General features: G+C 72.0%; 50 protein-coding genes and 10 pseudogenes (1 of these 60 cut by a window edge). 25 read left to right on the top strand and 35 right to left on the bottom strand.

The window, feature by feature from the left end:
• Positions 1-1,751 carry the 5' portion of a BTAD domain-containing putative transcriptional regulator gene (locus ACIRRH_RS36795; protein ID WP_403076331.1) on the bottom strand. The gene continues 1,084 nt to the left of window position 1, outside the view, so only the first 1,751 of its 2,835 coding nucleotides appear in the window; the start codon lies at positions 1,749-1,751; its stop codon lies off the left edge, out of view.
• Between the two features lie 188 nt (positions 1,752-1,939).
• Here ACIRRH_RS36795 and ACIRRH_RS36790 point away from each other — a divergent pair, with 188 nt between their 5' ends.
• The gene (locus ACIRRH_RS36790; RefSeq protein WP_403076328.1) at positions 1,940-2,401 is read left to right on the top strand and encodes a DUF2690 domain-containing protein; all 462 of its coding nucleotides are present in this window, start codon (positions 1,940-1,942) and stop codon (positions 2,399-2,401) included.
• A 78-nt stretch (positions 2,402-2,479) separates the two neighbouring features.
• Here ACIRRH_RS36790 and ACIRRH_RS36785 read toward each other — a convergent pair.
• Both ACIRRH_RS36785 and ACIRRH_RS36780 read right to left on the bottom strand, forming a co-directional pair.
• Positions 2,480-2,898 (bottom strand): annotated as a pseudogene (locus tag ACIRRH_RS36785) (IS5 family transposase); the annotation flags it as partial.
• A gap of 131 nt (positions 2,899-3,029) precedes the next feature.
• Complete coding sequence (locus ACIRRH_RS36780; protein WP_403076326.1) at positions 3,030-3,479, bottom strand: hypothetical protein; 450 nt, start codon at positions 3,477-3,479, stop codon at positions 3,030-3,032.
• 162 nt (positions 3,480-3,641) lie between these two features.
• Here ACIRRH_RS36780 and ACIRRH_RS36775 point away from each other — a divergent pair.
• Positions 3,642-3,761 (top strand): annotated as a pseudogene (locus tag ACIRRH_RS36775) (transposase); the annotation flags it as partial.
• Between the two features lie 92 nt (positions 3,762-3,853).
• Here ACIRRH_RS36775 and ACIRRH_RS36770 read toward each other — a convergent pair.
• The 3 genes and pseudogenes from ACIRRH_RS36770 to ACIRRH_RS36760 form a co-directional block, all read right to left on the bottom strand.
• Positions 3,854-4,129: pseudogene (locus ACIRRH_RS36770) on the bottom strand (HAD-IA family hydrolase); the annotation flags it as partial.
• A complete protein-coding gene (locus ACIRRH_RS36765; protein ID WP_403076323.1) occupies positions 4,129-4,374 on the bottom strand; it encodes a hypothetical protein in 246 nt (81 codons plus the stop codon). The gene ACIRRH_RS36765 and the pseudogene ACIRRH_RS36770, both read right to left, overlap by 1 nt.
• An 84-nt stretch (positions 4,375-4,458) precedes the next feature.
• Complete coding sequence (locus ACIRRH_RS36760; RefSeq protein ID WP_403076321.1) at positions 4,459-4,812, bottom strand: hypothetical protein; 354 nt, start codon at positions 4,810-4,812, stop codon at positions 4,459-4,461.
• Positions 4,813-4,868: 56 nt separating this feature from the next.
• Here ACIRRH_RS36760 and ACIRRH_RS36755 point away from each other — a divergent pair, with 56 nt between their 5' ends.
• Both ACIRRH_RS36755 and ACIRRH_RS36750 read left to right on the top strand, forming a co-directional pair.
• On the top strand, positions 4,869-5,084 hold the full coding sequence (locus ACIRRH_RS36755) for a hypothetical protein (RefSeq protein ID WP_403076319.1): 216 nt from the start codon (positions 4,869-4,871) through the stop codon (positions 5,082-5,084).
• 44 nt (positions 5,085-5,128) lie between these two features.
• Positions 5,129-5,527 carry a hypothetical protein gene (locus tag ACIRRH_RS36750; RefSeq protein WP_403076317.1) on the top strand — a complete coding sequence of 133 codons (399 nt, stop codon included), beginning with the start codon at positions 5,129-5,131 and terminating at the stop codon, positions 5,525-5,527.
• Between the two features lie 858 nt (positions 5,528-6,385).
• On the opposite strand, the gene ACIRRH_RS36745 is transcribed toward ACIRRH_RS36750, so the two are convergent.
• From ACIRRH_RS36745 to ACIRRH_RS36730, 4 genes are all read right to left on the bottom strand, one after another.
• Positions 6,386-8,176: a hypothetical protein gene (locus tag ACIRRH_RS36745; RefSeq protein WP_403076315.1), complete on the bottom strand. Its 1,791-nt coding sequence runs from the start codon at positions 8,174-8,176 to the stop codon at positions 6,386-6,388.
• The gene (locus ACIRRH_RS36740) at positions 8,173-9,237 is read right to left on the bottom strand and encodes an ATP-binding protein (RefSeq protein ID WP_403076313.1); all 1,065 of its coding nucleotides are present in this window, start codon (positions 9,235-9,237) and stop codon (positions 8,173-8,175) included. The genes ACIRRH_RS36745 and ACIRRH_RS36740 overlap by 4 nt, the downstream gene beginning before the upstream one ends.
• Positions 9,238-9,416: 179 nt before the next feature.
• Positions 9,417-9,896, bottom strand: a complete 480-nt coding sequence (locus ACIRRH_RS36735; RefSeq protein WP_403076310.1) for a hypothetical protein — start codon at positions 9,894-9,896, stop codon at positions 9,417-9,419.
• Positions 9,897-10,493: 597 nt separating this feature from the next.
• Complete coding sequence (locus ACIRRH_RS36730; protein WP_403076309.1) at positions 10,494-11,024, bottom strand: hypothetical protein; 531 nt, start codon at positions 11,022-11,024, stop codon at positions 10,494-10,496.
• Between the two features lie 464 nt (positions 11,025-11,488).
• Here ACIRRH_RS36730 and ACIRRH_RS36725 point away from each other — a divergent pair, with 464 nt between their 5' ends.
• Together ACIRRH_RS36725 and ACIRRH_RS36720 are read left to right on the top strand one after the other, a co-directional pair.
• The gene (locus tag ACIRRH_RS36725) at positions 11,489-13,015 is read left to right on the top strand and encodes a S8 family peptidase (RefSeq protein WP_403076306.1); all 1,527 of its coding nucleotides are present in this window, start codon (positions 11,489-11,491) and stop codon (positions 13,013-13,015) included.
• 265 nt (positions 13,016-13,280) lie between these two features.
• Complete coding sequence (locus ACIRRH_RS36720) at positions 13,281-13,895, top strand: TetR/AcrR family transcriptional regulator (protein ID WP_403076303.1); 615 nt, start codon at positions 13,281-13,283, stop codon at positions 13,893-13,895.
• A gap of 69 nt (positions 13,896-13,964) precedes the next feature.
• On the opposite strand, the gene ACIRRH_RS36715 is transcribed toward ACIRRH_RS36720, so the two are convergent.
• The 3 genes from ACIRRH_RS36715 to ACIRRH_RS36705 form a co-directional block, all read right to left on the bottom strand.
• Positions 13,965-14,195, bottom strand: coding sequence for a ferredoxin (locus ACIRRH_RS36715; protein WP_403076301.1), 231 nt, complete (start codon positions 14,193-14,195; stop codon positions 13,965-13,967).
• Positions 14,192-15,400: a cytochrome P450 gene (locus ACIRRH_RS36710; protein ID WP_403076298.1), complete on the bottom strand. Its 1,209-nt coding sequence runs from the start codon at positions 15,398-15,400 to the stop codon at positions 14,192-14,194. Before ACIRRH_RS36710 ends, ACIRRH_RS36715 begins: the two co-directional genes overlap by 4 nt.
• 208 nt (positions 15,401-15,608) lie before the next feature.
• Complete coding sequence (locus ACIRRH_RS36705) at positions 15,609-17,246, bottom strand: FAD-dependent monooxygenase (protein WP_403076295.1); 1,638 nt, start codon at positions 17,244-17,246, stop codon at positions 15,609-15,611.
• 58 nt (positions 17,247-17,304) lie between these two features.
• Between ACIRRH_RS36705 and ACIRRH_RS36700 the strand changes: the two genes are divergently transcribed.
• A complete protein-coding gene (locus ACIRRH_RS36700) occupies positions 17,305-17,946 on the top strand; it encodes a TetR/AcrR family transcriptional regulator C-terminal domain-containing protein (protein ID WP_403076292.1) in 642 nt (213 codons plus the stop codon).
• Between the two features lie 828 nt (positions 17,947-18,774).
• On the opposite strand, the gene ACIRRH_RS36695 is transcribed toward ACIRRH_RS36700, so the two are convergent.
• Both ACIRRH_RS36695 and ACIRRH_RS36690 read right to left on the bottom strand, forming a co-directional pair.
• A complete protein-coding gene (locus ACIRRH_RS36695) occupies positions 18,775-19,686 on the bottom strand; it encodes an AraC family transcriptional regulator (protein WP_403076290.1) in 912 nt (303 codons plus the stop codon).
• A 197-nt stretch (positions 19,687-19,883) separates the two neighbouring features.
• Positions 19,884-20,312 (bottom strand): DUF397 domain-containing protein, encoded by a 429-nt coding sequence (locus tag ACIRRH_RS36690; protein WP_403076287.1) that lies wholly within the window; start codon positions 20,310-20,312, stop codon positions 19,884-19,886.
• A gap of 47 nt (positions 20,313-20,359) precedes the next feature.
• On the opposite strand from ACIRRH_RS36690, the gene ACIRRH_RS36685 reads away from it, so the two are divergent.
• Positions 20,360-20,524, top strand: coding sequence for a hypothetical protein (locus ACIRRH_RS36685; protein WP_403076284.1), 165 nt, complete (start codon positions 20,360-20,362; stop codon positions 20,522-20,524).
• A gap of 6 nt (positions 20,525-20,530) precedes the next feature.
• A pseudogene (locus ACIRRH_RS36680) lies at positions 20,531-20,685 on the top strand (IS5/IS1182 family transposase); the annotation flags it as partial.
• A gap of 387 nt (positions 20,686-21,072) precedes the next feature.
• On the opposite strand, the gene ACIRRH_RS36675 reads toward ACIRRH_RS36680, so the two are convergent.
• From ACIRRH_RS36675 to ACIRRH_RS36665, 3 genes and pseudogenes are all read right to left on the bottom strand, one after another.
• A complete protein-coding gene (locus tag ACIRRH_RS36675; RefSeq protein ID WP_403076281.1) occupies positions 21,073-22,350 on the bottom strand; it encodes a serine hydrolase domain-containing protein in 1,278 nt (425 codons plus the stop codon).
• A gap of 344 nt (positions 22,351-22,694) precedes the next feature.
• Positions 22,695-22,889 (bottom strand): annotated as a pseudogene (locus tag ACIRRH_RS36670) (transposase); the annotation flags it as partial.
• A 100-nt stretch (positions 22,890-22,989) separates the two neighbouring features.
• Positions 22,990-23,202, bottom strand: a pseudogene (locus tag ACIRRH_RS36665) (zinc ribbon domain-containing protein); the annotation flags it as partial.
• Here ACIRRH_RS36665 and ACIRRH_RS36660 point away from each other — a divergent pair.
• The 4 genes and pseudogenes from ACIRRH_RS36660 to ACIRRH_RS36645 all read left to right on the top strand — a co-directional run bounded on the left by ACIRRH_RS36660 (position 23,126) and on the right by ACIRRH_RS36645 (position 27,300).
• Complete coding sequence (locus ACIRRH_RS36660) at positions 23,126-23,926, top strand: hypothetical protein (RefSeq protein ID WP_403076279.1); 801 nt, start codon at positions 23,126-23,128, stop codon at positions 23,924-23,926. The pseudogene ACIRRH_RS36665 and the gene ACIRRH_RS36660 overlap by 77 nt on opposite strands.
• Before the next feature lie 124 nt (positions 23,927-24,050).
• Entirely contained in the window at positions 24,051-24,878 is an 828-nt protein-coding gene (locus ACIRRH_RS36655; protein WP_403076277.1) for a DUF1963 domain-containing protein, read from the top strand.
• Positions 24,879-24,960: 82 nt separating this feature from the next.
• A pseudogene (locus ACIRRH_RS36650) lies at positions 24,961-25,601 on the top strand (response regulator); the annotation flags it as partial.
• Between the two features lie 457 nt (positions 25,602-26,058).
• Entirely contained in the window at positions 26,059-27,300 is a 1,242-nt protein-coding gene (locus ACIRRH_RS36645) for a hypothetical protein (RefSeq protein ID WP_403076274.1), read from the top strand.
• A 105-nt stretch (positions 27,301-27,405) separates the two neighbouring features.
• Here ACIRRH_RS36645 and ACIRRH_RS36640 read toward each other — a convergent pair whose 3' ends face one another.
• Together ACIRRH_RS36640 and ACIRRH_RS36635 are read right to left on the bottom strand one after the other, a co-directional pair.
• A complete protein-coding gene (locus ACIRRH_RS36640; protein WP_403076272.1) occupies positions 27,406-27,537 on the bottom strand; it encodes a hypothetical protein in 132 nt (43 codons plus the stop codon).
• A 326-nt stretch (positions 27,538-27,863) separates the two neighbouring features.
• Positions 27,864-29,048, bottom strand: coding sequence for a cytochrome P450 (locus ACIRRH_RS36635; RefSeq protein ID WP_403076269.1), 1,185 nt, complete (start codon positions 29,046-29,048; stop codon positions 27,864-27,866).
• 437 nt (positions 29,049-29,485) lie between these two features.
• Between ACIRRH_RS36635 and ACIRRH_RS36630 the strand changes: the two genes are divergently transcribed.
• From ACIRRH_RS36630 to ACIRRH_RS36610, 5 genes are all read left to right on the top strand, one after another.
• Positions 29,486-30,058: a PH domain-containing protein gene (locus ACIRRH_RS36630; protein WP_403076266.1), complete on the top strand. Its 573-nt coding sequence runs from the start codon at positions 29,486-29,488 to the stop codon at positions 30,056-30,058.
• A 146-nt stretch (positions 30,059-30,204) separates the two neighbouring features.
• A complete protein-coding gene (locus ACIRRH_RS36625; RefSeq protein ID WP_403076264.1) occupies positions 30,205-30,528 on the top strand; it encodes a hypothetical protein in 324 nt (107 codons plus the stop codon).
• A 421-nt stretch (positions 30,529-30,949) separates the two neighbouring features.
• Complete coding sequence (locus ACIRRH_RS36620) at positions 30,950-31,183, top strand: hypothetical protein (RefSeq protein ID WP_403076261.1); 234 nt, start codon at positions 30,950-30,952, stop codon at positions 31,181-31,183.
• Positions 31,184-31,211: 28 nt separating this feature from the next.
• Positions 31,212-32,024: a class I SAM-dependent methyltransferase gene (locus tag ACIRRH_RS36615; protein WP_403076437.1), complete on the top strand. Its 813-nt coding sequence runs from the start codon at positions 31,212-31,214 to the stop codon at positions 32,022-32,024.
• Between the two features lie 238 nt (positions 32,025-32,262).
• The gene (locus ACIRRH_RS36610) at positions 32,263-32,904 is read left to right on the top strand and encodes a dihydrofolate reductase family protein (protein WP_403076259.1); all 642 of its coding nucleotides are present in this window, start codon (positions 32,263-32,265) and stop codon (positions 32,902-32,904) included.
• A gap of 511 nt (positions 32,905-33,415) precedes the next feature.
• Here the strand turns inward: ACIRRH_RS36610 and ACIRRH_RS36605 are convergent.
• The 7 genes from ACIRRH_RS36605 to ACIRRH_RS36575 form a co-directional block, all read right to left on the bottom strand.
• Positions 33,416-34,429: a BtrH N-terminal domain-containing protein gene (locus tag ACIRRH_RS36605; RefSeq protein WP_403076256.1), complete on the bottom strand. Its 1,014-nt coding sequence runs from the start codon at positions 34,427-34,429 to the stop codon at positions 33,416-33,418.
• Positions 34,426-35,274, bottom strand: coding sequence for a MerR family transcriptional regulator (locus ACIRRH_RS36600; RefSeq protein WP_403076254.1), 849 nt, complete (start codon positions 35,272-35,274; stop codon positions 34,426-34,428). The genes ACIRRH_RS36605 and ACIRRH_RS36600 overlap by 4 nt, the downstream gene beginning before the upstream one ends.
• Positions 35,275-35,623: 349 nt before the next feature.
• Entirely contained in the window at positions 35,624-36,586 is a 963-nt protein-coding gene (locus tag ACIRRH_RS36595; RefSeq protein ID WP_403076251.1) for an NAD-dependent epimerase/dehydratase family protein, read from the bottom strand.
• Positions 36,583-38,139, bottom strand: coding sequence for a class I adenylate-forming enzyme family protein (locus ACIRRH_RS36590; RefSeq protein ID WP_403076249.1), 1,557 nt, complete (start codon positions 38,137-38,139; stop codon positions 36,583-36,585). Before ACIRRH_RS36590 ends, ACIRRH_RS36595 begins: the two co-directional genes overlap by 4 nt.
• Complete coding sequence (locus tag ACIRRH_RS36585) at positions 38,136-39,368, bottom strand: cytochrome P450 (protein ID WP_403076248.1); 1,233 nt, start codon at positions 39,366-39,368, stop codon at positions 38,136-38,138. Before ACIRRH_RS36585 ends, ACIRRH_RS36590 begins: the two co-directional genes overlap by 4 nt.
• Positions 39,365-40,117, bottom strand: coding sequence for a glycosyltransferase family 2 protein (locus ACIRRH_RS36580; RefSeq protein WP_403076246.1), 753 nt, complete (start codon positions 40,115-40,117; stop codon positions 39,365-39,367). The genes ACIRRH_RS36585 and ACIRRH_RS36580 overlap by 4 nt, the downstream gene beginning before the upstream one ends.
• 58 nt (positions 40,118-40,175) lie before the next feature.
• Entirely contained in the window at positions 40,176-41,207 is a 1,032-nt protein-coding gene (locus ACIRRH_RS36575; protein ID WP_403076244.1) for a 3-oxoacyl-ACP synthase III family protein, read from the bottom strand.
• Between the two features lie 119 nt (positions 41,208-41,326).
• Here ACIRRH_RS36575 and ACIRRH_RS36570 point away from each other — a divergent pair, with 119 nt between their 5' ends.
• Entirely contained in the window at positions 41,327-42,514 is a 1,188-nt protein-coding gene (locus ACIRRH_RS36570; RefSeq protein ID WP_403076242.1) for a cytochrome P450, read from the top strand.
• A gap of 461 nt (positions 42,515-42,975) precedes the next feature.
• Here ACIRRH_RS36570 and ACIRRH_RS36565 read toward each other — a convergent pair whose 3' ends face one another.
• Together ACIRRH_RS36565 and ACIRRH_RS36560 are read right to left on the bottom strand one after the other, a co-directional pair.
• Positions 42,976-43,641 carry a hypothetical protein gene (locus tag ACIRRH_RS36565; RefSeq protein WP_403076240.1) on the bottom strand — a complete coding sequence of 222 codons (666 nt, stop codon included), beginning with the start codon at positions 43,639-43,641 and terminating at the stop codon, positions 42,976-42,978.
• A 486-nt stretch (positions 43,642-44,127) separates the two neighbouring features.
• Positions 44,128-44,325, bottom strand: a pseudogene (locus ACIRRH_RS36560) (hypothetical protein); the annotation flags it as partial.
• Positions 44,326-44,408: 83 nt separating this feature from the next.
• On the opposite strand from ACIRRH_RS36560, the gene ACIRRH_RS36555 reads away from it, so the two are divergent.
• Entirely contained in the window at positions 44,409-44,726 is a 318-nt protein-coding gene (locus ACIRRH_RS36555) for a hypothetical protein (RefSeq protein ID WP_403076237.1), read from the top strand.
• 40 nt (positions 44,727-44,766) lie between these two features.
• On the opposite strand, the pseudogene ACIRRH_RS36550 reads toward ACIRRH_RS36555, so the two are convergent.
• The 4 genes and pseudogenes from ACIRRH_RS36550 to ACIRRH_RS36535 all read right to left on the bottom strand — a co-directional run.
• Positions 44,767-44,958 (bottom strand): annotated as a pseudogene (locus tag ACIRRH_RS36550) (IS256 family transposase); the annotation flags it as partial.
• A 91-nt stretch (positions 44,959-45,049) separates the two neighbouring features.
• Positions 45,050-45,253, bottom strand: coding sequence for an EF-hand domain-containing protein (locus tag ACIRRH_RS36545; protein ID WP_403076236.1), 204 nt, complete (start codon positions 45,251-45,253; stop codon positions 45,050-45,052).
• A 962-nt stretch (positions 45,254-46,215) separates the two neighbouring features.
• Complete coding sequence (locus ACIRRH_RS36540; RefSeq protein WP_403076233.1) at positions 46,216-46,539, bottom strand: DUF817 family protein; 324 nt, start codon at positions 46,537-46,539, stop codon at positions 46,216-46,218.
• A 301-nt stretch (positions 46,540-46,840) separates the two neighbouring features.
• Positions 46,841-47,755, bottom strand: coding sequence for a LysR family transcriptional regulator ArgP (locus tag ACIRRH_RS36535; RefSeq protein ID WP_403076230.1), 915 nt, complete (start codon positions 47,753-47,755; stop codon positions 46,841-46,843).
• A gap of 67 nt (positions 47,756-47,822) precedes the next feature.
• Here ACIRRH_RS36535 and ACIRRH_RS36530 point away from each other — a divergent pair, with 67 nt between their 5' ends.
• The gene (locus ACIRRH_RS36530; RefSeq protein ID WP_403076228.1) at positions 47,823-48,434 is read left to right on the top strand and encodes a LysE/ArgO family amino acid transporter; all 612 of its coding nucleotides are present in this window, start codon (positions 47,823-47,825) and stop codon (positions 48,432-48,434) included.
• 230 nt (positions 48,435-48,664) lie between these two features.
• Complete coding sequence (locus ACIRRH_RS36525; protein WP_403076225.1) at positions 48,665-48,844, top strand: hypothetical protein; 180 nt, start codon at positions 48,665-48,667, stop codon at positions 48,842-48,844.
• 136 nt (positions 48,845-48,980) lie between these two features.
• Here the strand turns inward: ACIRRH_RS36525 and ACIRRH_RS36520 are convergent, their stop codons facing one another.
• The gene (locus tag ACIRRH_RS36520) at positions 48,981-49,451 is read right to left on the bottom strand and encodes a hypothetical protein (RefSeq protein ID WP_403076222.1); all 471 of its coding nucleotides are present in this window, start codon (positions 49,449-49,451) and stop codon (positions 48,981-48,983) included.
• A gap of 560 nt (positions 49,452-50,011) precedes the next feature.
• On the opposite strand from ACIRRH_RS36520, the gene ACIRRH_RS36515 reads away from it, so the two are divergent.
• From ACIRRH_RS36515 to ACIRRH_RS36505, 3 genes are all read left to right on the top strand, one after another.
• Positions 50,012-51,622 carry a hypothetical protein gene (locus tag ACIRRH_RS36515; RefSeq protein WP_403076219.1) on the top strand — a complete coding sequence of 537 codons (1,611 nt, stop codon included), beginning with the start codon at positions 50,012-50,014 and terminating at the stop codon, positions 51,620-51,622.
• Positions 51,623-52,015: 393 nt separating this feature from the next.
• Positions 52,016-53,449, top strand: coding sequence for a M20/M25/M40 family metallo-hydrolase (locus ACIRRH_RS36510; RefSeq protein ID WP_403076216.1), 1,434 nt, complete (start codon positions 52,016-52,018; stop codon positions 53,447-53,449).
• A gap of 40 nt (positions 53,450-53,489) precedes the next feature.
• Positions 53,490-55,670 (top strand): pyridoxal phosphate-dependent decarboxylase family protein, encoded by a 2,181-nt coding sequence (locus ACIRRH_RS36505; RefSeq protein ID WP_403076213.1) that lies wholly within the window; start codon positions 53,490-53,492, stop codon positions 55,668-55,670.
• Positions 55,671-55,831: 161 nt separating this feature from the next.
• Here the strand turns inward: ACIRRH_RS36505 and ACIRRH_RS36500 are convergent.
• Positions 55,832-56,044, bottom strand: a pseudogene (locus tag ACIRRH_RS36500) (hypothetical protein); the annotation flags it as partial.

The following is a 56,044-nucleotide window of genomic DNA, read 5'->3' as shown; positions in this document are numbered from 1 at the left end:
TGCAGCAGGTTGGCACCGGTCAGTTCGGCGAGCGCCGCCCGGACGCCCGGCTCCGGCAGGCCGGCGATCGCCGCGACGGCCGGCGCGCCGACGTCGGGGCCGGGGTGGAGTCCGAGCAGACGGAAGAGGCGCGCGGACGCCGGGGAAAGCGCCCGGTAGGACCAGGAGAAGACCGTGGCCAGGTCGGTGTGGCGGCCGTCCCCGGTGGACAGCGCCGCGATCCGGTGCCGCTCCTGTGAGAGCTCCTCGGCGAGGGCGGCCAGCGGCAGGTGCGCGGCGGTGGCCGCGCGGGCGGCGGCGATGCTCAGGGCCAGCGGGAGCCGGGCGCACCGCTCGACCACGGCGGCCACCGCCTCCGGCTCGGCGGCGACGCGCTCCGGGCCGAGCAGGCCCGCCAGCAGTTCCCGCGCCCCGTCCGCGTCCAACAGGCCAAGGGTGAGCTGCCGGACGTACCCGTCGACGAGCAGGCCGGGCAGCTGCCGCCGGCTGGTCACGATGACCAGACACCTCGTGGTGCCGGGCAGCAGCGGTCTGACCTGGTCGGCGTCGTGGGCGTTGTCCAGGACGAGCAGCAGCCGTCGGTCCGCGACCAGGGTGCGGTACAGCCCGCTCTGGGCGGCTGCGGTGGCCGGGATGCGCTCCGCGGGGACACCGAGCCCCTCCAGCAGGCCCCGTACGGCCTCCTCCGGGGGCATCGGCGTGCCGCTGGGATCGAAGCCGCGCAGGTTCACGTACAGCTGCCCGTCCGGGAAGTGCTCGCGCACCTGCCGGGCCCAGGACAGCGCGAGCGTGGTCTTGCCGATGCCCGCGCCGCCGGCGATCGACGCGACGGCCACCGCCGCCCCGTCCTGACCGCTCGCGTCGAGGTGCCGGTCCAGCACCGCCAGCTCGCGGGCGCGGCCCGCCAGGCGTCGTACCGGCAGAGGCAGTTGGCTGGGGGTGGCGGGCAGCGGCCCGGGAGCGCGGGTGCCGGGTGCGGGGGTGTCCGGGGCCAGCTCCGGGTCGGCCTCCAGGATCCGCTGGTGCAGCCGCCGCAGCGCAGCGCCCGGGTCGATGCCCAGGTCGTCGGCGAGCCGCCCCCGGGCAAACCGGTAGTGATCGAGGGCTTCCGCCACCCGCCCGCAGCGGTACAGGGCGAGCATCAGCTGCCCGCACAGCCGCTCGTCCAGGGGGTGCTCCCCGGCCCGCGCCCGCAGCCCGGTCAGCTGCTCCCGGTGCCGGCCACGGCGCAACGCAACGTCGGTGCAGTCCAGTTCGGCGGCGAGCCGCTCCTGCGACAGGGCCGGACGCAGCGTGTCCAGCCAGAGCGACTCCAGGGTGCCGAACGGCTCGCCGCGCCACAGTCCGAGCGCCTGCTCGAACAGGTCGGCGGCCCGTTCGTCGTCGGCGGTGACGCGCGCCCGGTCGACCAGCTCCCGGAAGCGGTACAGGTCGACGTCCAGGGGGTCCGCGGTCAGCACGTAGCCGTCAGGTCCGCGGACGATCGTCGGGCCGGTGCCGCCCCCGGCGAGGGCGCCGCGCAGGCGGGACAGGTAGCCGTAGAGGGTGTCGCGGGCGCGCCGGGGCGGGCGGTCGCCCCACACCAGGTGGACGAGTCGGTCGACGGGGAGCGGACGGTTGACCTGGACCAGCAGGGCGGCCAGCACGCACCGCTGCCGGGCGTGCCCGAGGCCGATCGGCCGACCGCCGACGACCGCCTCGACACCGCCCAGCAACCGGAACTCCACCACCGCGCCCCCTCCCGTACCCACCCGCCCAGGCTGGCACGAACTCCCCTCGTGGCCAAGCGGATTGCAGATCTCCTGCAGGTTCGCCCCAGATCGCCCTCCCAGGATGGTGCTCACCGCGGAGCTCGCCGCCCGTCCGGAGGCGGCGGGCCGACGCGGCCGACTCGATCCACGCCCGGGCACAGCCCCGGGCCGACGGAAGGACACCTCTGATGCGAGCACTTCTCACCCGCACCCGCGCTCCCCGGCGCGCCGCTCTGCTGGTGGCGAGCGCGGCCCTGGCCACGGGGTTCGCCGGCACGACCGCGGCCACAGCCACCGCCGCGCCGGCCACGGCGGCCGCACCGGCCGCGGCGGCATCGCCGGCGGGGACGTGCACCTTCGACAGCCCGATCACGGCGCGGACCGCCTCCGTCGGCGCCGTCCAGATCGAGCTGCGCTACAGCACCAGCACCCGCTGCGCCTGGGGCCGCATCACGCACGCCACCCCCGGCGACTCGGTGTGGACCCACCGCTCCTACGACGGCGGGAAGACCTTCGAACGGCTGGACATCGCGCAGGTCCAGTCCGGCTCGGACACCCACACCGCCTCGCGGTACGACGGAGGGGTCCTGATGCGCGCCTGCGCGCTGAACCACCTCTCCGGCGTGACCAACTGCACTGCCTGGTACTAGAGATCGTCTTCAAGGTCGGATCCAGAGCAGCATCGAGGCGATGGTGACGGCGGCCTGGTAGGACTCTCGGGTCCTGTCGTCCGCGATGACATGGTCGGGCCGGGCGCGCGGGCGCCCCGGCCCGATCCGGGGGACGCGGATCGATTCCAGGGCCGGCTCCAGGCGGGTGCAGTCGTTGGTGTTGCCGCCGGACAGGACGAAGCCGAGCGGGCGGCCGCGTCCGTCGCAGGCCAGGTGGAGCTTGGTACTCAGTCCGCCACGGGATCGGCCGAGGGCCTGATCACCCGCTTCGTCCCGGTCGGCCGCGCCTCTTTGCCGCCCGTGGCCTGCTGGTGGGCCCGCACGATCGTGGAGTCGACCGACACCGGCCAGTCGATGTCCCCGGCCGCGTCCTTCTCGGCCTGGATCGCCCGCAGCATCCGCGAGAACGTGCCGTCCAGCGCCCACCGACGAAACCGGGTGTACAGGGTCTGCCAGGAGCCATACCGCTCCGGCACTCCTACCGGCTCGCCAGCACCCGAGCCCGAGCCGAACAGCAGGCAGCCACCGGCTGACGAGCAGCGCCTTCCCCGCACCGGAGTGCGCCGAAGAACGGTGCGCATGGCGCGCTGGGGAAGGCGGGCCGGTGTCAGCCCGGACGGCAGGTCTCACAGCGGTGGTTGTCGATCGCCGTCACCAGATCACGAGCCGCCGCCCGCACAGGAGGATCGCTGTCCCGGGTCAGCCGGTCCGCTGCCGTCCTTCCACCCAGCACGGCTCGGTGAGCGCCCCGCTGCACCTCCATCCGGGGAGGATTGCCATGTTCGAGGACTGCCTGCAACACCTCGATCACCCCGGGCCGGCAGGTCACGGCCGCGGACACTGCGGGCTCCCACAGAAAGGGAACCGCGGCGACCGTCGCATCGAAGACAGCCAGCTCAGCAAGCCACAGGCCGAGATCACTCAGGGCACCCTCGCTCGTCCTCGCATCGCCCCAGGCGACCCGCGACAGCGCGCCGGGAACGGCAGTCGCAGGTCCGTACGCATGCTGCAACTCGTGCCACTGAACGCGGCTCACGCCCTTCAGGACCGTCCCCACCCACGCGCTCCACTCCCGCAGCCCGTCCCTGGTTACAAGCGAACCAATGCCACCGCACAGTCCGCCATGAGGCGATCCCGGCCGACACACTGCAGAGGGACGCTCTCGGACCGTGCTTGAGATCTGCCGTGTCCCGTTGCTGAGGCGCTCGTTGAGTTCGCAGTGAGTGGTGTTGGGGGTGGGTGTCCGTCGGACCTGACGGATGAGCAGTGGGCGCTGGTGGAGCCGTTGCTCCCGCCGTCGCGGGTGAGTCCGAAGGGTGGTCGGCGGGAGAAGCATCCCAACCCACAGTCCCTCGACTGGGACTCGCTCCGACGAGCAGAGCGGACGACAGCCGGCTGACCACCGGTGCCGGGTCGCCCAGCGGGCGGCATTCAGCTGGAGAACGAAGCCGCCCCGTTCAGGTGGTCCGCGATACGCGCGATGGTTCCCGCGTTCTCCTCGAACAAGTGCGCCTGCATGCCCGCCTGCTGAGCGGCCTCGACGTTGACCGCGACGTCATCGACGAACAGGCAGTCCCGCGGCCGCACTCCCATCTGGGCACAGGTCACATCGAAGGCACGCAGGTCAGGCTTGCAGACGCCGATCTCGTGGGAGTAGACGATCTGGTCGACCAGTTCGTCGAAGCGGTACGCGGCCACCTCCCGCTCTAGTACAAGCGGTGCAGAAGCTGCCGTTGGCGCACCGACAGCGACACCACCGCATCAGCCGACGGCTCGTCGTTGTAGAGGCGTCCGGGGATGGCGACCCGCTGGCCCCCGACAACGACCGAGAACGGGGCAACTGGCTGGAAACGGGAAGCAGGCATGACCGCCAACGCTGCTCGGGCATCTCCAGCAAGCTCGGCCGGGAATGCCGCGATCAACAGGTCGTTGCTGACGGAGGACGGCTGCACGAGCTGATCATAGGCGGACGCCATGGCCCACGCGGGCTCTCGGCTCGTATCAACAGGGCCACCACCGGACGGCTCAGCCCAATGTCAGGCCGTCCCGCAGGCTTTCGGCTTCCTCGGTGCTCTGTGGAACGTCGAGGGTTCCGAGGTATTGGCCGAGGTCAGCAAGCGGTGCGCTGCCGCCGGGGGGGTATCGACCACGGTCATACCGACCGCATAGAACAGGTGCACGACCTCGCTGTGCTCGCACAGCCGGGCCAGCACGCCGGGCTTCACCCCCTCCGCTTCCCGGTCCTCGAAGCAGAAGGTCCACCCGTCAAGCTGTCCCGCCCTCAACAGCACACCACCGGCCGCCATCGGATACAGCGTGTCCGCCTCCGCACCCGGGAGCATCCGCGCCCGCTCCGGATCCGCACCGTAGGCGGCGAACACCTCCCCCACCGACAGACTCCGCACCAGGTTCAGACAGAACGTGGGCAACACACCGCTTTGGCAGTATGCCTGCCGCCGACATGCTCGCGTCCTCGGACGAGATCCACACGTATCTCGTCGCCCGGCTCAACGACGCCCTCCGCCGGCCGGGGATGTGGGGCGGGGAGCTCGGCATCCGGCTGATGCTGGACCATCTCCTGTTTCTTGAGCGTCGGCAGGAAGCATGGGACGACGAGCAGCGCCCCTGGAGCAGCGCGAGGCGTGGACCCCGACCGGTGTGAAGGGCGCGTTCGGGGGCTTCCTGCTGGCTGATCACGATGCGAGCGTGGCCTCTGTCTCCGCGGAGTTCGCGCACCGCCAGGGGTGGCTCAGGACCGACCGGGTGCTGAGCACGGACGAGTACGCCTCGATGCTCGCCGTGATCGACCCGTGGGCAGCCCACGACCGGGTGTGGGCCGACGTGACCTCGTTCTTCGACTCGCCGTCAGTTCTGTTCGGCGGTACCAACCCGTACTACGGGAAGACACTCGGCTACGTAACCGCGGACCTCTCCGCTCCCATGCTGTTCTTCCACCTCTGGAACGGCACCGACCCAGACGCCGCGCCCTCCTGGCCTCCGGCCCGCGAGCAACCACTGCTTCTGGCGATCCGCCGTGGTGACGCTCCGTTCGCCGCAAGCTTCACCTACACCCCGGAAGGACACCGCCGTCGACCAGCACAGTAGGAGTGATCTGCGGATCACCCCTACTCGTGGGCCAGTTACGCTGGGCGATCCCGAAATGTTGATCAGAGCCGGCCATCGACCGCCGTTGGGGAGTCTGCCGCGTCCGCCGACATGCTTGCCTCGGAACCGTACCTGTGGCATGGCTTCCTGGACGGAGCGTCGTTGGGCCCGGCCGTCCGACTCGGTACGGTCAGTGCATGCAGGAACAACTCGGTCATCAGGGTCGGACTGAAGCAAGGCCAGGACGCGATCATGCCGCCGTGCCTTCGCAGCCGGTGGCCCGCAGCGCCACGGAAGCCGTCGAAGCCGAGAGAGTGATCTTCGTCTGCGCCACGTGCGGCGTCGTACTGACCGGGGCGCTGCGTCAGCTGCCTGCCGTACGAGCTGCACCTCGCACCCGACCGTGTCCGCGCTGTTCGGGTCTGACACCAGCCCGCATCGCCACCCACAAGCGCGTGCGCGGACGCCTGCCGGTGCTGGACGTCTCGCGGTAGTTGCCGCCGAACGTCCCGCCCCGGAAGGTGGCCTTGAAGAAGTCGGCGGAGCGGAAGGCCGCCCGTTCCAGGTCGCGCGCAGGAACCGGGCCTGGATGAAGCCGGCCTGGACGGTGAACGTCCGGCCGTCGAACTCCCAAGCCTCCCGCGGCGCATTCCGCGAGAAGGGCTCGGGTGGCCTGCTCCCCGTCCCGGTCGGCGTCGGTCATGGGCGGCCCCCGGGGTCCCGGCGAATGCGGGACTGGAACCTTCAACTCAGCACCAGGGCATGGCCGTTCGGATCGTCCCGGGGCAGGCCTGGGCGGCCGGGCCGGGGCCGCGGCGGGCGCTGGAGCCGGTCGGCCGACCTCATGGGCCAGTGCGCTCAGCTCATCCGGAAGACCGGACCGCGCGGAGTGAACGGCAGTGCGGCGCCGCGCGGGACGAGGAAGGCGTGCTCGCGGCGCAGCCGCAGTACGTCGCACTCGCCGTCGGTGATCACCAGGACGGGCGCCCCGGGCGGGAAGTCCTCGGCCCGTTCCAGTAGGTCGATGCCCGGCTGGAGGACGGTGCCGCCGCGCCCGTGCACCCGCAGGCGCCCGGCGATCTCTTCGACCGGGAGGTACCCGGCGTCGTGCGGGGCGGCGTCGCAGTGCACCACCCGGGCAGCCGGGACGTCCCGGGCGGCCGCGTAGGAGGCGATCGCGCCGAGCGCCTTGCCGAGCAGTGTCCGGTCCATCGAGCCCGAGGTGTCCAGGACGACCCCGAAGGTGCAGCGCGGCACCTCCTCCTCGGGGTGGTGGCGGCCCGCCCGGGGGATGTCCGGGGTGGCGGACTGTCGGCGGGCGGGACGGGAGTAGCTGCGCACCGGTTCCGGCCTCGGCACGAACTCGTCGAACCAGCGGGCCAGTCGGGCGTCCCAGGGCAGCGGGGGGTGGGCGAGGGCGCGGATCTCCTCGACCAGCCCGGCGGGGAGCAGGCCGCGTTCGCGCCGGTGCAGTTCGAAGCCCTGCTGGAGGCCGCGCCGGTAGAAGTCGTCGAGGTCCACGTAGTCCCGGGGCGGCCCGAGCGGCTCGCCGAGGACGTCCGGGCGGTTCTTCCCGGCCAGGGTGGCGAGGCGGCGGATCCGGCGCTGGTCGCGGGCGATCCGGTCGTACACCTCCTCGGCCGACAGGCCCTTCAGCTGCGGGTCGTGCAGCAGCCCGTCGGGCATCTCGCCGACGCCCATCTCCAGCAGCCAGCCGTTGATGACGTAGTCGGCTGCGACGTTGAACAGGAACGGGTCCCGTCCGCCGCGGCGCTCGCCGTGCCGCAGGGCGGCGTGCAGGATCTCGTGGCCGAGGATGAACCGCCACTCCTCGTCGGCGTAGTGGCGCAGCGGGTTGACGTAGATCTCGGCGGCCTCGGCGTTGACGGCGGCGACGGCGATGTCGTGGGCGCGGGCGAGTTCGGCGTCGGCGACGACGGTGAGGCCCGCCGCGATGCCACCGAGCAGGGGATACGAGGAGACGAACCAGTTGAGTGCCCGGTTCCAGGGCCGCTCGGGCAGGCGTTCGCCGGTCTCGGCGTCGATCCGGCCGCCGGCCCGGTCCATCGCGGCGGACATGGTGCGGGTGAGCGCGGCCGCGAAGGCCGTCGGCCAGTCCTCGCGGGCCTGGCCGTGGCCGCGCCACTCGACGAGCAGCTGGTCGCGTTCGGCGGTGCCGGCCCTCCCCGCGGTGATGGGCGGCAGGCCGTCGCGGCGCCAGCGGGCGGCCAGTTCCTCCTCGTCGCCGCCCGGGTACTCCTGCGGGAGCTCGACCGGGGCGCGGCCGACCGGGAAGGTGGCGAGGAAGCGGTTGACCACCGCGCAGCGGGCGGCGGCCTGGTGGGCGTCGGGCTGGGTCCGGGTGCCGCGGGCGCCCGGGAGGTGGCCGAAGCCGAGGTGCAGCAGGCAGTGCGCCAGCACCCAGGCCCACTCCTCGGGTTCGGCCCGGCGACGCGGGTTGACGTGCAGGGTGCCGTTGGAGTCGGCCACCGCCCAGCCGTCCGGCGGGGCGGTGGTGCAGTCCTCGGTGCGGCAGATGTCGGCGCGCAGGGCGGCGAGGGCCGGGTTGCGGCGGAGCAGTTGGAGGCCCTCGGCGAAGGCCTCGGCGCCCGGGTCCGGCTTCTTCCCATCGGTCGGGGCGCGCTTCACCGGCGGGCCTCGACCAGGCGGGGCATGTCCCGGGCGGCCTCGATCAGGAACCAGGAGGGCAGCACCGGGTTGCCGTCCGGGCCGTCGGCGATCACCGTCTGGGCGACCTCCACCGAGATCTCGGCCAGCTGCACCAGCAGCGACTTGGCCCGGAAGGCGGTCTGCCGCTGCGCCCCGGAGGCGTGCTCCTTGCGGGCGGGCAGTTCCTTGACGAGCCGGCCGCGGAAGGCGTCGGCCAGGTAGTAGAGCAGGTCGCGGTCCTCCAGCCGGTGCGGCCAGCGGGCGTCGCCCTTGAGGATCGCCTCCAGGCCGTAGGAGTTGCGGACGATCTTCGCGTAGCCGCAGAAGGCGACCGCGTGTTGCGCGGTGAGCAGCCCGTAGGCGACGACCTTGAGGGTCGCCTCGTCCAGGGTGGGGCCGAAGGAGTGCAGCGCGTCGGAGAGCATGTGCCAGGCGCGCGGGGTGGAGAACGGCTCCTCGGTCTTGGGCGGGGCGGACCACAGGTGGTCGGGCCGGTCGGTGAGGTGGTCGACGATCCAGGGGTGGATGCCGGCGCCGGCCGCCCAGCGCAGCCAGTCCTCGGCGCTGGCCCGCAGATGGACGTGGACCATGCGGTTGACCAGCGCGGATGCCATCGGGCGGGCGAGCGCGCCGTCGGTGGCGCGGTTCCCGGCGCCGATCACGATCGAGCCGGGCGGCAGCTCGTACGAGCCGATCCTGCGGTCCAGGATCAGCGAGTAGAAGGCCTTCTGGACGTCCGGTGAGGCCGCGTTGAGTTCGTCCAGGAACAGGCAGTACGGCTCGTCGCGGGCGATCTGCTCGGGCGGGCAGAACCGGGAGCGGCCCTCCGGGGTGAGCTGCGGGACGCCGATCAGGTCCTCCGGGGCGAGCTGGGTGCCGACCAGGCTCACGCACTCCAGGCCGAGCGACTCGGCGAACGCCCTGACCAGGGAGGACTTCCCGATCCCGGGGGCGCCCCAGACGAACACCGGGCGGACGGTGGCCAGGCCGAGCAGCAGCTCGGGGATCTGGGCGGGCGAGACGCTGACTGCTCCCTGCACGGGGCTCCTTCGCGACAACGGTGCGTGACCGGCCCAGTGTGCGGTGCGAGTTGGCCGAGCGCACCCGGATTTTCGGCGGCCCGGGCGGGTCCAGGCTTCCGCCATGACCGACACGGGGGCATCCGGCTCGACCTCGCGGGGATCGAGGCGGCACTTGAGCGCAACGGCCACGACAGCTGTCACATCGAGTTCGCGCCGGACGGCAGGGACGGCTTCCGGTGCCGCAACCGTCCTGCTCGCCCCGTCCGCAGCCCTCGCGTCGGCTGTTGTCCAGCCCGCGCATGGAACGGAGGAGCACTTTCGTGCACAGGGATCTGGAGACCGATCACGACGTCCTGGTGACGCTCCACCGCTTCACCCTGGCGACCGCCGAACAGCTCCACCAACTGCATGGCGGCGCCGACGGGATCGAGCAGACCCAGAAGCGGCTGACTCGGCTCCAGGCCGAGGGCCTGGCTGAGTGCGTGACGCTGCCGCAGGCCGGCCGGGCGAAGGCCTGGCATCTCACCGCGGCGGGCTTCGCCGTGACGGCCACCTCCCCCGAGGCCCTGCGCCCGGGCGTCCTGGTGCCGGGCTCGGAGAAGCCGGCGGTCCGGCACGGGCGCGAGCACCTGCTCGACGTCGGCCGGATCCACGCTGCCTTCGCCACCGACGCCCATGAGCGGGTGTCGTGTCCTGGAAGCGCCCCAGCGGATCGGGCATATCGGGCGCGCTGGGACGGTGTTGGGACAAGGGGTGTCCCAACTGGTCGGCCGGCTCCGGAGGGGAGCAGGCGGCCGGGTCCCGGGGAGACAGGGGGATGGTCCGCAGGGCCCGGCCGTGAGAGCCGGCAGCGCCGGGGGGCATGGCGCTGCTGCTCTGCCCGGCGGCCTGGTGGTGCTGTGGTGGGCCGCCGTGGCGGGAATGCCAGACCCGCTGATCGGCTAGTGGCCAGGGCTTTGACCTGCAATCTTTCGGCCGCGAACATGCCATCCGGTGGCGGCCTCAGCTGCTGGCCCGCCAGATGTCGAGGACGGCTTCGTAGAGGCGGTCGGACCTTCCCACCGGGCCGGGTCATTCTCGTCGGCCGTCACATGCTCCGTGTCGTCGGCGGACCGAAGGTGATCACCGATCAGCAGCACGCCAGGCACCAGCCGACCGCTGACAGCATGGTGCCCCTGAGAAGCGACTCCTCAGGGGCACCGCGCTGTCGGCCGTTCTCGTTAACCCGGCTGTCGGCCGTACGGGCTGTTCAGGGAGGACAACCCCACCTTCCCCTACCGTCCGCCGACCGAGGTCTTGCCCCCACTCGTGCTCTGGCCCTTGTGGCTCACCTTGGGCAGGCGTGCCAGGAACGTGTCGAACTCAGCGCGCTCCGCCTCGGTGAACGGTGCCTTGAGCACCGTCGCAGACAGCGGCGCGGTACCCACCTTCTGCGACAGGACCGTCCACGCCACGGGGTTGTGCGCCACCTTGTTGACCGAGGACCAGGGAATGCTGCGGTCCAGGGCCGGGGTGTTCAGCTGAAGGGCGTCGTCAGTGAGCCTGACGACCGTCGGCCCGACGTAGCGCTGGGCGACCTTCAGTCCCATCCGCCTGCCGCCTGCGGTGATGTTCACCACCTGCACGAACCCGAAGAAGACCGCCGATATCGCGAACCAGACGCTGCCCGCAGCCACACAGGCCACCGCCGCCAGCAACCACAGACCGACGATGGCCCACCGGAGCCAGAGCCGGGCGGCCGCGTTCGCCATCACCGAGGCGACGATGTCCTCGGTGGTGGCCTCGTACTTGACCTGGATGTTCATGCTCGCGCGCTCCCCGCTTCGTAGTGGCGGCACATCATCGCTGCGATTCGCCATCCACGGCAAATGAGCGACCGATCCCCCAGGGGGGGCCGCACGGTCTTCGGCTCCGGCCGGTGGCCGGTGACGACGGGTCTGTCGGCCGCCAGATCCGCAGCTGACCCCCGTGCGATCTGCGGGGGGGGCGGACCGCGTGCTCAATCCGCCATATCGAGCGCATATCCGCGAACTCGGATACACAGCCACAAGTCCCGGGTCAGCGGCGTTGATGCCGGCTGTTGTGCCGCGTCAGGTTCGGCCTCGGGCTGTCCGTGTCGGTTCGCCGCAGGTCTGGTCAGGTCTTTGCCGAGTCATTGCTGGTTGGCGAGGTGACGGGATAGCTTCACCCCTGTACCACCCGTCCTGTACCTGCCCGGCCGGCACTCTGTCTTCGGCCGGGTCCTGCACTCGGATGATGTGGAGACCACATGGCTCGACTACGTTCCATACTCCGGCTCGGCCTGGCCGTACCGATCGTGCTGTCGCTGACCACCTCGCTCGGAACCCTCCCCACGCCGGCCTCGGCAACGCCACGAGCAGAGCCCGCCGCACAGGCCGAGGACGCACACCCCCTGGCGTACGTCGTCAACACCAAGACCGACCGTCACACGATCGCAGAGGTCAAGCAGGCCATCGCCGCAGCCGGCGGCACCATCGTCGTCACGTACGACGGGATCGGCGTCATCGTCGTCCACTCGGCGAACCCCGACTTCGGCAAGCGGCTGCGCGCGGTGCGCGGAGTGCAGTCGGCAGGTGCCACGCGGACCGCGCCGCTGAACACGGCGGGGACGAACGACAAGGGTGCGGTGCGGTACCTCTCCGAGGCCGAGGCCGCGAGGATCGCGAGAGCCTCCGGCGACGGCACCGAACCCCTCGAAGCCGAGCAGTGGGACCTGCGGGCGATCGGCGCGGACAAGGCTGCGACGATCAACCCGGGCAGCAGAAACGTCACGGTCGCCGTGATAGACACCGGTGTCGACGACACCCACCCGGACCTCGCCCCGAACTTCTCCCCCTCGCAGTCCGCGAACTGCGCCAGCGGCAAGGCCGACACCACATACGGTTCCTGGCGGCCAGTGGACCCGGACTACTTCCACGGCACGCACGTGGCAGGCACGATAGCCGCGGCCCGCAACGGCATCGGCGTCGCGGGCGTGGCACCCGGTGTGCGGGTCTCCGGCATCACGGTCTCCCAGCCCACCCCGCGCCAGCTGATCTACGCCGAGAGCGTCGTGTGCGCCTTCGTGTTCGCCGCCGACCACGGCGTGCAGATCACCAACAACAGCTACTACGTGGACCCGTGGCAGTACAACTGCCTGGACGACCCCGACCAGAAGGCCATCGTCGACGCGGTCAACCGCGCCCAGCTCTACGCGCAGCGCAAGGGCACCCTCAATGTCGCCGGGGCCGGCAACGCCAACCACGACCTGGCCTCCAACGCCTTCACCGACGGTGGCAGCCCCAACGACTCCACCCCGGCGAGCCGGACGGTCGACCCGCACAGGTGCTGGGACCTGCCCGCACAACTGCCGGGCGTCGTCGCGGTCAGCGCGACCGACGCCAGGAACACGAAGTCGTACTACTCCAACTACGGCCTCGGCGTGATCGACGTCGCAGCGCCGGGCGGCGACCAGTACGTGGCCTCGGACACGCCGTCCGGGTCGGGCGGCATCCTGTCGACGATGCCGAACAACCAGTACGGCTACGAGCAGGGCACGTCCATGGCCACTCCCCACGCCGCCGGTGTGGCCGCGCTGCTGAAGTCCGCCCACCCGGACGCGACCCCAGAACAGTTGCAGGCACTGCTCAAGGCCCAGGCGGACAACCCGGGGTGCCCGGCCGACCCGTACGACTGGAACGGCGACGGCGTCGTGGACGCCACCTGTGCGGGTGGCAAGCGCGTCAACGGCTTCTACGGCTTCGGCATCGTCAACGCACTACGCGCCGTCGAGTAGCCGGCACCGGGACAACGGAACGGCCCGGACTGCCCGCACGCGATGTGCGGGCAGTCCGGGCCTGTCCTTCGTGGGGCTGGAGCAGTTGCGCCACCGTTTGCCGGTTCGCCGGTTGATGCCGACGACCCTGCAAGCCGCCCGACTGCTCATCCCCTGCTCCATGAGCCGGAGATCACCGACCACCCCGGCGACGAGAGGATCTGCGACGTATCCGCCGGGCCGGTGGCCCGGCGGCGGTCTGGCGGTCCTTGGATAGGCTGCCGGGATGGTCCCCGACGCTCCCCGGCTGCTGCGCGCCGACGCCGCCCGAAACGCGGAAAAGATCATCCGGGCTGCCCGGGAGGTCTTCACCGAACAGGGCCCCGACGCCCCCCTCGACGACGTGGCGCGCCGGGCCGGTCTCGGGGCTGCCACGCTCTTCCGCCGCTTCCCCGACAAGGCCGCGCTCCTGCGGGCCGTGCTGGACCAGCGCTTCGGTGAACACGTCCGGCCTGTCATCCAGGCCGCCGCCCACGACCCCGACCCCGCGTCCGGGCTGGCCCGCGTGCTGGCGGCGGCCCTGGAATCGGTGGCCGGCGACTACAACGTCCTGGCCGCCGCCCGCGCCGCCGGCGTCCTGACCCCGGCGACCGGCGAGGAGTTCTTCGCCGCCCTCGACGACCTCCTGGCGCGCGGTCAGGGCGCGGGCGTGATCCGCGCCGACCTCGTGCCCGACGACCTGCACCGCATCGTCGTCATGCTGGTCTCGGTGCTGTGGACGATGGACCCCCGCGAGGACGGCTGGCGCCGGTACCTGGCCCTGGTCCTCGACGGCCTCTCCCCCGCCGGGGCCCGTCCCCTGCCCTGTCCCGCCCCCGTGCTGCGCGCCCGCACACCCTGACGTTCAGGCGGCCTGACGGTCAGGCGGGTGTCGGCGGCCCTGCGGGGGCGCCGACACCACCACCGGCAGCTAGCGCGCCGGGTGCAACCGGAGCGCCGAGACCGGGCACCTGGCGGCCGCCTCGCGGGCCTGTTCCGCCGCCCGCCCGACGGGCTCGGCGGCGAGCACGACGACCTGCCCGGCCTCGTCCTGGTCGAACACCGACGGCGCGGTCACCGCGCACTGCCCCGACGACACGCACCGCGAGGTGTCCGCCGTCACCCGCACGGCGGGCTGCTCTCGCCGCTGCTCCCCGTTCACCACAGGACCGGCACCTCGCCGATGCCGCCCGCCAGCCGTTCGGAATGGTCGCGCAGGCTGCGCGCGTCCACCGCGAGCCGCAGGCCGGGGAAGCGCCGGAACAGCGCGGTCAGCGCGATCCGCATCTCGGTGCGTGCCAGCGCGTTGCCGATGCAGTAGTGGCCGCCGTGCCCGAAGGCGAGGTGCGCGTTGGGGGAACGCGACGGGTCGAAGGTGTCCGGCTCCTCGAACGCCCGCCCGTCCCGGTTCGCCGCGTTGATCGCCACCAGCACCGCCTCCCCCTGCGCGATCGCCGTCCCCGCGACGGTGACGTCCTCGCGGGCGTAGCGGGTCAGGCCCAGGGCGCCGGGCGCGGCCATCCGCAGGACCTCCTCCACCGTGGCGTGGGCCGACGCCTCGGGGTCGGCGGTGAAGCGGTCGCGCCGGCCGGTGTCGCTCAGCAGGAACAGGACCCCCAGGTCGATCCGGGTCGACGTCGTCTCGTGGCCCGCGAACAGCAGCCCCACCGCCAGGCGGGTCATCTCCTCCTCGGTGAACGAGGGGTCCTGCGCCTGCACGGCCAGGATGTCACTGATCACGTCCTGCCCCGGCTGCTTGCGCTTCTCCTCGGCGATGGCGGCCACGTACGCCTCGAACTCGGCCATGGCCGCGGCACCGTCGGCACCGCCGTACAGCGCGGCGATCCGCTCCGACCAGCCACGCAACAGATCCCGGTCCGCCACCGGCACGCCCAGCAACTCGCAGATCACCATCACCGGCAGCGGGAACGACAGGTGGTCGTGCAGGTTGACGGCGCGTTGCGGATCCCGAGAACGCTCCTCGTCCATCGCGTCCAGACAGGATTCGGCGAGTTCCGCGATCCTCTCGCCCATCCGGCGCATCCGCGGCGCGCTGAACGCGGGCGCCAGCATCCGGCGCATCCGCGTGTGCTCGCGGTCCTCGTCCTCAGGCGTGACGGCGGGGCGTGTGTGCAGCGCCGAGGCCGAGATCCTCGGGGCGTCCTCGATGTCGGGGCGCAATCGGGAGAACCGGGGGTCGCTCAGGATCTCCCGGGCTTCCTCGTAACGGGTCACCAGCCAGGCCGGGTCGCCGGCGGGTGTCGTCACCCGCGTGATCGGGCCTTCCTCGCGCAGGCGCGCGAGCAGCGGCGCCAAGTCGAGGGCGTTGGGGCGCTCGAAGGGTAACTGCGGTGCGGGTGCGGTCATGGTCTCTCCTCACCGGCCGAAGGGCCACAAGAGCAGCGAACACTTGGCGGAACCGCTCTCCCCTGCAGGTCCGGGCCAGGACGGGCGAAGTGGCGTTCCGGCCAACAAGTGAGAGTCAGCTCTCTCTTAATGGGAGAGTAACACTGTCGGCACGCACAGTCAGCCTCCCGGAAGCTGCCGGGCTCCGCCCGGCCGAACTCCGCCCGCGTCAGTGCCCCTTTCCGGTCCGGCGCCCCGGGGAGATCGACGGCGCCCGCTCCTGCCGGCGGGCGAGCGTCGCCGTGACCGCGGTGCGGGCGGCTTCGCGGGGGTCGGCGTCGGTGCACAGCCAGGCGAGGTGGCCGTCGGGGCGCACGAGGGCGGCGGTGACCCCGGACCAGGCGGGGCGGTGGCCGGCGGGGCGACGGCCGGCCGCAGGGGCGGCGTGGACGTCGAGGCCGGGCGTCACGTCGTGGGCCAGCGGCGCGAGCGGCGACGGGGCGTCGGGGGCGGTGGTCAGGTCGAGCAGGACGTAGCGTCCGCGGCGCAGCAGGGGCAGCAGCGTGCCGCCGCCGTGGACGGCGAGGTCGGGGGCGCGGGTCCCGGTGAGCGGGTGGGCGCCGGACGGTTCGGCGGGCGGGTAGTTGACGGCGAGTCCGGCGGCGCGCAGGGCCAGGGCCTCGGAGAACTCCGGCACCCCGCCGATGAGTTCGCCCAGCAGTTCTCGCAGGGCGAGGTTCTCCGGGGTGTAGCTGGTCATCAGGCCGCTCTGCGCACTGGTGCTGCGCAGCAGTTCGGCGCCGACCGGGTGGCGTTCGGTGTGGTAGCTGTCGAGCAGGCCGTCGGGGGCGGTGCCGGCGAGGGTCTGGGCGAGCTTCCAGCCGAGGTTGCCGGCGTCCTGCAGGCCGACGTTGAGGCCGGGGCCGCCGGCGGGGAAGTGGGTGTGCGCGGCGTCGCCGGCGAGCAGGACGCGGCCGTGGCGGTAGCGCTCGGCCTGGCGGGTGGCGTTGCCGAAGACGGAGATCCAGCGCGGGTCGCGCATGCCGAGGTCGGTGCCGGCGATCCGGCGCACCCGGGTGCGGAGTTCCTCGATGGTGGGGGCCTCGGGCGGTTCCTGGACGCTGTGCGCGTCGTTGCCCACCACCCGGTGGAGGCCGCCGGGCAGGGGGAAGACCATGACGGTGCCGTGCTCGTTGGAGCTGGAGTGCGCGGCGGGCGGTGCGTCGAGCGTGACGTCGGCCATCCAGGCCCATCGGGTGGCGGCCGTGCCGGGGAAGCCGATGCCTGCGGCGGTGCGTACAGTGCTGCGGCTGCCGTCGCAGCCGACCAGGTAGGCCGCGCGCAGTTGCCGGTGCCCGGCGGGGGTGTCGACCTCGACGGTCACCGCGCCGTCGTACTGGGTCAGACCGGTCACCCGGTGCTCGCGCAGCAGGCGGACGCCGACGGCCTCGGCGTGGGCGGCGATGAGCTCCTCGGTGCGGACCTGCGGCAGGACGAGGGTGAACGGGTAGGGCGTGTCCAGCCGGGAGAAGTCCATCCGGGTGGTGAGCGCGGCGAAGTGTCCGCTGGGCACCCGCAGTCCTTCGGCGAGGAAGGGCTCCACCAGCCCCCGGGCGGCGAGCAGTTCGAGGGTGCGCGGGTGGACGGTGAGGGCGCGGGAGTGCGGGTCGGGCTCGGCCCGGGTCTCCAGCACAATCACGTCGACGCCGTGGACCCGCAGCTCGCAGGCGAGCCAGAGCCCGACCGGCCCTCCTCCGGCGATGACGACCTCGTGCGCGGTGTCCGGTGTGGTGGCGTGTGCGGCAGTGGCGTGTGTGGTGGTGCGTGCGGTGGTGGTGCGTGCGGTGGTGTGCGTTCCTTCGGGCATGACAAAGCTCCCCTTCTTGGTCAATGACCAATAGCGACAACTCCAGTAGACTAGGTCAGTGACCAAGAAGCAAACCCCGGCCGCCCCACGGACCCGGCTCGACCCAGCCGCCGTCGTACGCGCAGCGCTCGAACTGCTCGACGAGAAAGGCGCCGACGCCGTCTCCCTGCGCGGCACGGCCGAACGCCTCGGCGTACGGATGAACACCGTGCTGTGGCACGCCAAGACCAAGGCCCGGCTGCTGGAGCTGATGGCCGAGGCGATCGTCGCCGAGGTCCCGCTCACCGACCTGCCCGCGGCCCCGGACGAGCGCGTACGCGAACTGGCCCGCCGATACCGCCACAGCCTGCTCGCCCACCGCGACGGCGCGGCCGTCGTCGCGGGCACCTACGCCGCCGAGCCCGCGACCCTCGCCTTCGCCGAGCACGTCGTGGCGGCCCTGCTCGACGCCGGACTCGACGAACGCCGCTCCGCCTGGACGTTCTGGAGCATCCAGTACCTGACGCTCGGCCTGACGCAGGAGGAGCAGGCCCTCACCACCTCCGGCGAGGAACACACCCTCGGCCCCGCTCTCGCCGCCGGAAGCTACCCCGCCCTCGACCGGGTGGTGCCACACCTGGAGGACACGGCGTTCGACGAACGCTTCGAGTTCGGCCTCGACCAGCTGCTGCGCCCCCTCGGGCCGACCGGCGAGGCATGACGGGGAGACGGAACAGATCGGGAGGCGGAGTGAACGGGGCGCGACGGCCTGACGGGGCGCAGCGACCGAAGCGACCGAAGCAACCGACTGGTCCGGGGCCTGCGGGGCGGGCTGCTCCGCAAACGGGACGGCGGCTGGCTGTCCGGCCGGGGCGGGCACGCACCAGCCGCCCATGTGCATCGGACTCCCACCCGAGCAGCACGGCGCCAGCCGCACACACCGCTCCGGCGCCCCGGCGACCACCTTCACCACGGCCTGGTCCTGTTGCCCGCCGCCGAACGCCACCGGCACCGCAGACGCGGGGACAGGCAGAGCAGCCGGCGCCAGGACAGGCTGCTGGGCAACGGCAGCCGCCACGGGCACGGCGGTGACCGTCGGAGCCGGGGCGAACTCCACAACGGCGGCCGCCCGTACGGACGCGGTGTGCTGTTCTGGGGCGGCGCCGGCTCGGTCGGCACCTCGACCGTGGTGGGGACGAGGCCGGCGGCCTGTGCCCGGCGCAGCCACGCGCTCGGCCCGGCTCCTGCCGTGCCAGGAAGGCGATGCAGGCCTCGCGCTTCGGCAGTCGGGCCGGCCGATGACGGTCGACCCGGCCTTTCGACTACTCCTCTGGAGGGATTCCGTCCAGCCGCGGACGCCAAGGATCGGAGCCTGGCTGAGTCCTCTGTCAGGGAAAGATCGTGGACATCCGGGTCGAGTGGATACGCCCGAAGACACGCGCCTCGTCTTCCTGACCGCCGATCCGAGCCCATGTGTTGCCGTGCTGTAGCTCCGCGGCCCTACCACCGGTCACAGCCCGGCTCGCGGGCGGCCGGCTGGGACCGGGGCTCATGAGGTCGCTCGGGGCCCGTCCACGGTGACGGCGCCGCCGAGCCGCCGCCACTCGCTCGGGGACACCCCGCAGGCCGCCTGGAAACGGCGGCTGAAGTGACTGGGGCTGCTGAACCCACACCGGGCGGAGACCGCGGCGATGGTCAGGCGGTCGTACCGTCGGGAGGCCAGCATGCGCCGGGCCTTGCCGAGCCGCTCCTCGATCAGCCACTGCTCCAGGCTGATCCCCGCCCCGCTGAGCAGCGTGTAGAGCCGGCGGACCGAGACGGCGTGCTCCGCCGCGATCCGTTCCGGCGTCAGGTCACGGTCCGCGAGGTGGGACCGTGCGTAGGCCATGACCCGCGTGAGCAGGGTGTCGTCCATCGTCGACCTGACCTCGGTGCTCTCTTCGGCGTGCGCGGCCGAGAGAAGCAGTGCGCGGACGAGTTCCGTCGTGGCGGACCCCAGGGCCTGCGCGCCCGGATCGGCCTCCAGCCGGCCGGGATCGCGCCACAGGCCCCGCAGGTGTTCCAGCACCAGGCCGTGGAGCGGACTGGCGCGCAGCTGCAGGGAGGCGCGCACCACGTCCTCGACCGGCACGCCGAGGTGGTGCATGTCGAACATGATCGCCTGGGACGCGCCGTCGCCGGACCAGCCGTACGAGCGGGGCGCCAGCTCGTGGAAGACGCAGATGTCGTCGGATCCCAGGAGGAGCTGCCGGCCCGAGACCTCGGCCCGGTGGACGCCCCGGGGCTGGAGCGAGACCGAGACGATGGGGCTGCTCCGGTGGTGGCGTACGTGCTGGGCCGTCCGCCGCACCTCGAAGCCCGAGTTCCGGGTGGCGAAGAGGTCCAGGCCGCCGACGCGCCACATCTCCATGCGCGCGTGGATGCCTGTCTCCGGCTCCTCGTGGGCGACGTCGTTGGGCACCCGCGAATCCGTCAACGCGTGATGGAAGGCATCCACGCGCTCACGAGGCGGCACGGTGTTGAGATCGAGCAGCAGCACACACAACTCCCCAGAAGGACTGAATTCGGCCAGTCTGCCCCACTGGCGAGCGCTGTCGGCGGCGGAGGATGTCCGGGTGGGAATGCCGCGCTCCGCCACGAGTCCCGGCAGGAAGTGCCTCAGGGACCGGTCGGGAAACCACCCGCCGGGATACCGGCGACGAAGGCGTGCCACGCCTCGGGGGTGAAGGCGAGGGCCGGGCCGTGAGGATCCCCTTCTCTCGTCCGCGCGATCCTCACCCTCCTGTCGGCCGCCGTGAACTTCCGTATGAGCTGGGCGAATTGACACACACCACCACCCCGCCCCGTCGCCTGGACCCAGCCCGAGAACGGGTGGTGGCACCCGGATGAGCCGGCTGCGTCTGCGCCACCGACCGGCAGCACGCCGACCGGGATCCGACGCTCCGGCACCCACGTGCCGGCGGCGAGGGTGTGGCGGCCGGACAGGCCGTCCTGCCGGACGGCATCGAGCCATTGCGAAGACGCCCGCCGCACAAGAGTGCACGGATGGTCAGCTTCCCGTGCACACACGGCAAACCCGGGAACCATGGCCGACCGACGCTTCCGTCGAGCAGAGCTGCCACGGAGGGACTCTCATGCCGATCGACCGCAGACAAGTGATCCGTGGTCGGCACGTGGCCGTCGCCACGCTGATCGGGAGCGTGCTGGTGCCGGCCGGTGCGCAAAGCCCCGCACAAGCCGCCGAGACGGAATGGGGCAGCTTCTACGGCAGTTCTGGGAAACCCGCCAGGGGCCGCTGATGGGTCGTGGAGAGTCCTGCTGAGCGCCTGGTCCCGGACGAGTTGTGGGAGTTGTTTCGGCGGGTGCTGCCGCCGCGGTCGTTCAGCGCCCTCAGGGTGGCGGCCGGCGACGGGCCGGTGGCTGTGAAGTGCTCGCTGCGATCGTCTTCGTGGCGGCCTCGGACCGCGTTCGAGATCTGTCGTGGAGCCGACAGATCCGACCGGACGACTACGGGCAGCGGACAACGGGCGGCGAGCGGCGGGACGCATCGGCGGCCACCGAGGACGGTGGATCCTGCCGTGGTCCTGCTGCCTGTGGCCGGCCATGCCGCAGTCGTCCCGCCCGTACTTGTCCGTCCGGCTCTCCGCCGCGCGCTCGTCCGAAGCCCTGCCGATGTCCCACTCGCCCCGGCCGGCGCACTCCGCACAGGACGTAGCGGCAGTCCTCACACGGGAACGTCTCCACGCCCAGGCCGCCCTTGCGGCCCTGTCCATCAGGCGATGACAGAAGTGGTCAAGTACCTACAAACCGCCCTCTCAGGTCCGGGAACAGTGCCGGCCGAGCGGGGTCAGCCGGTGCAGGTCGCGGCGCCTACCAGCTTCTCGAAGGCCTTCCGGGTGGGCAGCGGGGTCGAGAGGCCACTGCCGTTCATCGAGACGGAGAGCTGACGGCGCAGGTCGGGGCTGGTGTACAGGAAGGTGCTGAAGCCCGGGATGCCGCCCGTGTGGCCCCAGAGCTCACCGCAGTCGGTGGTGGTCCGCTCCAGGCCCAGGCCGTACCCGCCCTGGCTCTGCGGGGTGACCGTCATCATCTCGGCGAGCTGCGGCCGGGGCAGCAGCCGTCCGCCGAGCAGGGCGGTGATGAAGGTGTTGAGGTCGGCGGTGGTGGAGATCCCGGCGCCGGACGCGCCCGCCATGCTCGGGTCCAGGTCGGTGACGTCCACGCGGCCGGTGGGCAGGTCGAAGTAGCCGTGCGCGTGCGGGCCGGGGACGGCCGTCTCGTGGTCGGGCATGGAAGTGCCGGTCAGGCCCAGCGGGCGGATGATGCGACGCTCCACCTCCCGCTGCCAGGTGCTGCCGGTGGTCCGCTCGATGATCTGTCCGGCCAGGATGTAGTCGGTGTTGGAGTAGTGGTAGCCCTGGCCGGGCGGGAAGTACGCCGGGTGGTTGTTGGCCAGGGCGATGAGCTGCTGCGGTGTCCAGCGGGTGTAGCGGCCGGACTCCAGCCATCGTTCGAGGGAACCGGGCGCCGTGGGGTCGAAGGCGTGGTCCTCGGTGTAGTCGAACAGCCCGCTGGTGTGGTTCAGCAGCTGGCGCAGGGTGATGTTCGCGCCGTTCGGCACCGCGCCCGGCAGCAGCCGCTCCACCGGGTCGTCCAGGCCCAGCCGCCCCTCGGCGACCAGCTGGAGGACGACGGTGGAGACGAAGGTCTTGGTCACGCTGCCGATCCGGAACCGGCCGGTCGCCGAGGCGGGGGCGCCGGTCGCGTAGTCGGCGGTACCGGCGGCGCCCTTCCACCGGGTGCGGCCGTACTCGCCGACCCGGGCGAGTGAGGCCGAGGCGCCGCCGGAGTCGACGATGGCCTGCACCGCGGCGTCCAAGGCCCTGGGGTCGACGCCCTTGCGCGGCCCCCGGCCGGCGGCGCCCTGCGCCGGGTCCTGGGCAGCGGTCACCGTCACCACTCCGACCGGTCCCGCTGTGCCGAGGGCACCGGCCGCCGGGGCCGTCACCCCCACCAGGCCCGCGCCCGCCAGCGCGAGCGCCACCAGGCGCGCGGCCGGGCGGCCGCGCCGGCGCCCCGTGCGCCCGCGACCGCCCGGACCCGTTCCGCCCCTGTGTTCCGCCATGCCCGTCCACCTTCCCGTGTCCATGCCGAAGGGCGAATGCAACACCCCTGCGAATTACGACAACTGACACATTGACAGATTACGGGTGCCCGGGTCGTCAGCCCACGGTCCAGACCGGCTCCGACCCTGGACCTACCTTCGAACGATGGGCCGCTCCCCCTCAGGGATGGGCCACCCCCTAGGGTCGGTCAGGGGCGCCCCCGCCCGCAGGGGCCGTCAGCCGACCGGGGCCTTGACCCGCAGCCAATCTGCCCTCGAGGGGTTCGGCGACTCGCCGACACAACGGGCGACCACTTGCCGTGACCACTGGTAGCGGGGTGAACTCCGAAGATGACCTCAGAGGACTCGCGCGGGAGGTAGGCCCACTGGCAGCCGGTCCTGCCCTGACAGAGGATCGAGTTCACGATCTCCCGCATTGCGTGGACGCCCTGATGGCCGCTCACTGACCGGTGCCGGTCCTTCCACGCTGTGATGACCGGCTCGATCAACGACCACTGCTCGTCCGATAAGTCGCTTGGGTGCGGCTTGCGTTCGCTCACCTGACCACCCCAGCAGACCGGCAACTGCAGGCGAGTGGACTCGGCCCAGGCCCACACCATCAGGCGATGACAGAAGTGGTCAAGTACCTACAAACCATCCTCTTACACCGTCTCCACAGGCTGCAACCGCCAGCCCGGCGGCCAGGATGTTCTTCGCCGCGTTCACGTCCCGGTCGTGGGTCGTTCCGCAGTCACACGTCCATCCGCGGACGTTGAGTGGCATCCTGCTTCGCAGGGTGCCACAGGTGGAGCACAGCTTGGACGAGGGGAACCAGCGGTTTACGACCACCAGATCCCTGCCGTACCACTCGCACCCGGCGGTCGCCGCCCAGGCGGCGGCCAACTTCCGGGCCCTCGACGCCGTTCCGGCCGCGGTGGTGGGCGACGCGGAACACGGATACCTGCCGGGAGCCCCGTACGACCGGGGGATTCTCACCTGCGCGGTACGGGAGGTCCCCCCGGCCGTGATCGGCCAGATCCGCCCACAGGGCGTACTGGTACTCCCCTTCGCGCCGCTCTTCGGGGGCGGAGCGGTCGCCCGCCTGGCCGTTTCCGGCGCCGCCGCCACGGGCCCGTTCACCGGCTCCTCGGCGTTCATGCGCATGCGGCAGCAGCGCTACCCGGCCCCGCCCGTCGACGACTACCTGCCCGGCGACTGGCCCGGGAACGCCGTACAGGAGTACACGACTCTCAGCCCGCTCAAGGTCGTTGACGACTGGCTGGCGTCCTTCGTCGTGGGCCTGGCCGTACCCGACGTGTACTACCGGCGCAGCGACGGCGACGACATGACCACCCTGTGGCTGTTCGACACGGACGTCACGTCCTGGGCGACGGTGGACTTCGTGGACGGCGCGAGCCGGTACGAGGTTCGTCAGTCGGGCCCTCGCCGGGTGTGGTCGGAGGTCGAGGAGGCCCACCGGTGGTGGGTGAAGGAAGGCCGTCCGGGGTTCGAGCGGTTCGGGCTGACCGTCGACAGGGGCGAGCACCGGGCGTGGCTGGACAACCCGGCCAACCTGCTGCCGCCCGTACGGGGGTGAGGCTGAACTCCACCACGCCGTCCTGTATGCCCGCCGCGACGACATGGACGGCCAGGAGCAGGCCGAGGGTGCCGGCACCTGACGGCCTTCCGTGCGTGTCAGAGCCGGGTGGCAGGATCGGCGCATGTCTGACACCTACGCATGGACGCCGTACGACCCCGAGAAGCACGCCGACCTGCCAGGCCTGCCTGGCTTGCCGGTGCCGTACGGGCTCTACGCGGCCCTGTGCGAGCAGGTGGGCGGGGAACACGCCGCACGCGTCGCCGAACTGCTGCGGCCCTCGCTGGAACTGCGTCCGGACGTCCCCGATGACGCGCCCGGCTGGACGCCGGCCGGCCGGACAGGCGGACCCGCCGCACTGCCCGAGGACGTCGACTGGCCCAAGGGCCATCGCTACCCGATGGAGCTGCTCGCCCAACTCGACTGCGCCCGGCTGGCGGAGGCCTTCCGGGCGGGGAGGAGCGGCACTCCCTGGCCGCTGCCGGCCGACGGGCTGCTGCTGTTCTTCCACGACCTGTTCCCCGCCGATCCCGACGGGGACTGCTGCGTCGTCCTGCACGTCCCGTCCGGCACACCGGAGCGTCCCGCCCCGCCGGACCCGGACGGCCTGGAGCCACTGCCCGCCCGGCCGGTCCGGGCACGCTGGGCCCTGTCGGCGCCCTCGTACCTGGATGACGAGCTCAGGGAGGTCTTCGCAGGCGACTACCTGGACGCCATGGGCGTCTCGGACACCTGCCACGAGCACCTGGGCAGCACCGACATCCGGCTCCTCGGATGGTGCGACAGCCACAACACCACCCGGCCCGACGGACACCGGCCGCTGCTGCAGGTCGAGGGCTCGGCGGCGGACGCGAGCTGGGGCGAACTCGTCAACGTCTCGGTCTGGATCACCGACGAGGACCTCGCCGCCGGCCGCTTCGACCGGGTGCGCTACGGGATGGAGGTCGCCTGAGCGGTGCCCCGTTGTCCCTGCCCGGCGCGGCCGAAAGGCCCGCCTCTCCGGCACCCGCGACCCGCGAGGCGGCGATCATCCGATGACCATCCGCGTTCTGCTCGCCGACGACCAGCGCATGGTCCGCACCGGCTTCCGCTACATCCTCGACGCCGAACCCGACATCGAGGTCGTCGCCGAGGCCGGCGACGGCATCGAGGCGGCGCGCCTCGCCGAACACCACCGCCCCGACGTCTGCCTCCTGGACATCCGGATGCCCGGCATCACCGGTCTCGACGTCACCCGCCGCCTCGCCGGCCCCGGCGTCACCGACCCGCTGCGCGTCATCGTCGTCACCACCTTCGACCTCGACGAGTACGTGCACGAGGCCCTGCACGGCGGTGCGACCGGCTTCCTGCTCAAGGACACCGGCCCGGCCATGCTCATCGAGGCCGTCCGCGCCGCCGCCCGCGGCGAGGCCATGGTCTCCCCCCAGTCACGGTCCGTCTGCTGCGGCACTTCACCTCCCACCGGGCCCGCCCACCGCTCCCGGGTGCCGGCCGGCACCCGCTGTCGGACCGCGAACCGGCCCGCGCTGCCGCCGACGGCCTCACCAACGCCGAGATCGCCGATCGCCCGTACGTCTCCCTCGGCACGGTCAAGAAGCACCTCGCCGCCGCGCAGCTGAAGCCCGACGTCCGCAACCGGGTCGAACTCGCCGCCTGGGCCCATCGCCACGGCCACATGGACGAGCCGAGCCCGAGTAGCCGCGAGGCCGCCGTGTCGGGTCGAGCGTGTCCGTGGAGCCCTGACCGATCGGTCGCGGCCGACGACAGGGTTCTGCTTCGGCACGCCGGCCGGCGTCCGCGGCTTCGCGGACGCCGACGCGCTGCGGCTGGACGACGGACGCTCGGTGTTCCACCAACCCGACGGTGAGAACCCCTTCCGGGCGCGGGCCCGCAGTTCCCCACCCAGGAGCCCGGCGACCGGCCGCATCTGCCCCATGCGCCGCACGTGCCCCGGTAGCACCCGGCGGCCTGCGGCCCGGGCACGAAATCGGCCTCGCGCCCGGGCCGCAGGCCGAGTAGATCAGCGATCGGGCTGCGGGGCCGTCCTGGCATCTGGTACTGATATGTGAAGGCTAATGCTCAATCAGTTCACTTATCTGCACGTTGAGTTCACGAGGCAGGAGCTGCACATCATGAGCATGCGCACGTCCCGCACAGCCGCCCTGGCCACCGTCGTGGCCATGGCCGCCACCCTCGCCGCAGGCGTGGCGCCGTCGGCGGTTGCCGACACCGCCGCGGGCCCCACGCCCGTACTGCTACCGACCCCGGACGGCACCTACCAGAGCGAGCCGACCGGGGTGAACGCCGACGGCGTCGTCGTCGGGGACGTGACCCTGGGCGACCCGTCCACCGGGCAGCCCCTCACCCACCACGCCGTCCGCTGGGGCGCGGACCTCACGCACGCCCTGCTCGACCCACTGCCTGGTGACAGCGAGGACCGGGCGATCGGCATCGACAGCGCCGGTACGGCCGTGGGCACGTCGTGGGCGCCGGGCAGCGGCGCCCCCGTGCACGCGGTGCGCTGGGCGCCCGACGGCACCGCCGCCGCCCTCGCCCCGCTGCCCGGCGACCAGAACGCCACCCCCACCGCCGTCGGCCGCACCGGCACCGTGGTCGGGTACACGGGCAGCGCCCAGGGCCCGGACCATGCGGTGTCCTGGGCCCCGGACGGCACCGCCACTGCCCTCGCCCCGCTGCCCGGCGACACCGGCAGCAGGGCCCTCGGGGTCAACAGCTCCGGCACCGCCGTCGGCTACTCCTACCACCCCGGCGCCAACGGCACCACCGAGTCCCGCGCCGTGACCTGGGGCCCGGACGGCGGCGCCGTCGCCCTCGCCGGCACGACGCCCTACCCGTCGACCCGAGCCGAACTGATCAGCGACAACGGCGCCGTGTTCGGAACCGCCGGAGACGCCGGCACCGGAGCGGTGTACACCTCTCTCACCTGGAACACCGACGGCTCCGTCTCGGACTTCGCGGGCAAGGAGCCGAAGGCCGTGAACAGCACGGGTACCGCGGTCGGCCGGTGGAGTCTGTACATGGCGCCGCAGGGAGTCGCCGTCAGGTGGCGTCCGAACGGCTCGGGAGAAGCCCTCTCCCCGGTGGCCGGGCCGCCCGCTCCCAACAGCATCGCCACCGCGATCAACGACGGCGGCACCGTCGTCGGCTACTTCTGGGGGCAGCCGGACGCCGACGAGTACCGGTACGCGACGCGCTGGAACCCTGACGGGACGAACACCCGGCTGCCGCGGCCGCAGAACGTCGCGAACACCGCCGCGCTGTTCATCGGCAACAACGGCCTCGTCGCGGGCGTCGCGATCGGCCGGGACCAGGCCGGAGGGCCCCGGCACACGGCCATGGTCTGGAAGCCGTAGCCGCAGCGCCCGGGCCCGTGTGATCGACCGGCTCAGTTCTCACTGACGGCCACAGGCATCGGGGTGGGGCTGCGCGTTCGACCTGCGCAGCCCCATCCCTGTGCGTTACTTGCCTCCCCTACGGATCTCACCCATCAGCGGCTTCGGCGGATGCGAACGCAGGTAGTCCTCAAACGCCGCCGGAATCTCGACATACTTCTGCATCTCCGGGGAGAACGGGAGGTTCTCCTGCGTCACCACCCCTCCCGAGTCCCGGGCGAAGACCGCTGCGGTCACCCCGCCGCCTGCGACCAGAACCCCGCCCAACGCCAACAGGACTGCCCCTGCCCGTCCCATGGCCACCCTGGACCCCCTTCACTGCCTGCTGCCGAACCGGCCTGCTCTCGGCGTACCGCGTCGCGACCACCGAGCCACGGAGGGTCCGAACGCTCAACGCCACCTCTCAAGAATGCAGGCGAGACACGCACCGTGTCAGGGCTACTCGGGCAGCAGGGCACCCCCACCGACTGCCTTCCGTTCACCGGTGATCACCCCAGGCGTCCTTGGCCGTCGCGCCGCGTCCGTCACACCTGGAACCGCACCGGCAGACTCGTCAACCCCCTCAGCATGGTGCTCGGCCGCCACACGAGGTCTGCCGGGTCGGCGTCGAGGGCGAGGTGGGGGCGACGCTCGATCAGGGCGCGCAGGGCGATGGCGGCTTCGACCCGGGCGAGGGGGGCGCCGAGGCAGTGGTGGATGCCGTGGCCGAAGGCGAGGTGGCCGGCCGGCTTGCGGTGGATGTCGAACCGGTCCGGGTCGGGGAAGTGGCGCGGGTCGCGGGAGGCCGCGGCCAGGGAGACGAGGACGCTGTCGCCTGCCGGGATGGTGGTGTCGCCGATCCGTACCGGTTCGGTGGCGAAGCGGAAGGCCGCGGACTCCACCGGGCCGTCGTGACGGAGGGTCTCCTCGATCGCGCTGTCGATGAGGCCGGGATCGGCGCGCAGGGCGGTGAGTTGCTCGGGGTGGGCGAGCAGGGAGAGGACCGTACCCGAGATGAGGTTCACGGTGGTCTCGTGGCCCGCGACGAGGAGGAGGAAGGCCATCCCGAGCAGTTCCTCGGCCGAGAGCCCGCCGGCGGTCGGGGTGACGAGCGCGCTGAGCAGGTCCCCGCGCGGGCTGGTCCGGCGTTCCTCGATGAGGGCGGTGAGGTGACCGGTCATGGCGCCGACCGCGGCGCCGGCGGCCTGCGGAGAGCTGGGCGCGACCAGTTCGGTGGACCAGGCGTGGAAGCTCGCGCGGTCCGCCGCCGGCACCCCGAGCAGTTCGCAGATGACGGTCATCGGCAGCGGCAGCGCGTAGGAGGCGACGAGGTCGACGGAGCCTGCGTCGGGCAGCGCGTCGAGCAGGCTGTCGGCGATCTCCTGTATGCGGGGGCGCAGCGCCCGGATCCGGCCGGCCGTGAACTTCCCGGCGACCAGCTCGCGCAGCCGGGTGTGCTGGGGTGGGTCGCTCTGGAGCATGTTGACCCCGAGGGCGTGGCCGCCGTCGTCCGTCCACGAGGAGGAGTGCCGGATGTCGTTGCTCAGCCGGGGATCGGTGAGAGCGGCGCGGGCCTCGTCACGGGCGACGACGAGCCACGCCTCGCCGGATCCCGGGACGAGCACCCGGTGGACCGGCCCTTTCTCGCGGAGTGCCGCGTAGGCGGGGTACGGGTTGACGGTGACGTCGAGGCCCGCGGGAGACAGTTCCTGAAGCGTCGGAGCCGGCATGCGCTTTCCCCCTTGGAAAACGGGGAGTACTCCCCGGTGATGGCCCGACCCTACCAAACCGGGGGCATCACCCCACTTTTCTGCGTCGCTGGGTTCGCCGGCCGGAGCGACGGACAACCCCGTCCGGAGCTGCCGGCCCACCCCCGGTCAGAGGCCGAAGCCGCTGCGGCGAGCGCGTGATCTCCGAGGTCCGGAGACTGACGGGCGATCAGCAGAGCAGCACTGAGTCAGCGCCGGCCTGACTGAACCCGGCTACAGATGCCCCCACCCGAGACTCTCGGCCGACGGCCTGAGCCGCCGGGCCTGGCGGTACCCATGTCCCGGCTGCCGCAGCTTCCGGACAGGGCGGGATCCCGTACTGCGCCTTGTCATCATGACGACCTGCCAACCCGACCCGCCCCGTGAGGCCGGTGCCAGCGAGGCGTAGGGTGCGCCATGTGAACGAACTGATCTTCCGGGGGAAAGACAGGTTCAGCCCCGACTTGGCCGATCTCGCGCTACTGCTCATGGTCATCACGGCCGAAGTCCTGGCCGGCCGAATGAAGTTCCACTTCGGCCCCGGCCTCATGATCCTGCTCGTCGGCGGGACGGTGCTGCTGGTCGCCGGGAGCCGCCTCATCGCCATGCGGTACCTGGTCCGGGTCAACGCCGACGGAGTCACCGTCAGCTGGGGGCTCGGCCGTGGCCGCACCTACTCCTGGCAACAGATCTCCTGGATCGACGTGTCGGAGATCCAGGGCCGCGGCACGACCACACGCGTGGCGCGGATCCACACCACCGACGGTCGGCGCCACTGGCTGTCGACCCTGGTGACCAGCGGCTTCAATCCGTCGGAGGACTTCGACGCCGACTTCCGGCGGGTCGTCGACTGGTGGAAGCACAGCACCAGTCCGAGCCGGCGCGTCCGGCCCGAGAAGCAGTTCCGGGACAAGATCACACCCACGAAGATCGGGGTGGTGGGCACCGTCGTCTTCGCCGTCATCCTCTTCGTCGCCACCGTGGTGCTGTAGCGGTGGCCACCTGAACGCGTCGGCCCGGCCCCCGACGGGCGTGTGCCGGTATCGGCCTTGGTGGCCGCGGACCTGGTGGTCGTCCAGCCGCGCTCGGTGCGCGCCCGTCCCTGGTGCCTGACGGTGTTGTCCGAGAGGATGTTCCAGTGGCGAACCTGACCCGTATCTGGACGATGACCCGCACCAACTTCCACGCGGCCGACCCGGTCGAACGGTGGACTGCGCGCGCGGCCTGGGCGGTGTTGACCGCGACGGCCTGGCTGGCGGTGATGTTCACGACCGTCTGGGGGGCCATGGTCGCCGGGGTTCCCACCGGTATCCTGGGGTGGTTGGCGATCGTCCTCTCGCTGGCGGTCCCCGCCGTCTCGTTCATCGCCATCACCTCCGAACCCGGCGGGCGCCCCGGTGCGCCGGCGTTGACGGTTCTCCTCCTGGTGGCGGCCGCCGTACTGATCATCACCTTCATCTGAGCCGAGACGCACGGCTCCCGGGCCGCCCACCGGACCTGCTCCGCCGGATCACGGCCTCCCGGTGCTGCTCCGCCTGCGGAAAGCCCGTCCCGAAGTACCGGTCGGCGTAGGCCGCGGAGCGGAGCCGGCATCCGGCCGAGGGCGGATGACCGTCGTACGCCACCCCGGCAGGATGACCTTCGTTCCGGCCCCGCTCCCGTGAAGGAAGTCCACCGATGTCCGTGCTACTGCTGAACGACGACGACGTCCGCCGGCGCCTCGACGCCCCGGCGGCCGTCCGGGCCGTACGCGAAGCCCTCCTGGCCGGCGCACACGGGCGGCCTCGTCGCTCCGCCACGCGTGCACGCCGACCTCGGCAACGGACGGCTGGTGTTCACTGCGGGACGGCTGCGCGCGGAGAAGCTGTTCGGTTTCCGCTCCTATGACACCGTGGTCGGGGGCGGAGCAGCTGGTGGCCGTGTGGAGCTCCGAGGACGGCCGGCTCAGGGCCGTCGTGCACGGCAGCGAGCTGGGCCCGCGGCGCACCGGCGCCATCGGGGCCGTGGCCGTGGACGCGGCGGCGAATCCCGGTCCGGTGCGGCTCGGACTCGTCGGGGCGGGGACGCAGGCCTGGGCGCCTTGGAATCGATCATCTATAGGCTGGCGCGGTGACTGATGAGCAAGAGCGGGTGCAGCCGTCGGGAGTGTGGGCCACGGCGGTGGGGGTGGCCAGGGTGCGGGCGCTGGAGACCGCGCGGGAGAACGCACTGTTCCGCGACCCACTGGCGCAGGCCTTCGCCACCGCCGGCGGCCTGTGGCCCTCCTCGCCGCCACCCGATGACGAGGCCGCGCGACGCCGCCGGCTGGCCGTGTCGTTCTCCATCGTCATCAGGACGAAGTTCCTCGACGACCTGTTGCAGCAGGCCTCCGCGTCCGGGGTCCGGCAGGTCGTGCTGCTCGGCGCCGGCATGGACAGCCGGGCCTTCCGGATGGACTGGCCCGAGGGCACCCGGCTGTTCGAGGTCGACACCGCCGCGCCACTGGACTTCAAGGCTTCGGTGCTGCGCCAGGAGCGGGCCGTCGCACGCTGCGAGCGGATCACCGTCGCGGTGGATCTGCGCGAGGACTGGCCAGGCGCACTGGCCGCCGCAGGGCACGACCCGGCCGTACCGACCGTGTGGATCGCTGAAGGACTACTGATCTATCTGCCCGAGGACGCGGTGGAGCTGCTGCTGGCCCGGATCAGCGCGCAGTCGGCGGCAGGCAGTCGGATGGGGCTGACATTGGGCTCGCGCGGCGTGATCGAGCGCTTCGGTGCGGACGCCGCGCCGGGATCGGCGGCGTCCATGTGGGTCTCGGAGATGCCCGACGACCCGGTGGGCTGGCTGGCCGGGCACGGCTGGGAGGCCGAGAGCCACACCCTGCGCGAGCGCGCTGCCGGCTACGGCCGCCCGATCGGCACCCCGCCGCAGCGCGAGGAGCGGCCCGGCGGGCTGATCTCAGCGGTCCGCCGGTAGAGCGCCTCCCGGTTTCCTGGATGATCGCGCTGCCGCCGGGGCGGGCCGGACCACCGGATCGTGAAACCGGTGGTCCGGCCCGGACGACAGGACGGCCCGGGCAGGGGCGTGTCGGGCGGGGGCGTGTCGGGCGGGGCGGGCGGCGGGTGCGGAAATCGGGTACCGGCGCGGCGATGAGTTTTTCGGCCCCGGCAGGTCTACATCTCGACGGGGACGACCGACTCATCGGGAGAGAGACATGGGCCTCATCCACATCGAACTGTTCGCGACCCTCGACCTCGTCGGGCAGGCGCCCGGCGGACCCGACGAGGACCCGGTGGGGTTCCCCTTCGGCGGCTGGCAGGCGCCCCTGCTGAGCGAGGTCACCGGGGCGCAGATCCTTGCCGCGTACGAGGGCACGGACGCCCTGCTGCTCGGCCGGCGGACGTACGACATCTTCGCCGCCCACTGGCCGCACCAGAAGGACGGCGAGATCGCCGAGCTCTTCAACCGCGTCCCGAAGTACGTGGCCTCCCGCGGCACGCCCGACCTCCCGTGGGCGGGATCCACGCTGCTGGGCCCGGACCTGGCGGGCGCGGTGCGCGAGGTCCGTGACCGGCACGAGCACGTGAAGGTCGTCGGAAGCCTGGACCTGGTGCAGACCCTCCTGTGGGAGAAGCTCTTCGACCGGCTCGACCTGTGGGTGCACCCGATCATGCTCGGCGTCGGGAAGAAGGTGTTCGACGGCGGCGCGGTGCCCACGAACCTCACGCTCCTCGAACCGCCGGTGGCCGGCCCGCAGGGCACCGTGTTCCTGCGCTACGGGCTCGCCGGCGGCACGCCCCTGACGGGCGACATGAGCGCGCCCGACCGCGGCCTCGGGCGCGACGACGTCCGCTGATCCGATGACCACCGTCACCGCCGACGGGGTCGCCCTGGGCGTCGAGTCGTTCGGTGACGCCGACGCGCCACCGGTCCTGCTCACGGGCGGGCCGACGATGCTCTGCTGGCCCGACGCGCCCTGCGAGCGCCTCGCCGCCGGAGGAAGGATCCGGCGGCGAGGCGCTCCCCTCATCCGGTCACCACGGCCACCCCGGCACCGGGCGCCCCTGAGGTTGCGTCAGTCGCCGGTCGGATCGGCGGACCGGTGGCGACGGGTACCGGCGGTAGGGCGGTGTCGGTGACGACGCACAGGGTGTGCCCCGCACCCGGGGCCAGGAGGGTGGCACCCGCTGTGTCATCCGGCACGACCCGCACGAGGAGACCCCACCGGTGGTCAACTGCCCGAACCCCGACGTGGACGAATGGGCCGCTGCGGGTCATCGCTTGACAGCCCCTCGCACAGTCTGACACCGGCCCGGCGGGCCGACACGGCCTTCGGTGCTCCCCTCCCCTCGCGGCCCGGTGGCAGCTCACCGCCGGGGCCGGCCGCCCGTGACCGGCACGTCGCTCCCGGCCGGCAGCCGGGCCAGTTCCTCCATCGCCTCGCGCTCGATCCGTGCCAGCTCGCCCAGCATCCTGCCGGCCCGCTCCAGCGGCTCCGCGTCCCCCGACTCCCCGGCCGCGCCGACCAGTCGGGCCACCTCGCTCCAGCCCGCCGCGGCCTCGGCGTACCGGTCGCGGGCGGTGCGCACCCGGGGGTCGTCGAGCAGCTCGGCGCACTCGGCGAGGAAGTCCCGGTAGAGGTTGCGGAACAGTGCACCGCCCGTCCCGGCCAGCTCCATCATCCGTGCGGCCTGCGGCAGTCGGAGCGCCGGCTGGTCGGCCCTGGCCAGCCAGCCCGGCACCAGGGCGGCGGCCTTGGCGATGCCACGGTGGCCGAGGTTGGCGATCGGCGGGTGCAGGAAGGCCGCCGCGCAGTCGGCCATCGCCGGAGCCAGCAGGTCACGGACGTCCGGCAGTTCGCCGTGCAGGGCGAGCGTGAAGGAGCGGTGGCGGGCGGTCATCGGGCCGCGTTCGGCGCGCGCCGCCGCGAGCGAGGCCAGGCTGGTGGTGACCGCGCCGCCCTGTTGCGCGGTGTCCACCAGGTGGGCGTCGGTCGCGTCGTAGCCGCGCATCGCGACCACGTGCCCGCCGAAGTGCACCCGGGAGGTGAAGTACTCCAGGTGGTAGCTGTCCAGTTGGAGCCCGACCGGGCGTCCGGCGTCCAGCTCGGCGGCCACGTTGCACCAGGCCCGGCCGGCGGAGGCGGTCTCCCGCACGTCCAGCTCCAGACCGAGCCGGGCGGCCAGGGCGCGGGTCAGCTCGAAGGGCTTGACCCGGCCGCCGAGGAACGGGAAGTCCAGCCCCTTGCCGTCCCAGTAGACGAACGACAGCCCGGCGCCGAGCCCGAACAGCATCGGCTCGGACAGCACGACGCCCTCGTGGCGCAGCAGCACGTCCAGCGCCGTCGTCTCGCAGTGCTTCCCACCGTGCGGCTCCGTCATGCCGCTTCCTCCGTCCGCTCCTCGACCCGGACCACCAGTCGGGTCGTCCACTCCTGCTCCGGAGCCTCCCCCGGTCCGACCAGGTACGCCTCCCGCACCGGTGCCAGCGGCCGCAGTCCGCGCTCGTGCACGGCGGCCAGCAACGCATGGTAGGCGAGCGGCAGTTGGGAGTACGGGCCGTGGTGGACCGTCTCCACCACCGGGCCGCCGGGCAGCAGCTCGCGCTCCAGGCCGCCGGGCGGCCTGCGGGGCCCACCCGCCTCGGTTGCCTCGCCCGCCTTGTCCGGCTCGGCGCCGACCGCGATGCGCATGCCCTCGGCGAGGTCCAGCGGGAACAGCCCCCACAGCGGGGGCCGCCAGGGCGTGCCGTGCAGTCCGGCCAGCAGCCGGCCGACGCACGCGCCGATCCGCTCCGCCAGCTCGCCCGGCCCGGCCACCGCCCGTACGACGACGAGCTGCCGCTCCGGCTCCCGCCCGAGGGCGATCTCGTACCCGGGCAGTCCGCCGCCGGCCGCGAGGCGTTCCAGCAGCTCCAGGCGGGCCCGGTCGCGGGTGATCCGCTCGGCGACCCGGTCGCGTTCGGCGCGCAGCAGGCCGGCCCGCTCCGGCTCGGCGGCCGCCAGGGTCGCGGCGATCACCGCGAGCGGCACGTCGAGGTCGCGCAGCAGCGCGACGGTGAGCGCGTCGCGGGCCTGCCCGGGGGCGTAGTAGCGGTACCCGGTGGCGGGGTCGACCCTGGCCGGGGGCAGCAGGCCGGTGTCGTCGTAGTGGCGGAGCTGTTTCACGCTCAGCCGGCAGAGGCGGGCGAAGCGCCCGATGGTGAGGAAGTCGTCCTGGTCTCGCACGGGCCCATCGTGGACCCTCCCGCTGTGGGAGGGTCCATCCCGCGCGCCCGGCCGGACTGCCGGCGGGACGGGAGAGCGCTGTCGTGCGTGTCGTCGTCGGTACCGACCGGAGTGCTGTCGTCGTCGACGAAGCCGGATGCCTCCACGCCCGCACCCTGACCTCGAACTGCCGGGCCTGCGCCCCTTCTCGCCAAGCGGCGGAGTACTGACCAACCCGCGCCCCCGCTGAGGGGCCCTGCCCAAGCGGTCCACTCGCACCGGTCGGACCACGCCACGGCTGACGTGTCCCCGGCGCCCACTCGATGTTTGGTTGAGGTCATCTTGCTGGTCCACCTGCGGAGAGCCAGCGTCAGTTCCGGCGCAGGGCAGGCCCCAGGTCCGTCGGCGCCGGCTGGTAGCCCAGGTGGGTGCGGGCAGCCGTGAGGTCGAGGGTGCGTTCGTGGGCCAGGTGGCGGACGGCGTAGACGGTCAGGCGGGGGCGACGGGCGGATCGGGCGGTCCGGGTCAGGAGTTCGGCGGTGCGGGCCAGTGGGAGGGCGAGGGCAAGCGGTACGTAGAGGGGTGTGGCCGGGAGGTTGTGGGCGGTCAGGACCTGGCGCAGCACGTCGTCCAGCACGACCGGTTCCCGGTCGGTGATGTTGAAGGTACCGGCGGCACGGCCCTCGGTGGCGAGCAGGCAGGCGTCGACCAGGTTCGCCACACTGGTCAGGCTCAGCCGCTGCCTGCCGTCGCCGATCGCGAACAGCCTTGGCCCGCGCGGAGTTCGGCGCACCGCCTGGAGGACGCGCGGCAGCAGTGTGGTGTCCCCGGGACCGTAGACCGCGTGCGGTCGCAGGATGACCGCGTCGGGGCGGACCCGGCGCACCCACGCCTCCGCGAGCGCCTTGGAGCGCCCGTAGGCGTCGGTGTGGCGGACCGCGTCGGCCTCGTCCTCCCGGGCCATGACGGTCGGCCGGCGCGGGTCGTAGACGCTCGCGGTCGACAGGTGCACGAAGTGCGCCGTCTCGGGAAACGCGGCCAGCGCTCCCCTGGTGGCCAGGACGTTGCCGCGGTGGAACGCTTCGGGGCGGGCCCAGTCGGTCGCCAGGCCCGCGCAGTGGATCACCGCGTCAGGGCGGGTGAACGGAGCGGGAAGGGCCGGCCGGGCCGCGAGGTCCGCCAGGTCCCAGGAGAGGTAGGGCGCGCCACCGATCAGGTTGGTGGGGACGGTTGGGCGCCGCCCCAACGCCAGCACCTGGTGCCCGGCGGCCCGTGCCGCGCGGCACAGGGCGCTGCCGACGAAGCCGCTGGCCCCGGTGACGACGGTGATCACCGCGCCTCCCTCGTGACCAGCGTGCGGAGTCGTTCGCGGTCGGGTTTCTCGGTCCGTCCCCGTCGGGGGATCGCCGGGAGGCAGCGGATCCGGTCCGGCAGTGCCGCGTGATCGATCGTGCGGGGCAGTTCGCGTTGCAGGGAGCGGAGGAGTTCCGGCTCCGGGACCGAGCCGTCCGGGCACACGGCCAGCACCACCGCCTCGTCGGCGGTCAACGGGTCGGGGACGCCCACGATGACGGCCTCGGCGACGCCCGGGAGAGCGGCTATCGCGGGTTCGTACAGGCCCGGGTAGAGGTTGAAGGAGCCGCGGATCAGCATGTCCTTGGTCCGGCCGAGCAGCACGATCCGGCCCTCGGCGTCGATCCGGGCCCGGTCGCCGGTGTTGAGCTCGCCGATCGGTCCGTCACCGAGATAGCCGATCGCCAGGTGGGCGCCGCGCACCAGGAGTTCGCCCTCTTCGTTGAGGCCTGCCGTGACTCCGGGCAGGGGGTGGCCGGCCAGGTCGCCGTGGGGTGCGTGGTCGAGCTTCTCCTCGGCTTCGGTCACGGCGATCGGCAGCATCTCGGTCGCGCCGTAGATCACGGCGATCCGGGCCGAGGGGAGCGCGTGCTGCAGGCGGCGCAGGATCGGGGGTGGCACGGGAGCGGCGCCGAGCAGCACCGTGCCGAGGGTGTCCGGGAGTTGGCCGGCGGCGAGCAGGCGGGCCAGGGCGGCCGGGGTGCCGAAGGTGTGGGTGGCCCGGCGGCGCCGCAGGTCCCGCAGGAACCGCTTCGGACGCACGGGAAGCGGTGCCGCCGACCAGGTGGCGCCGGCGGCGAGGAAGGCGAAGGCGATCATCAGCTGCTCGGAGTGCACGACCACCGGGCCGGGGGCGGTGGGCAGGCCCAGGCTTTCGCCGAGCAGGTCGGCGCCGGCGAGCAGCGTGGCCTGGCTGTGCACGACCGCTCGGGGGCGGGCGGTGGTGCCGGAGGTGAACACGACCAGGGCCGGGCGGTCCGGGTCCCCCGCGGGCGCAGGTGCGGACGCGGTGTGCGCCAGGGTGGCGGCGGAGAGCGCGTTCGGGGGCAGCCCTGGGAGGCGCGGGCCGGTGTGCAGCAGGCGCAGGGTCGGGTCGGAGAGCGCCGGCAGGTTCAGGCCGAGGCGGTGCAGCAGTGTGCGTCCCGCCTTGCGGGCGGAGAGCGCGCAGAGCCAGGATTCGGCGGCCAGCCAGCGTGGTGCGGCGAGCCGTTCGGTGACGAGTCGTCCTCGCGCGGCGTCGAGTTCGGCGCCCGCGCCCGGGTCGGCCACCACCACGGCGGCGCCCACCGCCATGACGGCCAGACCGAGCACCACGGCGTCCCGACCGGGGCGGACCGCGAAGAGCACCGTGTCACCGGCGGACATACCGACGGCCCGCAGCCCGCTCGCGGTGGCGGCGATCCGCCGGGCGAGCTCGGCGTAGGTGAGCGTGCCGTGCGCGTCGAGCAGGGCGGGCGCGTCGGGCGTCCGGCGGGCGTGGTCCGCGATCCGGCCGGCCAGTCCGGCGCCCGCGGGGTTCGGCGTGCCGCTCACGAGGCGGTCACCTCCAGCGTTGCATGGTTCGAAGGTTTCCAGGGACCAGCCGCTCCCCCGGCCGCCACCTCCAGTCGCGCGTACGTCGGGATCAGCACCCGCCGTTTGACCCGTCGCCGCACAACACGATCAGCCCCTGCCATCAGTAGCGCCTGCATCAACACCCTGATCTCGGCCAGCGCGAGCGGCGCACCGATGCAGTAGTGCGGCCCGGCCCCGAACCACAAGCGCTTGGGATCATGCGCCGGACACCGGCCCAGTGCCGCCGCCCGGTCGAACGGCCCCGCAGCCACGTTGCACCGTGCAGTGGCGATGACCACCCGATCCCCCTCACGCACCGTCGTCGCGCCCAGCCGGCCCGGCCGCGCGGCCCGGCGCAGCATCGCCGGGCTCGGCGTGATCACCCGCATCGCCTCGTCGATCGCCGCACCGAAGGCCGCACCGCCCGCCTCCAGGTCCGCCCGCAGCGCAGGCAGCAGCCCGGAGTCGTGCCAGAGCGCGAAGACCCGTGGCACGGTGGTCGCGACCGTCTCCGTCCCGGTGAGCAGGAACGCCGCCGCCAGCCCGAGCGCCTGCTCGCGATCGAGCCCGTGGCCGCGCAGCCGGCCCATCATCGAGCCCGGCTCCGCGCGGTCGTACGCCTCGCCCGCTGCCGTCACCAGGCCGGCCAGCACCGCCTTCGCCCTGGCGACCTGCCGTGGGGTCAGTTCCCTGGTGCGCAGCCCGACCATCCGCACGATCCGCTCGCCGCGCTCGAACACCTCCGCGCCCGCGGCGTCGGTCACCCCCAGCAGCTCGCCGATCACCGTGCCGGCCGCCGTCCTGGTCAGGGCGACGAGGTCCACCGCGCCGCCCGTGCCCAGCCGGTCGGTGGCCTCGTCCAGCACCGGTCCGAGCACGCGGGTGCACAGCTCCGTGGCCTGGGCCCGGGTGAACAGGCCGGCCAGCGCGGTCCGCAGCCTCCGGTGGTCCTCGCCCTCCATGTTCAGCAGCACGGACGGTCCCAGAACCGGCGTCCACAGCGCGCCCGAGGACCCCGGGCCGTCCTTGCGGAACCCGTCGTGGTCGAGGAGCACCTGCCGGGCCAGCTCCGGATCGCCGACCACGATCCCGACCCCGGGCACCCGCACGGCGGGGCCGCGGCGGGCCACGGCCGTGATGAACGGGTACGCGAATGGGTGGGCGGCCAACTGCACCCGTTGTTCCCAGACCTGTTCCTGCCGCTTCATCGGATGTCGACCACGTCGGGCCGGTACCGGTGGTCCGCGTACCAGGCGAGCGTGTTGCGCAGTCCGAACGCGCGCAGCCGCCGGACCGAGCCGTGGACCCGCATGCCCGGGACCTGCCCGTAGGCGGCGGTGAGCTTGCGCACCTGGTTCACCAGGGCCCGGTCCTCGTGCATCTCCTCGATCGCGGTGCGCGGGAAGCCGCCGCAGCGCTGGTAGAGGTCGGCGGTGATGGCCAGGTTGCAGCCGGGGCACATCAGGTACGGGCCGAGGTACTTCGGGTCGCGGTTGCCGGGCCGGAACCTGCCGAACCAGGCCGCCAGCGCGACCACCGCCGGCAGCAGCCGGCTCTCCCACAGCTTGAGCCGGAACTCGTCGGTGCGCGGCAGTAGTTGACCGGTGACCAGTTCCAGTCCGCCGGTCAGGCCGCGGCGTACGGCGGCCGTCCAGCCGGGTACCGGGAGGCAGTCGGCGTCGGTGCGGGCCAGGTACCGGGCGCCGGCCTCGACCGCGAAACGCATCCCGGTATCCGCCGCCGCGCCGGTGCCCTTGCGCGCCTCGGTGATCAGGTGCAGCGGGAAGCCGGCGGTGACCGCGAACTCCCGGACCACCTCGGCGGTGCGGTCGGTCGAGGTGTTGTCCACCACCACGCATTCGAAGTCCGCGTCGGTCTGCGCCGCCAGCGCGCGCAGCGTGGCCGGCAGCGAGACCTCCTCGTTGAAGGCCGGCACGACCACCCACAGGTCGGTCACTGGTGTTCCCTCACAATCGAGCTCACAGTCAAGCTCACAGTCGAGCCCACGACCGAGCTCACAGCTGCGCGAAGACGACGCCGAGCGAGACCCCGCCGGCCAGTCCGATCAGCGCCACGCGGTCGCCCGGCCCGCAGCGGCCCTGCTCCAACGCCCGGACGAGTTGGAACGGCAGCGAGGCCGAGGCAAGGTTGCCGTGCTCGGGCAGCACCGGCACCAGTGACCCGGCGGTCAGGCCGGTCCTGCCCAGGAAGGCGTCCAGCAGGGGCACGGTCACCTGGTGCACCGCCACCACCGCGAAGTCCGCCCAGGTCAGGCCGTGTTCGGCCAGCGCCTGGTGGATCAGCCCGGGGCCGAGCGCCTCGAAGGCCGCGTGCAGTCGTGCGCCGTCCATCCGGAAGTAGCTCGCCTCCGGGTCCCGCGGGTACGCGGTGCCGCCGCCGGGCAGGGTACCGACCTCCCAGGCGGAGGAGTCCGCGGTGAAGGCCTTGTGGAAGATCCCGGCCGGCGCCGTTCCCGCCTCCAGCAGCACGGCCGCGCCGCTGTCGGACAAGGTGTAGCCGGGGAACGACTCGGCGAACTGGCTCCGGTCCCGGACCGACCAGCGGATCGCCCGCGACGGAAGCTCCCCGGTGCAGACCAGGACCCTGCGGTACTGCCGGCCGGCGATCAGCGCCTCGGCGACCTGGATCCCGTTGAGCACACTGTTGCAGGCGTTCTTCACGTCGAACACCGGGCAGCGCGCCCCGATCTTCGAAGCCAGGATGTGCGCGGTGGCGGGCTCGACCATGTCCTGCGAGGCACTGGCGAAGATCAGCAGGTCGATATCCCGCGCGTCAACGCCGGCGTTGGCCAGCAGTTTCCGGGCGGCTGCTGCGGCCAGGTCGGAGGCCTGCCAGTCGTCGGGGGCGACGTGCCGCGCGGCGATTCCGGTGACCGCCTCGATCAGCCCGGGGCGCGGCCGGTAGGGACCGCTGTCGGCGATCCGCCGCTCCACCTCGCGCGAGGTGAGCGATTCCTCCGGCAGGTGCACCGCCACCGCCGCGATCACCGCGCGCGCCCCGCCGCCTTGCCCGACCACCTGTTCCACTGCCCCCGACGTTGCGCTCAAGCATCACCCGAGCTTCCCGATCATCCGATGATGCTACCGCCCGACCTGCCGCGGTACGGTTCCTCGCACGAACATTCGAGCTGGTAGTGGGGGCGGCGATGGGCGCGACGACGGCAGAACGGCACGAGAGCAGACTGCTGTGGGCCAGCCGGCCCGCCCTGTGGGCGCTGACCAGGATCACCATGGCACGGCCCTTCGGACCGATCCGGCGGGTGCCCCGACTGGGCTGGGTGGCGAGCGAACCCACCCTGATCCGGGCCGTACTCAACGACCACGAGCACTTCACCCTGCTCGGCGAAGGCGGCGTGGGCCACCTGTGGGAGCAGGTCCTCGGGCCGTACGTCACCCGGCTCTTCGACGGCGCCGGCCACGCGGACCTGCGCCGACGCGCCCGGGACCTGTTCACCGAGGAGAACTCCGCCGCCCTGCTCGAACGGGCCGCCGGGCCGGTCTACGCCGACGTCACGGCGCGCCTGACCGCCGGCAGCCAGGTCGACGTGGCCGCGGCCGCCCGGCTCGTCGTCGGCCGCCTGATGGCCGACCTGCTGGGCCTCCAACTCCCGCCGGACAGCCCGGACTCCACGTACCTGGAGACCTTCGCCGCGGGCGAGCGGCTGGCCGCGCTCGCGCTCGACACGGCCGCCTCGACCGAACTGCCGCCGGAGCGGATCGAAGCGGCCAAGGAAATCGTCAGGTCACTGACCAGCGGCGTCCCGGCGGCCTACGCCAGTGCCGAACCCGACACCCTGCTCGGCCGCTGCCGCGATGCCGGAATCACCCTGGAGGAGGCCAGCGGGCTCGCCTCGCTGCTGCTCGTCGCGGGCACCGAGACCGCCGCCAGCGCGATGGCCCGCACCGTCGCGCTGATCCACGACACCAGGCAGCAGGAACCGCTGCGCGCCGACCCGGGTCTGATCCCCGACGCGGTCCGCGAGGGCCTTCGGGTGACCACGCCCGCGCCGGTGATCGGACGGCACGTCACCGCGGACGTCACCGTGGCCGGCCGCCGACTGTGCAGGGACGAGCGGATCCTGCTCGTCACCTACGCAGCCGACAACCTGGCCGGCGGCTTCGACCTGGCCCGCCCGTACGACCCGCGCTCGCGCCAGCTCTGGTTCGGCGCCGGCCGACACCTGTGCCTGGGCGCGCCCATCGCGCGGGCCGAGATCGCCCGCATGGTCGAGGCGGTCTGCGCGGCGGGACGCCCGTACCGGATCATCTCCCGCAGCTACGCCCGGAAGGTGATGATCCCCTCCTACGCCTCCCTCGTCGTCGAGCTCGAATGACTGAATGACAGTCAACTGCTAAGAAAACAGGAAGTCTTTTACGGCAACCCAGCTGAGCCCGACACAAGCCTTCAACGCCAACGACACGCGCTTTCAGCAAACCCCGGCCGACATGACCGGCCACCTCACACGCCGACCACTGAAGGCAACCGACGTCGGCACCGAAAGCCAGCCGCCGCAGGTCGTCGACGCGGGGAACTGGGTGCCGGCGGCACGCTGACGTCGGACCAGGCAGACGCGATCCGCGCGGGACAGCACCACGCGCACCCGCGCCCTCACTTCCCGCCGCTCACCCCTGCGCCTGGCTGTCATGCCCAGTTTCGCTCGCGCACGGGGTGGTCACCAGGGTTCGGACCGGCGAGCAACGACAGTTACTGGCCGGTCCGACCTCTGGTCGTCGTACTCGCCGGGCCGTGACCGGCCAGGGCGTCCGGGACGGGCGGGCGAGGACCATGCGGGGGTCAGGGGTTACAGGTGGCGGGGGTGGTCGAGGTGTTGGGCTTGGTACACAGAGGGCCCAGGCCCGTGCGGGCGTCGGGGCGGGTGATGAAGGCGAGCGGCCCTGCGTTGTGCTCACCGTTGAACGGCGTGGTGCCCGTGAAGCCACAGGCTGCCGCGTCCCTGGGGCTGTTGAACCAGAACCCGACGTGGAAGGTGTTGGTGGGCTTCAGGGCGGCATCCGGGTCGAAGCCGAAGATCTGGTCGAGCAGGATGGTCTGGATCCGAGCCCGGCCCTCCCCGTGGTGGTCGGTGTGGAGGTCGGACTGGTACCAAGCCAGGCCGAAGCTGCCGGTGAAGGAGGGATCCGGGCTTCCGTCCGCCAGCTGGTTGCTGCGCTGGACCGTGAACAGGTCGAAGTCGAGGTCGGGCTTGAAGTCGTGCAGCTGGATTTCCATGGTGTCGTTCAGTTCACCGCGCCGCACCTCGGCCTCGACGCGCGGCGTGCTGCCGTTGGCGGACAGGCACGGCAGGAACTTGGTGTTGGGAAACAGCTGGAACCGGGTCGTGTCGTTCACGCGGACGTGCGGCGTGAGAGCAATGGCAGTGCCCGTGCCGGAGAGGGTGAGGCTGGCCAGTGCCAGCGCGAGCCCGAAGACGCGACTCGGGCGAAGCCGATGCAGGGACATGAGTCTCCTTCAGAGAGGATGAAACCCTGAGTCATTGAACGTCACACACAGTGACTTCGGTTCGACTTATACCACCCCATCACCTGACAATCCGTACCAACGCGCCGTCGGTCCCAGCCTCTGAGGCATCCAGCCCCTCCCCGGGGCCGTGTCGCCCATCTCCATACGGGGCAGCCCGAGGACGTGCCCGGCCCCCTCCAACCCAGCCGCACCCTCCAGCCGCCACGTCTTGTGCCGCACCGCGCAACTCCTGCCCCCGAGGCGCGTCCAGCACGGCGGACGCTTGGCCGGCACCGAAGACGTCACCGAAACGATGTTCCTGACGCGCGCTCAACTCGGGCACCACCGAAGCCGGCCCACCGACACATGTAGGACCTCGCCAACGCCTACCGCGACTGGCTCACCGCCGCTTGACAGCCAATAGGAGCATCAACGCTCAGCCCGCGTGGACGTAGCGGGAGGTGGTGGAGGTCCTCCGTCTCTGCAGCGGACCTCCACCACCTCCCGCGCCAGCACCGAGACACCCGACAAGAGCACCTGGCCAGCCCACCGCACGATCAAACAGTGCCTTCGGCCCCTCCATATGTGCCGTCCACGCCCGCCCGCGCAGGAACGCCCGGGACTTCCGGCCATTTCGTGGTCCTCGCACGCGTGGTAACCGTACGCGTCGGGCATCTCCCGCGCCGCACGGCCGCAGGAAGCGCTCCACGGCCCGCGCTGACGCCGAACACGCCCGCGAGCACGAGCGGGAACAGGCCCGGACCGCTGTGACCGACGCACAGCAGGCCGAGCGGGAGGCCGCCGGCCGGGCGGGCGGTGCCGAGCAGGAGCTACGCGGCGCCAGGTCAGCCCGAAAGCGGGCACAGGACGAGGCCGATCGGGACCGGGCCGCGCTCGCCCGGGCGCGCGAGCGCGACGACCGCACGCAGGACGCGCTCGCGCGGGCCGCCAATCATGTGGGCACTGCCGAGGCCGCCGCTGACGCGGCCCCTCGCGAGGCCGCATCGGCGCGCGAGGCCGTGCGGGAGCCGGCCGAGCGGCTGCACCGACTGGAGGAAGACAGCGGCGAAGAGCAGTCCGATTGACGAGGACGGCCTGCTGTCCGAGGCCGACTGGTGGGTTGAGTCAGCGGTGGCCGGCGGAGAGTCGGCCGTCGAAGGCGATCTCGAAGGCGTTCAGGGCGGCCTTCCACCGGGTCATCCAGCGCTTTCGGCCTGCACCGGTCGGATCGAGGGACATGATCGCCATGTAGACACACTTCAAGGCCGCCTGCTCGCTCGGGAAGTACCCGCGCGAGCGGACGGCCTGGTGGAGCCGGTGGCACCCGGTGTGTACCGACGTCCCCACTGGTGACCGAGGCGGTTTACCAGCCGATCAGTAAACCGCCTCAGGCTGATTTCCCGATGAATTATCGGATGAACCTGGAGAATTCCTCGAAGCTGATCTGGTCGTCGCCGTTCTCGTCGGCGAAGTCGAAGGCTGCGCGAGCGTTGGCATCGCTGACCTTGGGGTTCTTCTGGAGGAAATCCTTGAACTCGCCGGCGGCGATGTAGCCGTCATGATCGGTGTCGATCTCGTCGAACTGGCGCCGAACGCTGTCCCTGTCGCTCATTTCCACTCCTCTACGTCGGAAAATTCTGGCGTTCCGAAGCATAGGCGGAAAAGCCGGGGGAGGGCGGGATGAAGAGGCCGAATGGCCCTGTTGTGCTGATCGCACGGCAGGGCCATTCGGGCGATATCATGCAGCCGCCGCTTCGAGCGACCGCTCCGGCGACGGCTTGCCGGCGCCACGGAGGGGCCCTCGACCCGGCCCGCCCAGGACAGGGCCAGCAGGCCCACCACGGCCCGAGCGGCAGCCACCACGAGCAGGGCGCGGCGGCCCGCCGACAGGGGAACAGCACCGCCCCCGTGCCGGCCGGCGCGAAATTGTCAGCCTCGTCGCCACCAGGCTCGTCAGCCGCCCCATCCAAGTGCCATACCGCAGCCACCCACTGACACCTCTGACAACCCAACTGTCATCTCACGGCGACCGGTCCGGTTGAGCGGTCGGCCCGATGTCCGAGGCCGACCGGTGTTTGAGTGCCTGCTTGCTGCTCACGCGCCCTGGTAGGGCATCGTCGTGTCGCCTCCGAGCGGGGCCCAGCAGGGCGGCGGCGCCCGTCGGCCCGACACCACGTGCGGGCCGAGGGCCCAGCAGCCGGCCGACGTCGCAAAGGTGAGGCGCACGACCAGTCCCAGGCCGTGCCCTGCACGTAGGTCACCGTGGCGGCGGCGCCGGACGGCGAGAGGCTGACTCGGGCGGTGTTGCCAACACGAGGCTCCGCTGATGCTCGCTGGGCAGCCCGTTGAAGCTCCTGCCGACGGCGCCACCAGGTGATGCCGTCGGCTTCCTTGCGCAGCACGATCGCTCTTCTCCGTTCCGGATTGCCGTTCCGAATTAATGTTCCGAGTCGTCGTGGCGAAGCGTCAGGCAGCCAACCGGAAGCCGCCCTGGACCGTTGTGGTGGGAAGCCGCGGGCGCGGGGCACCATCGCGCCGGCTCAGGCCGCGCCCTCCGGAACATCGTCCTCCGGTTCAGGCCGTGGCCACCGGCGCGCGGCGGCCCGGGTGGTGGGCGGCGGCCCCGACCACGCACAGCACGCTGATCAGCAGCGCCCAGGCACCGAACTTCTCGACCGACACCGGCTCCCAACCATGCATCTGGTACGGGTACCGCCAGGCACCGGCGTAGGTGGCGATGTTCTCCGCCAGCCAGAGGAAGAAGCCGATCAGCACGAAGCTCAACGGCATCGGCATCCAGTAGGTGTGCCGACCGACCGTGTAGTGCACCCGGGCCCCCGCCGTCACCGCGACCAGCAGGGCGGCCAGCGCAGGTCGGGCACCCAGTGGTGGCTGCAACCGGTATGTGTACCGGGCATGCCCGGCCACGTCGTCGGCTATCGGCGTCGTCGTCGTGATCCACAACCTGACACCGGCCACTGACAACGGAAGAGAGCGCAGGTCAGAACATGTTGCGCAGAGAGCTCCGCCACTTCGCGGCTCCGAGCCAAGGACCCATTCCTCCCCGGCCTGAAGGCCGAATGCTCCTGGGAGAAATCAGGTGAATTTCGCTCGGTCGGTCATGGAAGAAGTCCCGGCCGCCTCAGCCGTCCGGGCCTTCGCCGCCCCGTGGTTGCCGTTTCGGTTGCGCCCGGCACACCTACTGCAGGGCCCGCTCCGCTTCCGCCGCCACCGCCGCGGCGACAGCTGCCAGCGCGGGCGAGTCGAGGCGCCACTGCTGCCAGTAGAGGGGAACCTCGACCGTGCTGCCCGGGAGGAACTGGACCAGCACGTCACTGCGCAGCCGGGGCTCGGCCTGGCTACGCGGGACGAGGCCCCAGCCGAGACCGGCAGTCACGGCATCGGCGAAGCCTTCACTGGAGGGGACGTAGTGCCGCCGCCGCAGGCTCGCTCCCCGACCACCGGTCAACTCAGCGACGAAGGCGTCCTGCAGCTCGTCACGGCGGTCGAAGCAGACCACCGGCGCCTCCGGAAGCAGCCGGGCCGGGTCTCCGTCGAGCCAGCGGGCAGCGAACTGCGGCGTAGCCACCGGGAGGTAGACCATGGCGCCCAGCCGGTGCACCGAGCAGCCCGCCACCGGATGGGGCGAGGAGGTGACCGCGGCCATCACCTCACCCGCGCGCAGCAGCGTGGTCGTGTGCGCCTCGTCCTCCCGTCGCAGGTCGACGTGGACCCGCGCGTCCTGCGCGAGCGAGGCCAGCGCAGGCACGAACCAGGTCGCCAGCGAGTCCGCATTGACCGCGATCGGCAGCCAGGAGGGACCCGACGGCTCGGCGCCCTCCCCGCCCTCGGGCATCCCCAGCGCGTCACGCGCGTCGTCCTCCAAGCGGGCGAGCTGACGGGCGAAGCGTACCACGACCTGGCCCGACTCGGTGGGCCTCACCGGCCGGGAACGTGTCAGCAGTACCCGTCCGGTCCGCTGCTCCAGCGCCTTGATCCGCTGGCTCACCGCCGAGGGCGTCACGTGCAAGGCGGCCGCCGCCGCGTCGAAAGTGCCCTCGTCGACCACCGCGAGCAGTGTCCGGACGAGGTCGTGGGGCAACTCAGCCTTCATGACCGCTAATGGTACGTAAAAATCTTTAGCTGGCCTTGTGCCGCGTCGACTGCCTACGGTGGCACTCATGGGAAGCACGCTCACCGCCGCCGTGGCCGGATTCGGAACCGGCCTGTCACTCATCGTCGCCATCGGGGCGCAGAACGCCTTCGTCCTGCGCCAAGGCGTCCGCCGAGAGGCGGTCCTGCCGGTGGTCGCGATCTGCGCAGCCTCCGACGCGGTACTGATCGCCTGCGGCGTGGGCGGGCTCGGCGTGCTGATCACCGCGTGGCCGGCGGCACTGACCGCGGTGCGTGCGGTCGGCGCGGCCTTCCTCCTCTGCTACGCCGTGATCGCAGCTCGGCGCGCCTTCCGAGCCTCCCGCCTGGAGGGCAGCGGACCCGCCGTCCGCTCCGGCCGCCGCGCGGTACTCAGCTGTCTCGCGATGACCTGGCTCAACCCGCACGTCTACCTCGACACGGTGCTCCTGCTCGGCGCCGTCGCGGCCACCCACGGCACGCTGCGCTGGCAATTCGCGCTCGGCGCCGCACTGGCCAGCCTGTGCTGGTTCGCCGCCTTGGGCTTCGGCGCCCGCCTGCTCACCGGCTTCTTCCGCCGTGCCTCCTCCTGGCGCGTCCTGGACGCCCTGGTCGCAACGACGATGCTGGTCACCGGCCTTTCCCTGGCCGCAGGGGCCTGACTGGACCTCTGCTGCGCATCACCACGCCCGCACAGGACTCGCCCGGCTCTGGTCACACCAGTCCGCCTCCGGCACTCGGCCGCCACCCTCGCGCTCACCGCCCACAACGGGGCGACCGCGACGGGCTTCGCCCAGGCCCTCACCGAACTCTCGGCGCAGGTCGAGATCGCAACCGGGATCTCCCTCCACCCCGAGCCGATGCTGGTCGGCGCTTGGGCATAAGGAGTCCCGTGGGAACCAAGACCTCCACGACGGCCGAGACCGTACCCCTGCACACCGCCGTCAGCCGCCACGACAACGGCGAGCGCCGGCGCTTCGCCTGGGCCACCGGCGCCCCGCAGGACGTGTCCGCGGTGCGCCGCCGGCCGCGGCCGACGGCAGCCAGCCCGATCCGACCTCGCTCAAGGTGACCTGGGACGCGCCGCTGGACGACGGCGGCAACAGTGCGGCCGTGATCTTCCGTCGGTACTGACGGGACCGCAGCGCCGGAATCGCCGGATCCGGCTGGATCGCCCTGGGCGGGCGACGGCGGTGACGTGCAGGCAATCAGCTCGTGGCGGCGGTGGAGCTCGAAGCCGTGGCGTGTCTCAGCAGGTACCGGTTCCCGATGTCGGGATCGCCGAAGAAGAAGAACAGTTCCAAGCTCCTGTGCGCATCGCGGCGTGCGTAGAAGCGCCACGTGTACGTCAGGGGCGCGGCGAACGTCCCTCTGACCGCCGGCGAGGCTTCGCGCGTTTCCGCCCCTGTCCGGGTCGTCATGGTGACGACGACGTCCTGCCCGCCGGCCCGGTCGGTCAGCTCCCAAGTTCCCGTGCCGGAGAGCCGCCAGCCCTGGTCGAAATCGAAGTCGTGGCCGTCAAGGCGCTGAACGAGGGCCGTCCCGTCCTGGTTGAGCGTCAACCGCGTCTGCTCCGCGCCCTCCCAGATGCCGGCTGCCTCGGCTGCGGCTGCGTCGTGAAGCCCGGTGCCTTCGTAGTACTGGTACGGGCCGGCGCAGGCGCACAGAACGGACAGCATGGTGGCCGCGCCTCCGAGGGCCCACCTTCGTGACCTTCTCCGCCCCATCGCCAGTCCTCCCGATCGCCGTCCGTCCGGCTGCCGATGTGGGCGAGCCTTGGGCGTACACACCCTGCCAGGATTATTGAACATGTTCAACTTGCATTCCGAGGCATCCGGCCAGAGCGCCCAGGCCGGTTCGCTCCACCTCGATGGGCGAGTGACGTTCGGTGAACTCGCGCGGTCGAGATCATTTGGCAAATGGTCGAGATCACTTGTCGCAGGACACGCAGTAGTCTGCGAGCCCTGGTCAGGTCACGATGAGTTACGGACAGTTCCGGTGATCCGGGTACGGCGCGTACGTCCGGGCGAGAACAGCCGAGCCACTCCCGGCCGACCGCCTTCTCCCGGGCTCACCTCCTGCTCGCCGCCCCCTCGCTCCCGGACCGGCCATTGGCGCGATCGACCTCCGCGGCCTGCGGGCCCTGCGCCGCGCCGGAATGCGTTTGACGCCGGGTCGGCCCACTGACAGAGTGCTCCCGCCACGAGATTGAACACGTTCGAAAGAGGGGGGAACCTGCATGTCAGCCACCATTGGCGGGCGCCTGGCCGCCACGCTCGGTGCCGCCGCCGTCGTCCTGATGACCATCGGTGCGCCCACAGCCACGGCCGAGAACGGGCAGTCGACCGTGACCGACCCCAAGGCCGTCCCGAGCCCAGGCTCGCTCGCCACCGGCGTGTCCACCGACGCCTGCGACGACACCACAGCGCCGGGCTGGATCACCACCACCGAGCCCACGCTCACCGCGCGCACCACCGCACCCGGCGCGCGCTTCAAGGTGTGGAACGCCGCCGGTGCCAAGATCTTCGACCACACCGCGCAGACGGCTGCCGACGGCACCGTCCGGGTCCAGCCCGCGGGCCTCGCCGAGGGCGCCGGCTACTCCTGGCAGGTCTGGCCCGACTACGGCCCGGGCGGCGGGGAACCGACCGCGGCCTGCCACTTCGGAGTCGACGCCACCGCCCCGCAGTTCACCGTCGAGTCCACCGACTTCCCGGCGTCCGCCAGCGGGGCGACCGCGCTGAAGTACGCCGGACAGACCGGAACCTTCACCGTCAAGGGCACCGACCAGGGCTCGGGCGTGGCCTGCTACCAGTACGTCCTGAACCGCACGCCGAGCGTCGGCTCGCCGTGCCAGGGCGCGGGCACCGTGGCGGCCGGCGCCGACGGCACCGCGACCTTCCAGCTGAAGCCGACTCAGTGGGGCACCAACATCCTCACCGTGCAGGCCGTCGACAACGCGGGCAACACCACCCCGCCGGTCACCTACACCTTCTACGCGCCCTCGAACCCGAACCCGCCGGTCGCCCCGGGCGACGTCAACGGCGACGGCGTTCCGGACATCCTGCTGCCCGACAGCGCCGGCAACCTCCAGATCATCAGCGCGGACGCCGCCACCACCGTGCCGACCTCGACCGTCGCCGCCGTCCGCGCGCCGGGCGACGCGGGGTGGAACGGCCTGCAACTGCTGCACCGCGGCTGGGACCAGTCGCACGCACCCGTGGACGACCTGATGGTCCATAAGCCCGGCAGCGCGGGCATCTCCCTCTACCGCAACTTCGACATGGGCGCCTTCGCCCACGGCACGATCTGGTTCAAGCGGGACGTGGACCCGTTCGACCCGCCGGTGGTCCCGGAGGGCTTCACCGCCGACTGGTCGAAGGCCACTCAGCTGGTGGCCGTGGGCGCGCTCGGAGCGGACCAGCGGACCTCGATCCTCACCGTCGAGGACGGCAACCTCTGGCTCTCCACCGATCCCGGCTTCCTGTACGGCTACACGACCTTCGTGAAGGTCTCCACCTCGGGCGCCTGGGCCGGCTACGACCTGATCGCCCCGGGCAAGGCGGCCGACGGTTCGCTCGCGCTCTGGTCGCGCAACCGGGCCACCGGCGAGCTGCGGACGCACCCGATCGCCAAGGGCGCTGACGGCACGTACGACTTCACCGCGCTGGCCGACCCCACGGCGGGCACGGTGATCGGCACCTTCCCGGTCGCCGAGTACCCGACGCTCGGCAGCTCGGGCGACGGCAACGGTGACGGGCAGCCCGACCTGTACGCCGTCACCGCCGACCGGCACCTGCTGACCTTCAGCGGCGTCTCCAACCCGAAGGACCTCGGCGTCCTGCGCTGATCCCGGTGATCGAGGGCCCGTCCGACCGGACGGGCCCTCAGTCCTGTCACGCCCCTGGGAACGAGGCCGCCGGGCGGCGGGGGCGCGGGGTGCCCGCCTCGGCGCGGGCACCCTGGTGCTGACCCAGTGCCGACTTCACTGACGCATCGTCAGGCCGAATCGGGGCACGCGGCACGCGCCAAACACCCGGCATACCGGAGCCACCACCGCGAAGGGCGGCGAGCCGTACGGGCTGGTGGACAAGCGCCGCCAGGAGCCTCCACTACTCCCGTCGGGTGGGTCGTTGCCGTTTTGTGCACGTCGCTGGCCGGTCAACGGCAGTTCGCACCCTATCCATATCTCGCACGATGCGAACCGGAGCAAGTGTTTCCGGCCGAGGCAGGAGGAGCGAGCATGGGACCGAGCACGCCGAGCGGTGACGGGCAGGGGCTGCCCGAGAGGGTCAAGGGCCTGATGGGCGGAATCACCGACGACCTGATGGAGCTGGTGAGGAAGAAGTCGATCTGCGCACCGGAGCACATGGCGTCGGTGCGGGAAACCGCGAAGTACGCGGCGGACCTGTTGAAGGCGGCCGGGCTGCACCAGGTCGACCTGGTGGACATCGGTGGCACCCAGCAGCCGGACGGGAAGGTCGCCGAGCACTCCCCGCTGGTCTACGGCACCTACCGCCGCCCGGACGCGGGGCCCAAGACGCCCACGGTGCTGCTCTACGCCCACTACGACGTCGTGCCCACGGACGAGACCAAGTGGCCGGAGGCCTTCACACCGGAGAAGGGCGAGAACAACCGGCTGAAGGGGCGGGGCGCGGCCGATGACAAGTCGGGCGTGATGATGCATGTCGCTACCTTGCGGGCCTTCGACGGCAAGCCCCCCGTGCACCTGACGGTGGTGCTGGAGGGGGAGGAGGAAGCCGGCCACGGGACGCTGGAGGAGTACGTCAAGGCCCATCCCGAGAAGTTCACGGCGGATGTGATCATCGTCGCGGACGGCGGGAACAGCAAGCTGGGCGAGCCCACCCTCAACACCTCGCTGCGGGGTTTCGCCGCGCTCAACGTCACGGTCACCACACTGGAGCACGGCACCCGGCACAGCGGCATGTACGGCGGCCCGGTGCCGGACGCCTTCATGGCGCTGGTGCGGTTGCTGGCCCGGCTGCACGACAACGACGGCAACGTCGCCGTCCCCGGCCTCCGGTCCGAGGTCTGGAACGGGGTGCAGCCCGTGGAAGCGGACTTCCGCGCCGAGGCGGGGGTGAAGAAGGAGGTGCGACTGATCGGCACCGGTTCGTTGGGCAGCCGGCTGTACACCAAGCCGTCGGTCAACGTGGTCGGTCTCACCTCGAAGCTCCCGCCGCACGACAAGCCGGTCAACCAGATCATCGACACGGCCACGGCACGGATCAGCATGCGTCTCGCGCCCAAGGAGGACCCGGTCCAGGCCGCGGAGCGGCTGAGGGAGTTCCTCAACCGGGACGACGTGAAGCCCTGGGGGCTGGACGTGGAGGTGTCGGGCGAGGCCGAGACCGGCAGGGGCTTCCTGGCCGACACCACTGGACCGCACTACAAGACTGCGGAGCAGGCCCTGGCGAAGGCCTATCCGGGCAAGACGACGCAACATGCCGGTCAAGGCGGCTCGATCCCGCTGGTCAGCCTCCTCCAGGAGAAGAACCCGGACGCGGCGGTGCTGGTACTCGGCTGCGAGGAGCCGCAGTGCCTCATCCACGCCCTCTACGAGAGCGTCAGCCTGGACGAGTTGGAGCACATGACGCTCGCCGAGAGCTACCTGCTGGACATGCTCGGCAGGGAGTCGAACCCCAGCAGCTCCTGACCGCCCGGACTCGACCACCGCTCCCGGAAGGAGCCGCACCATGACCGACCACAGCGCGACGACCACCCGTGCCCTGTTCGCCGAGGCCCTGGAACGCTACCGGGCCGACTTCGACCTCGCCGACGCCCCCGGTACCTCGACCCTCGCCGCATGGTTCCTCGGCCCTCGGGCCGAGAACCAGGGGCTGCTGGAGGACCTCGTCCTGGAGGCGGTCCGCGCGAACGCCGCCGACCGCCGTGAGCTCTATCCGCACGACCCCGCCTACGTCACCGACGAGATGAAGGCGACCGACGGCTACGACCAGGACGTCAAGACCCTGCGCGCCGAGTTCGACACCCTGCTGAAGTCCCTGCGCAGCTCGGTCCCGGCCTACAGCTACCGCTTCCAGGGCCACATGAACTGGGACCTGACCATCCCCGGCATCGTCGGCTACTTCGCCGCCATGCTCACCAACCCGAACAACGTCGCGGGTGAGGCCTCCCCGGTCACCACCATGCTGGAGAAGGCCGTCGGTGAGGACCTCTGCCGGCTGCTCGGCTACGACGTGCACACCTCCTGGGGACACATCACCTGCGACGGCACCGTCGCCAACCTCGAAGCCGCCTGGTCCTCCCGCAACCTCACCTACCACCCCGTGGCCGTCGCCGAGGCGATCCGCCGCGAGCACGACCTCACCGCGGCCCGCAAGCTGACCGTACCCCTCCCGGACGGCACCGAGCACCTGCTCGCCGACCTCACCCCCTGGCAGCTGGTGAACCTTCGGCCGGAGACCGTGCTGGACCTGCCCTCCCGGATGCGCAAGGAGTACGGGCTGACGGACACCCAGCTGGCGCTCGTCAACAAGTACACGATCCAGAACCTCGGGTACGAGTCCTTCCGCGCCTACCTCAAGGACGAGGTGGCCCCCGGCGTGATCCTGGCCCCGGCCACCATGCACTACTCCTGGCCCAAGGCCGGCGCCGTCCTCGGCATCGGCCGCGACCGGCTGCGCACCGTCCCCGTCGACCTCGACGCCCGGGCCGTCCTGGCCGCGCGCCGCGAGCTGCTGGAGGACTGTCTTCGCAAGCAGGAGCCCGTGCTGCTGGACGTCGCGGTGATCGGCAGCACCGAGCTCAGCGCCGTCGACCCGCTGGCCGGAATCCTCGACCTGCGCGAGGAGTTCGCCCGGGCGGGCCTGTGTTACCCCGTCCACGCGGACGCCGCCTGGGGCGGCTACTTCGCCGCCGTCAAGCGACCACCCCGTGTCGCTCCGCACGGCTGGACGAAGCCGCGGATCACCCCGGACCTGGCCATGAGCGCCTACGTCAACGACCAGTACGACGCCCTCGGCCGGGCCGACTCCATCAGCATCGACCCCCACAAGGCCGGCTACGTCCCCTACCCGGCCGGTGGCCTGTGCTACCGCGACCGACGCCAGCGCGACCAGGTCGCCCTGGGGGCCGCCTACCTCGACCAGGGCGACTACGACGCCAGCGTCGGCTTCTTCGGCATCGAGGGCTCCAAGCCCGGTGCCGCGGCCGCCGGCGTCTACCTCAGCCACCGTGTGATCGGCAACGACGCCGCCGGCTACGGACGCATCCTCGGCCAGGCCCTGTTCAACAGCAAGCGCCTCTACGCCGCCGTCCGCACCATGGCCCGCCCCGGCGACCCCTTCACCGTCACCGCCGTCCAGCGCCTGCCCACCGAACGGACCCCCGGCACCGACCCGAAGGACATCGCCGCGCAGATCGCCTACATCCACCAGCACATCGTGCCCAGGAGCAACGAGGAACTCCTCCAGGACCAGGACGCCATGACACTGCTCCGGGAACTCGGCTCGGACCAGATCATCATCGGCTACGCCTTCAACCCCGTCATCGACGGCAAGCCCAACACCGATCTGGAGAAAGCCAACGAACTCAACCGCCTCATCGGCTCCCGGCTCAGCATCCAGCCGAAGGTCGTCCAGTCCGACATCCCGTTGCCCCACGAGATGCCGCCACTCATCCTCACCGCCTCCGAGTTCGACCCCGCCGTCTACGGCAGGCCGTTCGTCGACGCGTTCCGCGCCCGGCTCGGCGTCCCCACCGGAAGCGAGCACCTGCCGGTCAAGTACCTGATCTCCACCACCATGGACCCCTGGATGACGGACACCGCCACCGGCGACTTCATCCCCCAGATCATCGACGCCCTGCGGGAGACCGTCGTCGACTGCATCAACGCGATGCACCCGGTGACCTGACCCACCCCCACCCCACACCCAGGCGGGGCCGCCGACACCCCCGGCGGCCCCTCCCAGGCACCCGACACCAGGGAAGAGCCATGCCCAAGCCCGCCTCCCCCGCCACCCCCGAACTCCCCAGAGGGAGTTCTGGAAGGATTCGGCAGCATCGAGAGGACATCTCATCTGGCGAGCCTCCGGGTGCAGATCAGGGCCGCTGCGATGCCGGCGAAGGCGGCGAAGTGGTCGGCCTTGCGTTCGTAGCGGCGGTGGAGCCGGCGGAAACCGCCGAGCCAGACAGTTGGGTCGGCCGCGCGGCGAGGTACCTGCCCGTGGCAGGTCCTTTTCCGCGCGGCCTCCCGCCGAACCGGACATGACGGTTTCCCTGTCATCCG

This window comes from Kitasatospora sp. NPDC101235 (assembly GCF_044767505.1).
Lineage (GTDB): Bacteria > Actinomycetota > Actinomycetes > Streptomycetales > Streptomycetaceae > Kitasatospora.
Note: the sequence above shows the minus strand (reverse complement) of the source record. Positions and strands in the feature narration are given on the sequence as shown.

Coding starts and splice junctions, on each gene's coding strand:
- ACIRRH_RS36790 (WP_403076328.1), top strand. CDS start 1,940: ATGCGAGCACTTCTCACCCGCACCCGCGCTCCCCGGCGCGCCGCTCTG.
- ACIRRH_RS36545 (WP_403076236.1), bottom strand. CDS start 45,253: ATGAGCGACAGGGACAGCGTTCGGCGCCAGTTCGACGAGATCGACACC.
- ACIRRH_RS36710 (WP_403076298.1), bottom strand. CDS start 15,400: ATGACCGCACCCGCACCGCAGTTACCCTTCGAGCGCCCCAACGCCCTC.
- ACIRRH_RS36735 (WP_403076310.1), bottom strand. CDS start 9,896: ATGGGCGTCGGTGGCGAAGGCAGCGTGGATCCGGCCGACGTCGAGCAG.
- ACIRRH_RS36655 (WP_403076277.1), top strand. CDS start 24,051: ATGTCTGACACCTACGCATGGACGCCGTACGACCCCGAGAAGCACGCC.
- ACIRRH_RS36515 (WP_403076219.1), top strand. CDS start 50,012: ATGTCAGCCACCATTGGCGGGCGCCTGGCCGCCACGCTCGGTGCCGCC.
- ACIRRH_RS36635 (WP_403076269.1), bottom strand. CDS start 29,048: ATGCCGGCTCCGACGCTTCAGGAACTGTCTCCCGCGGGCCTCGACGTC.
- ACIRRH_RS36505 (WP_403076213.1), top strand. CDS start 53,490: ATGACCGACCACAGCGCGACGACCACCCGTGCCCTGTTCGCCGAGGCC.
- ACIRRH_RS36565 (WP_403076240.1), bottom strand. CDS start 43,641: ATGTCCCTGCATCGGCTTCGCCCGAGTCGCGTCTTCGGGCTCGCGCTG.
- ACIRRH_RS36685 (WP_403076284.1), top strand. CDS start 20,360: ATGCCGATCGACCGCAGACAAGTGATCCGTGGTCGGCACGTGGCCGTC.
- ACIRRH_RS36690 (WP_403076287.1), bottom strand. CDS start 20,312: ATGGTTCCCGGGTTTGCCGTGTGTGCACGGGAAGCTGACCATCCGTGC.
- ACIRRH_RS36605 (WP_403076256.1), bottom strand. CDS start 34,429: ATGACGGAGCCGCACGGTGGGAAGCACTGCGAGACGACGGCGCTGGAC.
- ACIRRH_RS36675 (WP_403076281.1), bottom strand. CDS start 22,350: ATGGCGGAACACAGGGGCGGAACGGGTCCGGGCGGTCGCGGGCGCACG.
- ACIRRH_RS36520 (WP_403076222.1), bottom strand. CDS start 49,451: ATGCTGTCCGTTCTGTGCGCCTGCGCCGGCCCGTACCAGTACTACGAA.
- ACIRRH_RS36570 (WP_403076242.1), top strand. CDS start 41,327: ATGGGCGCGACGACGGCAGAACGGCACGAGAGCAGACTGCTGTGGGCC.
- ACIRRH_RS36510 (WP_403076216.1), top strand. CDS start 52,016: ATGGGACCGAGCACGCCGAGCGGTGACGGGCAGGGGCTGCCCGAGAGG.
- ACIRRH_RS36755 (WP_403076319.1), top strand. CDS start 4,869: ATGCCTGCCGCCGACATGCTCGCGTCCTCGGACGAGATCCACACGTAT.
- ACIRRH_RS36645 (WP_403076274.1), top strand. CDS start 26,059: ATGAGCATGCGCACGTCCCGCACAGCCGCCCTGGCCACCGTCGTGGCC.
- ACIRRH_RS36705 (WP_403076295.1), bottom strand. CDS start 17,246: ATGCCCGAAGGAACGCACACCACCGCACGCACCACCACCGCACGCACC.
- ACIRRH_RS36610 (WP_403076259.1), top strand. CDS start 32,263: ATGGGCCTCATCCACATCGAACTGTTCGCGACCCTCGACCTCGTCGGG.
- ACIRRH_RS36585 (WP_403076248.1), bottom strand. CDS start 39,368: ATGAAGCGGCAGGAACAGGTCTGGGAACAACGGGTGCAGTTGGCCGCC.
- ACIRRH_RS36725 (WP_403076306.1), top strand. CDS start 11,489: ATGGCTCGACTACGTTCCATACTCCGGCTCGGCCTGGCCGTACCGATC.
- ACIRRH_RS36730 (WP_403076309.1), bottom strand. CDS start 11,024: ATGAACATCCAGGTCAAGTACGAGGCCACCACCGAGGACATCGTCGCC.
- ACIRRH_RS36535 (WP_403076230.1), bottom strand. CDS start 47,755: ATGAAGGCTGAGTTGCCCCACGACCTCGTCCGGACACTGCTCGCGGTG.
- ACIRRH_RS36620 (WP_403076261.1), top strand. CDS start 30,950: ATGACACCGTGGTCGGGGGCGGAGCAGCTGGTGGCCGTGTGGAGCTCC.
- ACIRRH_RS36530 (WP_403076228.1), top strand. CDS start 47,823: ATGGGAAGCACGCTCACCGCCGCCGTGGCCGGATTCGGAACCGGCCTG.
- ACIRRH_RS36720 (WP_403076303.1), top strand. CDS start 13,281: ATGGTCCCCGACGCTCCCCGGCTGCTGCGCGCCGACGCCGCCCGAAAC.